This is a genomic window from Pantoea sp. AN62 (assembly GCF_050432985.1).
Classification (GTDB): Bacteria; Pseudomonadota; Gammaproteobacteria; order Enterobacterales; family Enterobacteriaceae; genus Pantoea; species Pantoea brenneri.
In genome coordinates this window covers 261,519-302,611 of record NZ_JBNPYB010000003.1, presented here as the reverse complement: position 1 = coordinate 302,611, position 41,093 = coordinate 261,519, and the positions used below count along the sequence as shown (strand labels likewise).

Sequence of the window (41,093 nt, the reverse complement as noted above, 5' to 3'; positions counted from 1 at the left end):
GCCAGAGCCAGAGCCAGAGCCAGAGCCAGAGCCAGAGCCAGAGCCAGAGCCAGAGCCAGAGCCAGAGCCAGAGCCAGAGCCAGAGCCAGAGCCAGCAAAAGGTAAAAACAAAAAAGGCTGAACACCATGCTGCTGACGCTCGAAGAAATTAAACAGCAGTGCCGTCTTGATAGCGACTTCACGGAAGAGGATCGGCTGCTTGAGCTTTTTGCGCTGGCAGCCGAGGCAAAGGCGGTGACTTACCTCAATCGCAATCTGTATAAAACGGTGGCAGATGTTGCGCCTCTTGATACGGACGGCATGGTCATCACCGAAGATATCCGGCTTGCACTGCTGATGCTGGTCAGTCACTGGTATGAGCACCGCAGCTCAGTGTCAGAGCTGGAAATGACGGAGACGCCGCAGGCGTTTGAGTTCCTGCTGTATTCACGGCGTCTGCCGGTGTCGGGGTATTAGCATGCAGCGACGCTCATCAAATACCAGTGCCGTTTACACGCTGCCCGATCCCGGTGAGCTGAATAAGCGTATTCACCTGCGCCAGCGCATCGACCAGGCCGCAGCGGATTACGGCATAGAGCCGGTCTATCAGAATGAAACGGACGTCTGGGCGAAGGTCCGGCAGGTAGGTGCTACCACCTATCATGAATCAGTTCAGGCTGACGAAACCATAACCCACTACATGACCATCCGTTATCGACGGGGAATCACTTCAGATTTTGAGGTGGTTTACGGCGGTTATGTATATCGCGTTAAGCGCCTGCGCGACCTCAACTCAGCCGGTCGTTACCTGTTGCTGGAGTGCGAAGAGTTGAGGGCTGTGGACAGCGACGGAGAGATGTATGGCTAAGCCGCTTCTGCACGTTGATTTTCAGCAGCCCAAAGACCTCGTTTTTAACCGGGCAAAAATGCGCCGCGCCTTCATTCAGATTGGTCAGGTTCACATGCGTGATGCCAGGCGTCTGGTCATGCGTCGTGGTCGTTCCGCGCCGGATGAGTATCCGGGATTCAGGACTGGCAGGCTGGCACGGTCAATCGGCTATTACGTTCCCCGCGCATCAAAAAGCCGTCCGGGCCTGATGGTGCGCATCGCGCCAAACCAGAAGCGGGGCGAGGGTAACCGACTCATTGAGGGCGACTTTTACCCCGCGTTTCTGTTCTACGGCGTGAAGCGTGGTTCTAAGCGCAAAAAGAGCCATCACAAAGGGAAATCCGGCGGTAATGGCTGGCGGGTTGCCCCGCGTAAAAACTACATGACCGAAGTGCTGGAGGCGCGCAAAACGTGGACGCGTTATGTGCTGACCCGTGCGCTGCGTACCTCCCTGCGTCCTGAAAGGAAAAAGAAATGAAGCTATCACTTGTGATCGCCGCTCTCCGGGCGCGATGTCCGATGTTCGCTGGCAACGTAGCCGGGGCGGCTGAATTCAAGTCTATCCCCGAAACCGGGAAGATGAAGCTGCCGGCGGCGTATGTGGTGCCGACCGAAGACGTCACCGCTGAGCAGAAGTCCCTGACTGACTACTGGCAGAACGTAACCGAAGGCTTTGCGGTTGTCGTAGTGCTGGACAATACGCGCGACGAGCGCGGTCAGGCAGCAGGTTATGACGCCGTGCATGATGTGCGGCAGCAAATCTGGAAGGCACTTTTGGGCTGGGAGCCGGATGAAGATGCTGGCCCCGTCGCATATTCTGGCGGGCAGCTTCTGGATATGGACCGGGGCCGACTCTACTACCAGTTTGAATTCATGCTGACGCGGGAAATCACCGAAGAGGACACGCGGCAGCAGGATGATCTTGACGCTCTGGATGAGCTGAAAACGGTCGAAATCGACGTTGACTACATCGATCCGGGTAACGGGCCTGACGGCATCATTGAACACCACACCAAAATCAACCTCAGCGAGTAAATCATGCAACTCAGACCTAAGCGCGGGCGGTCAGTTCCTGACCCTGTCCGGGGCGATCTGCTGCCTTCAGAAGGCCGGAACGTCGAAGAGAGCAGCTACTGGCACCGCCGCATTGCGGATGGTGATGTCGAAGAAGTCAGTGCGGAAGAAGAAAAGCCCGCAGCTGACGCCAAGAAAAAGGGCGGTGAATAATGTCAGTCTCGTTCCCCAATATTCCGTCAGACCTCCGCGTGCCGTTGTTCTGGGCGGAGATGGACAACAGCGAAGCGAACACCACGCAAGATAGCGGCCCATCGCTGCTGATTGGCTTTGCCTCTGCCGACAGCTCCATCGTTAAAAATAAGCTCACCATCATGCCGTCAGCGGCACTGGCGGGTAAGGTTGCAGGTCGTGGCAGCCAGTTAGCACGTATGGTGGCGCGCTATCGTGCCGTCGATCCATTTGGTGAGCTGTGGGTTATCGCGGTAACTGAGCCTGATGGCGAAACCGCCAAAGGAACTGTGACGCTAACCGGCAACGCACAGGCGTCAGGTTCGCTGAGTCTTTATATTGGCGCGGTACGCGTTCAGGCCGCTGTGGTAACCGGCGATGCCCCTGCAGCAGTGGCCGCCACACTTGCAGCCGCAATTAACGCTAACGCAGACCTGCCCGTGACAGCAGCAGCAGCAGCTGGTGTGGTGACGCTCACTGCTCGCCACAAGGGGCTTACCGGCAACAGCATTCCTCTGGCGCTGAACTACTACGGCACCGTGGGGAGCGAAACTACGCCTGACGGGGTTAACGCTGTGATTGAAGCGATGGCGGGCGGTGCGGGTTCACCGTCACTGGCTGCAACCGTGGCCGCGATGGGCGATGAGCCGTTTGACTTCATCGGCACGCCGTTCAGTGATTCCGCCTCGCTAGCGACGCTGGCGCTGGAAATGAACGATTCGTCCGGACGCTGGGGCTATGCACGTCAGCTTTACGGTCACGTCTACACCGCAAAAATCGGCGCGCTCTCCGACCTGGTGGCCTTCGGCGACACCATGAACAACCAGCATATTACCGTTGCCGGTTATGAGCCTGCTGTTCAGACAGCAGCAGATGAGCTGGTCGCGCTGCGTACCGCCCGTAACGCGGTATTTATCCGCAATGACCCGGCCCGACCGACCCAGACCGGTGAGCTGAACGGCGCATTACCGGCACCTGCAGGCAGCCGTTTTACCCTGACCGAGCAGCAGTCGCTGCTGAAGCACGGTATTGCCACGGCCTACGCTGAGAGCGGCGTGCTGCGCATTCAGCGCGATATTACCACCTATCAGAAAAACGCCTATGGCGTGGCGGACAACAGCTATCTGGACAGTGAAACGCTGCATACCAGCGCTTACGTTATCCGTCAGCTGAAAAGCATCATTACCAGTAAGTACCCTCGCCACAAGCTGGCGAATGACGGTACGCGCTTCGGTCCGGGACAGGCCATTGTTACGCCTGCAGTGCTAAAGGGTGAGATGTGCGCCAGTTATCGCACCATGGAGCGCGCCGGGATCGTGGAGAACTTCGATCTCTTCAAGCAGCATCTGATGGTGGAGCGCAACGTGAGCGATCCAACCCGCGTAGATGTGCTTTTCCCGCCGGATTACGTCAACCAGCTGCGCGTGTTTGCGCTGCTTAATCAGTTCCGTCTGCAATACAGCGAGGAGACCGCGTAATGGCAAAGATTGCGGGTACAGCATACGTCAAGGTGGACGGCCAGCAGCTGTCGCTGACCGGCGGCATTGAGGTGCCGATGAACACCAAAGTGCGTGATGACGTGATCGGCCTGGCCGGTGACGTGGATTACAAAGAAACGCACCGTGCGCCTTACGTCAAAGGCACATTCAAAGTTCCGAAGGCGTTTCCGGTCACCAAACTGATGGACTCAGACCAGATGACCATCACCGCCGAACTGGCTAACGGCATGGTTTACGTGCTGTCTGAGGCCTTCCAGTTCGGTGAAGCTAACCACAATGCGGAAGAGGGTACGGTAGACCTCGAATTCCACGGCTCAGAAGGATTTTATCAGTGAGTGAACTGCAACTTTCAAAACCTATTACGGCACATGGCGAAACCCTTCATGTGCTGGAGCTGCGTGAGCCATCTTTCGATGAGATTGAGCAAGTCGGTTTTCCTTTTACCATTGGCTCTGAAGGCAATATCAAAATCGACAGCTCGGTATCGCTGCGCTATATCCCGGTACTGGCCGGGATTCCGCGATCATCTGCCAGCCAGATGGCGAAGATTGATATTTTCAAAGCCTCAATGACGATTCTGGGTTTTTTTACCGGCTCGGGAGCGGGAGAAATCTCCGGCAGCGATGTTACAACGTCGCTCACTTCTGGCGAATAAACCCTCTTGAACTGAAGCGGTCAGCTCTTTCCGATTTTCTGGAGCTTGAGGAAGAAGCAGTGCGCATAAGCGAGGAAATAAAGAATGGCTGACAGCTTCCAGTTAAAGGCCATAATCACAGCCGTTGACCAACTCACCGGCCCGATGAAAGGGATGCAGCGCCAGCTGAAGGGGTTTCAGAAGGAATTCTCATCGCTGGCCGTTGGAGCAACTGCTATCGGCGCATCCATCCTGGGTGCGCTGGCTATCCCTGTAAATCAGGCCATTAAGTTCGAATCAACAATGGCTGATATCCGCAAGGTCGTTGACGGTCTGGATAACGCTGACGCTTTCAGAAAAATGAGCCAGGACGTTATTGACCTGTCAACAAAACTGCCGATCACGGCAGACGGTATCGGTCAGATTGTTGCCGCAGCAGGTCAGGCTGGCATCGCCCGAAGTGAGCTTGTCAGGTTTGCAGAAGATGCGGCCAAAATGGGTATTGCGTTTGATCAGACTGCGGAAGAGTCCGGTCAGATGATGGCGACCTGGCGAACCGCTTTCAAAATGACGCAGAAAGATGTTGTCGGGCTGGCGGACAAGGTGAACTACCTCGGTAATACCGGTCCTGCCAGCGCAGCTAAAATCTCTGAAATAGTCACCAGCGTAGGCTCGCTTGCTGCAGTCAACCACGTTTCAACGGGTAATCTTGCCGCGCTGGGTGCAACCATTGCGGGAATGGGGGTGCAGTCTGAAGTAGCCAGTACCGGCATTCAGAACTTCATGCTTTCGCTCTCCAATGCCAATACCGGTAATGCAAAAAAGGTCCTGAAAAAAATCGGGATGACACCTAAGTCTCTTGCCAGTGGCATGGTGAAGGACTCAAAAGCGACCATGCTTAAGGTGCTGGAAGGGATTAAAAATCTTCCTGAAGAAAGCAAGTCAAAAGCGCTCGAATGGCTGTTCGGGAGAGAGTCGATAAAGGCTATTGCACCGCTTCTTAACAATCTCGACCTGCTTCGCAAAAACTTCGGTAAGGTTGCTGATGCACAGCAGTATGCTGGCTCAATGCAAAAGGAGTATGACTCCCGCGCAGACACTACCGAAAACAAACTCACGCTGATGCAGAATGGCATAACAGCGGTGAGCCTTGCGCTCGGCGATGCACTTACGCCACAGCTCAAGCAGGCTGTAGTTGAGCTGATGCCTTATTTAAAGCAGACAGAAAAGTTTGTCAGGGATAATCCAGAGTTGGTCAGATCGGTTGCGAAATTTGCTATCTCACTGATTGCTGTAGGTGCAGCAGTAGGCACTGTCTCACAGGCATTCAAAGTACTAAATTTCGTAATGAATCTGTCGCCCGCCAAGCTGGCTATCGCTGCGCTTGCTGCCGGTGCCTTATTGATTATAAACAACTGGGATCAGGTTGGGCCAATTGTTAAGCAGGTCTGGACTGAGATAGATAATGTCGCTCAGGAAATGGGGGGCTGGCAGACCGTTATTGAGGGCATCGGTGCGGTAATGGCCGGTTCTTTCGCCCTTAAAACGATTGGCTCACTTCAGCAGGCCGTAACTCTTGCGAGTTCGCTTTCTAGCTTGCTGGGCTCAATCAGCCGGTTTGGTGCGATGACCATCACGATTGGCATAGCAATCTCACTTCTTAAGCAGTTGCAGGATTTAGACAAGCAGGCAAATGCGCAGGGTGTAAGTAAGGGTGAGTTTCTGGTTAACCGCATGCAGTCACAGGAGCGGGAGCGGGGATATAACGGATTTTTCCCGAGGCTGCGTGAAATTCTGGGAATGGACAACCCAATACCTGAAGGGCGTTATGATCCAAAGGTGGGACTGGAACGAGCATCTTCTGCAGGCCGCCCGCAAGCGGGCGAGCTTAAGGTAAATTTTGAGAATGCGCCGCCTGGCATGCGCGTTGCTACTCCAGCAGGGAGCGCGACTCCATGGCTTAGTTATGATGTTGGCTACAACCGTTTCAGCGCCAATAAGAGCTAGGAAAAAAGTAGTACAAGCCTTAACCTGGGTTTTCTTATCCTATTTATGGTGATTGTTTATGATTTTCGTGCGTGGGATTTCAATACTTTTAGCAGTCTTCGGTGCAATTTATATTTTGATTATGATGGGAGATCGTGCAGCTGAAAGCCCCGACCTTATCCCCGTTTATCTCGCAGGGCTTTCGCTGGTTATTATTCCTTATTGCATAACGAGGATGATCTCCGATCAACTCAACAGTAGAAAAAAACAATAACCCGCTCCGGCGGGTTTTTTTACGCCCGGAGAAAGCCATGAGCTGGAAAGATAATCTGCAGGATGCCTCACTGCGAGGCATCGCGTTTAAGGTGGACAGCGACGAAGCAACCTTTGGGCGTCGCGTGCAGGTGCATGAGTACCCGAACCGCGACAAACCGTGGGCGGAGGATTTAGGCCGGGCAACTCGCCGCTTCAGCGTTCAGGCCTATCTGATTGGCGATGATTTCTTTGAGCAGCGCAACCGGCTGATTGAGGCTATTGAAAAGCCGGGTTCCTGTACGCTGGTTCATCCTTACTACGGCGAGATGACCGTGGTAGTAGATGATGCGGTTCGCGTCAGCCATTCACAGAGCGAAGGGCGTATGTGCCGCGTCAGCTTCAGCTTCGTTGAGTCCGGTGAATTATCTTTCCCCACCGCTGGACTGGCAACCGGACAGAAACTCACCTCGTCAGTTTCATTCCTGGACGATGCCATTTCATCGGCGTTCGGTGCCTTTGGTATGGATGGCCTGCCGGACTTCCTGCAGGACGGAGTGCTGGATGAGGCGGCAGGCATGTTCAGCACCGTAACCAGCGCCTTTCAGTATGTTGATTCTGGTATCAGCGCCGCATCACGTCTGATGCAGGGCGATTTATCGGTGCTGCTCAGTCCGCCGTCGAGTGGCATGAGCTTTGTTAACCGGTTGCAGACCATGTGGCGCGCCGGAACGCGGCTGACGGGTAACACTTCTGACCTGATGTCGATGATTAAGGGGCTGACCGGTGTCACGATTGATTCGGGTCTGGCCCCGCGCGGTGTCTGGAAAACCGACAGTAAGACAGCACAGGCGCAGACCACGCAGCGCAATTACGTTGCGCAGGCGGTACGCACCACGGCCATCAGCGAGGCAGCCGCAACGGTCACCAGTCTGCCACAGCCTGCAAACCGGACTGTCACGCGCCAGCAGGACCCGCAGCAGCCGGTCGTGGTATCGCATCCTGCCGTCAGCAACATACGGACTGAATCAGGCAGTGCGGCTTCAGATATTGATACCACAGCGACAGGCACCGTTTCCGCATCTTCCGGCGTAACTACCTCTCTTGATAACAGCACCGTCATTTCCTGGGATGATCTCGCGCAGGTGCGTGACAGTCTCAATGAGGCCATTGACCTTGAGATGGAGCGCGTTTCAGATGACGGACTTTACCAGGCGCTGGTCACCGTGCGAACAGATGTTAATCGCGATATCTCTGCACGCCTTGAGCAGGTCGAGCGCATGACGGAGCGCACACCTTCACAGGTGACGCCCGCACTTGTGCTGGCCGCCGACTGGTACGACTCAGCCTCCCGCGCTGGTGATATTACCGCGCGTAACGGCATCCGCCATCCCGGCTTCGTGCCGGTTCAGTCACTGAGGGTGCCGGTGCGATGAACAACACAGTTATTTTACGGGTGAACGGTCAGGAGTGGGGCGGCTGGACTTCGGTCCGGATCGCGGCCGGTATTGAGCGCATCGCCCGAGACTTTACCGTTGAGATTACCCGCAGCTGGCCGGGCGACACCGACCAGGCAAACCGCAGCAACCGCATTAAAAACGGTGACCTCGTCGAAGTGCTGATAGGCACCGATAAAGTGCTGACCGGCTACGTTGAGGCGACGCCGGTCCGGTATGACGCACGTAGCATCAGCGTGGGAATATCAGGGCGCAGCAAAACTGCTGACCTTATCGACTGCTCAGCCACGCCGTCACAATATGCCGGTCGTTCGCTGGCGCAGGTGGCTGCAGAGCTGGCGAAGCCGTTCAGCATTACGGTGGTGGATGCGGGCGGCGCATCCGGTGCGCTTCAGGGAATTCAGGCCGACCAGGGCGAAACGGTCATGGACGTGCTGAACAAGATGCTCGGACTGCAGCAGGCGCTGGCGTATGACAACGCGCAGGGCAATCTGGTTATCGGTGGCATCGGCAGCCAGCAGGCGCATACAGCACTGGTGTTGGGTGAAAACATTCTTTCCTGCGACACCGAAAAAAGCATTCGGGACCGTTTCAGCGACTATCAGGTGTCCGGACAGCGTAAGGGTAACGACGACGACTTTGGCGAGGCCACCACTACGGCCATTCGCTCAAAAACCATTGATGGCGGACTGAAGCGTTACCGCCCGATGATTATCCGCCAGACCGGCAACGCCACCACGGCAACCTGCAGCGCACGCGCAGAATTTGAGATGCGCCAGCGTGCAGCGCGTACCGATGAGGTGACCTACACCGTGCAGGGCTGGCGACAGGGTGACGGCTCACTCTGGCTGCCTAACCTGCAGATTATTGTCTTCGATCCCATCCTTGGTTTTAACAATCGCCATATGGTGATCGCTGAGGTGACCTATCAGCAGGATGAAAACGGCACCGTGACCGAAATCCGCGTCGGGCCTCCGGATGCCTATCTTCCTGAACCAGCGAAGCCTGGCAAGCGTAATAAAAAGAAAGAAGAGGATGATTTCTGATGGCTAACCCGATATCAGGTATGGGCCGTGCGCTGTCAAACCTGCTGGCGCGAGCGGTCGTTCGCGGGCTGAACACGGCAACCAAATGCCAGATGCTTCAGATTGAGATGGCCGGAGGTGAGGGAAAAAGCGATATCGAGCATATGGAGCCTTACGGTTTTACCGCCGCGCCGCTTACCGGTGCAGAGGCCGTGGCCGCCTACTTTGACGGTGACCGATCTCACGGTGTGGTGCTGGTCGTCTCTGATCGTCGCTTCCGAATTAAAGATCTTAAGTCCGGTGAGGTGGCGGTGTATGACGATCAGGGGCAGTCAGTCACGCTGACCCGGGCAGGGATTATCGTCAATGGCGCGGGAAAGCCAATTACTTTTACCAATGCGGCAAAGGCACGATTCGAAATGGACATCGAGTCCACTGGTGAAATTAAAGATAGGTGCGACTCAGGCGGCCTGGCGATGTCAGCAATGCGAGTGACCTACAACGGGCATACGCATGAAGAGAACGGCGATGGCGGCGGCACTACTGATGCGACAACGCAGAAAATGGAGGCGTCATGATTATTGTCATCAACGGCATTCAGCGTGACGTGACCTTGCCGACTGACCCTCTTACCCGAGCGGTAATTATTTCGTTTTTCTCCTGGAGAAAGTCTGAGCCTGACGACAATCCGGAGCAGGATAACGGTTGGTGGGGCGATAGCTTCCCGACCGTCCAGAATGATCGTATTGGATCGCGCCTTTATCTCCTCAGCCGCCAGAAACTTACCAATAAAACTCCACTAAAAGCCCGCGAATATATCAGCCAGGCTTTGCAGTGGCTGGTGGATGACGGCGTGGCGGTTCGTGTGGATGTGAAGGTCGAGCGAACCGGCATTGATACGCTAAGCGCCTCGGTGGTAATCAGTCAGAAAGACGGCAACCGCACGGCATTTTCCTTTGATGATTTATGGAGTGAACTTAATGGCTGACAGTGGATTTACCCGCCCGACACTCCCTCAGTTAATCACCACCGTCCGCAACGATATCCTGACCCGCCTTGCTGCAGATTCAACCCTGGCAGTATTGCGTAGAACTGACGCCGAGGTGTATGGGAGGGTCCAGGCGGCAGCGGTACACACCGTTTACGGGTATATAGATTATCTGGCCCGCAACCTGCTGCCTGACCTTGCAGACGAGGACTGGCTGACGCGGCACGCCAATATGAAGCGATGTCCGCGAAAAGCAGCGACGGCAGCAACCGGATACGTGCGCTGGGACGTGGCCACGAACGGCATTCCTATCCAGGCTGGCGTGACGATTCAGCGTGATGACCTGACGTCCTTCACCACAACCGCGGCGGCTACGTCAGCAGGGGGCGTGCTGCGCGTACCGGTAACAAGTGATACAGCTGGAAAAGTCAGTAACACCGATGACGGGCTGGCCATGCGACTTGTCAGCCCAATTACCGGCCTGCCTTCAGCAGGCGAGGCGGACAGCATTCAGGGTGGCGCAGATATCGAAGATATTGAAGTGTGGCGGGCGCGTGTCATCGAGAGATGGTACTGGACTCCACAGGGCGGTGCTGACGGAGATTATGAAGTCTGGGCTAAGGAAGTGGCTGGCGTAACGCGTGCCTGGGCATACCGGCACTGGAGCGGACGGGGAACGGTTGGGGTCATGGTTGCCAACAGCGACCTGGTGAATCCCATCCCTGACGCTGCAACAGTAGCATCTGTGCAGTCTTATATTGAACCGCGCGCACCGGTGGCCGGGGCTGACATTTATGTGTTTGCTGCGACGCCCCATGTCGTAGATTTTCATATACGGCTTAACCCCGATACTCCGGAAGTGCGATATGCCGTTGAGGCTGAGTTGCGATCAATGATGCTGCGCGATGGCGTGCCAGAAGGTGTGCTTAAACCTTCACGCATCAGTGAGGCAATCAGTATCGCAACGGGTGAATACAGCCACACGCTGGTCAGTCCGGCAGCCGATGTGTCGATTGCAAAAGGTGAGGTCGGCGTAGTAGGGGCTATTTCATGGACATGACAGCTCAGTACCGGCAGATGCTTGGTGCGCTACTTCCGCGCGGCCCTGCGTGGGATGCAGACGATCTGCTGCTGACGGGATTTGCACCTTCACTGGCAGCAGTTCACGGTCGCGGCGACGCACTTATGCTGGAAATCGACCCCCGGTCGGTAACGGAGTTGATTGACCGTTATGAAGAGATAAGTGGGCTTCCCGACAGTTGCGCCCCTGCTGGCGTTCAGACACTTCAGCAGCGTCGCCAGCGTTTGGATGCAAAACTGAATCTGCCAGGCGGTATCAACGAGGCTTTTTATCTCGGGCAGCTTGAAGCGCTTGGCTATACCGGGGTGACTATTACCCGTTACAACAAGAGCCAGTTCACCTGCCTCTCTGACTGTACAGACTCTCTTTATAGCGACGACTGGCGTTACTACTGGCAGGTCAATATGCCAGTGGCCACACAGACTACCCCTATGACAGCGATCAGTAACTGCACCGACAGCCTCAGAACATGGGGTGACACTATTGCCGAATGCGTTCTTGAGAAGCTGGCACCGTCACACACTTACGTAATTTTCAGATACACGGAGTAAGCATGCATCGCATTGACACATCAACAGCCCAGAAAGACAAATTTGGTGCGGGGAAGAATGGTTTCACAGGTGGTAATCCGCAGACCGGAGAACTGGCAACGGCACTTGACGCTGATTACTTTGATGATCTGCAAGAAGAGATATGCAACGTTATCGAAGGGGCTGGGGTTAACCTGGCTAAGGGAACGCGTAACCAATTGCTTTCGGCTTTAAAACAGCTTCCCCGGATTTCAAACCAGACTTTCTACACTGACACAGGATCGGCGAATGCGATTATTATTGCGCCATCACCAGCCATTACGGCTCTTTCTGATGGGCAGGTCTTTGAGATAGCATGCGCTGCAGTAAATACAGGCGCAGTCACACTCAAGATTAATGCGCTGCCTGCATATCCTGTAATTGGTCCGGCCGGTTCATTGCAGGGAGGTGAGATCGGTGCAGCCAAAGGCGTAATACGAGTTGTATGGTCAGCATCTAAAAGCTCGTTTCTGCTTATGTCACAAAACACAGCCGGCCCACAGCAGGTAGCTCCCGCCACACAGTCAAATCAGGCCGTTAACCTTGGTCAATTTACGCTTCTATCAGGTGATGCTGGCTATATGAAGTTTCCGAATGGTGTAATTCTTCAGTGGGGCTCTGCATCTATCGCGGGTGGAGGCGGAGCCAATGGCGCGCTGAATGTCAATTATCCGGTGGCGTTTCCGAACAACTTCTTCCAGGCGGTTGCGGTGCCCCGAGACCTATCGGGGGGAACTACAGCTGGCAATACTATTTATCTTAACTTCCAGACTGGAACAGCCCCATTATCGCAACTCAAAGTAGGTGTTGCTGGTTCTAACATTGGGAACTTATCTTTCCGTTATTTCGCAATAGGAAACTAAAATGACTAAATATTATTCCCCCAGCGTCAATGCGTTTTATTCAATCGATATTAATGGAACTTCAATACCTGAGGATGCAGTGGAAATCACGCATGAGGCGTGGCTAGAACTTCTGAAGCAACAATCTGACGGTAAAGTCATCGCTGCAGGTAATGATGGGATCCCGGTTGCTAATGACGCCCCGCCACTCACGACAGCGCAGATGGTTGAGATTGCTGATAACCAGAAATCGTCACTAATGGCAGAGGCCACTGTGGCAATTGCACCCCTACAGGATGCGGTTGATCTTGAAGAAGCTACTGATAATGAGAAAACACAACTAACAGCGTGGAAAAAATACCGGGTTTTACTGAACAGGATTGATACGTCAATCGCTCCAAATATTACATGGCCAACTAAACCTTAATTGAAAAAAAAGCCCCATGCGGGGCTTTATCCAATTTGGGTCATAAAGGTTTAACTTCTCCATTGGTAAATATTCTTTTGTCGGGATATAACATGATCAGCACTCCTGATATGTTTTCAATTTTGAAATCATTGCCAAAGATTTCTGCCATGCTTTTTACTTCACTTTCATCCTTAGCTATATAATAACTTGATTTTACACTATACCAATCCTGGCGAGAAAGCCATGCGTATGGTTTAAGTCTTAACTTAGGAGTGTCTATTAATGTCCCTCCGATATTAATGTCATTCTTAGTATGTATGGCAATTGAAGTGGCGTACCAGAAACTTCCATAACCTGACCCCAAATTATTTTTATCTAAAAACTTAGCTACCTTAACATAACTCGAGTCACGATATGTTTGCTTCCAGTCTGTAAAGTTTAATGCCATGATAACTAGTGAGGGTATAATCACAAGGTAAATGCTTTTATGGTTAATATCCATATTTCTACCTATGAAGATGAATATGGTAAAGTAAGCCGGGATTAAATACCTCGTGGATGCCATATCTATTGGCATATTACTTAACAGGAAGGCGGTACAAAGTAAGGCGAATGACGCTACTAATACGCGGTCTAAAAAATACGACCTCCAGTTTTTGTTTATATATTTATATGCGAATATTACAATGCTTATTATGCATGCAAATCGAACAAAGTTCTTTAAGTTAAGGAGATCAGAGATCGGTTTGCCAAAGAAGTCGGCACCAAAGGCTTTTATCGTTCCATATGAAAATAAGTATAAGTTATGGGCTATGCCATCGAAAGTTACAAATTCAGGAGGGTTTATGCCTCCTATATCAAAGTGAGGTATATAGCTTACCAATAACTTAATGGCGCCACTTATAACTATTGGGATGATAACTATTCCAAGCCAGTGATAATTATTTTTCTCTTTTAGTAGTGTAAGCGAAATGATAAATATCACAAAAATTGGAGCTGTTATAAAATAGAAAAAAAGGTTGTCACTGAACAATGCAAGAGCATTTAGTATTAAAATTATAGAGTATTTTAAGGTTGATGTTTTTTGATTCAAGGCATGGAGGGTATATAGCCCAACGATTAAAGCACCTATGTGAAAACATGCACTGATAAGAGCGGGGGCTAAGAACTTGGACGGCATCAGGAAAATGGCTAAAACTAGGAAGCCATACCCATTTTTCTTTGTTAAGGCCAAAGATATCAAGATTACGATTGAATAATAAACCGCAGGTAGCAGGTATAAAAGATTTGTGTGAGATCCTAGCATTCTTATTGCAATGGCAAATGGAACCATCTCAGTGAAATAAAAATTCACCGTTGATAGATTCCATCCATTTAATGTTATGTTTCCAGAAGCCAAATCTTTAGCTTCAAGAAAGAAAGCAGCTTGATCAGATGAGATGCTGCTTTTGTAAACATACAGATAGTAAACTATGGACAGTATAATAAGGCTGGCCCAGCCTATAATGGAGTTCTTTTTAATCATTTTTTTCACTTTTTATTATGAACCGAGGTCTTTGTTTGGTTTCTAAATATATTCTGCCTATATATTCACCTAAAACTCCTATGCCTATCAATTGTATTCCGCCGAGAAAAAGAATTGAAACAAGAATAGAAGGGTATCCTCGCACTGGGTTGCCAAATGCGATTGTGTCAAAAATCATCCATGAGCCGTAAAGGAATGAAATAGCTGCAACAATTAAACCTATATAAGTCCATATCCTTAGGGGGAAGGTGGAAAAGCTAGTAATTCCCTCTAAAGCTAAATTCCAAAGTTTCCAGCCATTGAACTTTGAATCACCTGCAACGCGTCGCGCGCGACTATATTCAACAACGTCAACGCGTCCACCTACCCATGAAAGAATTCCCTTCATAAAAAGATTTCTTTCAGGCATTAACTTAATGCTTTCAACTGTCGCCCGAGACATAAGACGGAAGTCTCCAACATTCTCCTCAATCTTTGATGAGCTTATTTTATTGTGTAATTTGTAAAACCACTCGGCGGTTTTCCGCTTAAGTCTGCCATCACATTTACGATCTGTCCTCTTTGCTAATACAACATCAGCTCCATTCTGCCAGCGAGATACTAATTCCGGGACGACTGAAATTGGATCTTGTAAATCGACGTCAATCGGTATAACCGCATCACCTGTTGATTGCTCAAGGCCAGCAAAAAGAGCAGGCTCTTTACCAAAATTTCTCGTAAATGAAATAGATTTAACTAATGGGTCTGATGAAGAAAGAGCGTTTATAATTCTTTCAGTTCCATCAGTGCTTCCATCATTAATAAATATTATCTCAACTTGTAATATTGAAAGTTCCTCACGAACTTTTTTATAAAAAATAGGTATCGCATCCTCTTCATTAAAGACGGGGACAACAAGTGATATTTTCATTATCATTACCTGAAAACGATTAATTTTGAATAAAAAAAGCCACAAATAAGGCTAACCGCAGAAAAACCAATCAGGGTAACTATTGGGGATAGTACATATTGATCTGCAGACCACCCAAAAAAACAAGCTATGCCACCCATGAAAATGACATATAGCGAGTAGCGCATCAGAGAAGCATCAGATGAAAAGGTCCATCGCGCATTGACAAAGAAGGAAAACGTAATAGCAAAACAGAAGGCTACAAAATTTGCGAGTGATTGACTGGACGAAAACCAATAAAAAAAAACTGCAAATACTACCCAATGGATAGCTGTGTTGGCGATGCCAACTCCTGCATATTTGTAAAACACATTTAACATAAAGAGAGGTCGTAGTTGGGAGTTATCTGATTTTATACATGATCATTCAGAGTGCAAGATTTTGATAGCAAGAAAACTAAAAAAGCCCGGCGACCGGGCAATGACTCAGCCGCGCCAATCTCAGCAGGCTGCTGGGTGGGTAATTTGAGATTGGTAACTCCCCGCCGCAACTGCCAAATGATAAATGTGTACACAAAAGGGTGCTTTAATTGGTTGTGATCTAATCTTGCGAGATTAACCTATTGATTTGAATTATTTTATAAATTCAAACTAAGCGCTATCGGAGGGCATACCATTCCTTATGTTTCAACGGATTCATCGCTGCGCCAATCACGTCGGAGATGACGTTGACCAGAATCACCAGCCCGCCAATCACCATCACGCCGGCTGAGATCGCCGCATAATCCTGCTGGCGAATCGCATTGATCAACCAGCGGCCAAGGCCGGGCCAGTTGAAGACCATTTCAGTGATCATCGCCAGCGTCAGCATGGTTGAAAATTGCAGGCCAAGACGCGGGATCACCGGCGGTAAGGCGTTGTGCAGCACGTGACGTCGGATCACCGTCAGCTGTGACAGTCCGCGGGTCGCGGCGGCTTTAACATAATTTTTTTCCATCACCTCGCTGGTGCTGTTGCGCAGCAGGCGGATCACTTCGGTGGTGGGTGCCATCGCCAGTACCAGCACCGGCAAAATCAGGTGAGTCAGGGCGCTGATAATCATCTCGTGCCGCCACGGTGAGCGGCTGAGCCAGGCGTCAATCAGCGCAAAGCCTGATACGTTCTGTACCGGATAGAGCAGATCGTGCCGCCCCGACACCGGTAGCCAGCCGAGCGTCAGCGAGAAAAACAGCGTGAGCAGCAGGGCCAGCCAGAAAATCGGCGCTGAAAAGCCGAGCAGCGCCAGCGCACTGATGGTCTTATCCTGCCATTTGTTGCGCATCACCCCGGCGCAGATGCCGAGCGGAATACCCACCAGCAGGGCAAACACAAACGCCAGAATGCACAGCTCCATGGTGGCGGGAAAAACTTCGCGCAGCTGCAGGCCAATTTCCTGTCCGTTGGTGCTGGAGACGCCAAAATCAAACTGCAGCATCCCTTTAAACCAGAACCACCAGGCGTCAGACAGGGCAGCACCTTCCAGCGGCGCGTTTGGGGTGAAATAGCTGAGGCTGAAGCTGACCAGCGACAGCAAAAACAGCGTAATCAGCAGCAGCAGCAGGCGGCGCAAAATATAGATGATCACTTACTTTTCCTCACCCTCTTCACGATAAACCCCGGCAAACGAGGCGTTGCCAAACGGACTCAGCACCAGGCCTTTAATGTCATGGCGAAACGCCTGCAGACGCAGCGACGACGCCAGCGGCAATACCGGCAGCTCCTGAGCCAGAATCTGCTGCGCTTTGTCGTAACTGTCGATGCGCCCCGACAGCTGCTGTGTCAGCAGAGCATTCTGCAATGTTTCATCAAAGGCCGGCGAGCACCAGTGCGCATAGTTGGTCTGGGAACGGATCGCCGCGCAGCTGAGCAGCGGACGAAAGAAGCTGTCCGGATCGTTGCTGTCGGTCGCCCAGCCCGCCAGGGTCAGGTCGTGATTCATCGACATCAGCTGCGCCTCCTGAAAACGTCCTTCGACCGGCACAATGGTCAGGCGGACGCCCACCTGGGCCAGATCGGCCTGCAATAATTCCGCGGTTTTAAGCGGGCTGGGATTCCACGACTGCGAGGCCGACGGCACGACCAGCCGCAGATGCAGGTCGGTCAGGCCCAGCGCTTCCAGCGCAGCGCGAGACTTTTTAGGATCGTATTCGGTCACCCGCGCGTCACTGTCATAAGCCCACGAGGCGCGCGGTAATATCGAGGCCGCAGTTTCGGCCGTGCCGTAGTAGATCGACTCCATCAGCCGCTCATTATTGATCGCCAGCGCCAGTGCATGCCGGACTTCAGGACGATCAAGCGGCGGCTTGCGGGTATTAAACGCCAGATAGGCGATATTCATCCCGGGTCGCAGCGTCATTCGCAGGCGCGGATCATCGCGCAAGATACTGAGCTGACTGGCAGCCGGATAAGCCAGCACGTCGCACTCGCCGGTCAGCAGTTTCGACAAACGGCCGGTGCCGCCGGCGCCTAAATCGATCACCGCCTGCTGCAGACGCGGCACGCCTTTCCAGTAATGCGGATTACGTGCCAGGCGGATGTACTGGCCGGTGCGATATTCACTTAGCTGGTAAGGGCCAGTGCCCACCGGCTGGCGATCCATCTCTTCCTGGCGGCCCTGAGCCGTCAACTGATCGGCATACTCTTTAGACAGCACCGGCGCATAGTGGGTCGCCATATGCCAGAGGAAGGAGGCATCCGGGCTGTTCAGCCGGAATTCAACCGTGTTGTTATCCAGCTTTTTAACGCTCTGCACTGAATCGGCAAACTGCAGGCTATCGAAGTAGGGATAGTTGCCGCCGTTGACGTTATGCCACGGATGATGACGATCGAACATCCGGGCGAAGCTGAACACCACATCATCTGCGTTCAGAGCGCGTGTCGGTTTGAACTGATTAGTCTGCTGGAACTGCACGCCGCTGCGCAGGTGAAAACGATAGGTCGCGCCATTGTCACGCACTTCCCAACTGGCGGCCAGATCGGGCTTCAGACGGTAGGTGTAGGGATCGACATCCAGCAGGCGATCGTACAGTTGTGCCGCCAGGGTATCGACGGTTAACCCGCTGCTGACCATTTGAGGATTGAAGGTGGTCAGCGTGCCGCTGACGCAATAGACAAAGCCGGTCTGGCGAATATCACCGGCGGGGGCCGACCACGCAGGCGAACTCAACACGCTGAAGCTGAACAACAGCGAACATATTAGTTTTGACATAGAACTCAACGATTTTGAGGCATTAGACAGAGTGTATCGCAAAGCGGGCGTTGTCCCAAAATCTGCGACGCTGCCCGGCCTGATATTCATTCAGCCTGCGGCAGAAAAAACGTACAGAGAGTGTGGTAATGAGAAATATTCTCAATTAGCGCTTTACAGATGATAATAAGAATGATTATTATTCATCTGCACTTCGACGGTGGCTCTACCGAAGAAGAGCACGACATTGCTCACATTGCTTCCAGTATTGTTGCCCGCCTGATGGCGGGCTTTTTTTTGCCTGAAATGGTCAACGCGAAGCGGACGGCTGGCCTGATAAGCGCCTGAGACGGCAGGGGAAGGGCGAAGTCGATCCGCACGGTATCAGCTGATATCTTCACGCGCCTGAATACCGTGCTTTTTCATCATGGCGCGGAGCTGGTGGTAGGTAACGCCCAATAACCCCGCGGCGCGGCGCTGATTGTATCGTGCCTGTTGCAGGCTGGTTTCCACCAGCTCTCGTTCCTGCTGATTTTGCCACTGACGCAGATCGAGCGGCAGCGCCGGCAGGTCGCCCTCGGGCGCGGGACGGCTCACCGGCAGGGTATCGACCGGCTCAGGCCGGCGAGCGAACGGATTAATAATCACGTTATCCAGCGGCTGCTCGCTGCTGTTGTGACGATAAACCGACCGTTCCACCACATTCTTCAGCTCACGAACGTTGCCGGGCCAGTGGTAACTCAACAGCGTCTGCTGCGCCTGCGCGGTAAAGCCAGGGAACAACAGCAGGCCAAGTTCACGGCACATCTGGATAGCAAAATGCTCAGCCATCACCAGGATGTCGCTGCGACGTTCGCGCAGTGGCGGCAGCTGAACGACGTCAAACGCCAGACGATCAAGCAGGTCGGCGCGGAATTTTCCGGCGGCCGCCAGGGCAGGCAGGTCTTCGTTGGTGGCGCAGACCAGCCGCACATTAACCTGCAATGAGTGATTACCGCCGACGCGCTCCAGCTGCCCATATTCGATTACCCGCAGCAGTTTTTCCTGAACCAGCATCGGTGCCGTCGCCAGCTCATCAAGAAACAGCGTGCCGCCATCCGCCCGTTCAAAGCGGCCCAGATGTCGCTTCTGAGCGCCGGTAAAGGCCCCGGCTTCATGGCCGAACAGCTCAGAATCGAGCAGATTTTCATTCAGCGCGGCGCAGTTCAGCGAGATAAACGGTCCCTGCCAGCGGTCAGAAAGATAGTGTAAGCGGCTGGCGATCAGCTCTTTACCGGTACCGCGCTCGCCAATCACTAATACCGGCTTTTCCAGCGGAGCCAGCTTCGACACCTGCTCCAGCACTTCAAGAAAATTATTGGACTCACCGAGAAGGTTGTCGTTGTTTCCAGCCATGATGAATTTCGCCACCCCTTAATCATTTTGACTATATTAGAACAAGCCAAAAGGGCTGTAAAATTTAAAAATTGATAATAATCAGATAATTATAAAATTGGCACGCATCTTGTATTAGCCATACAGCGCAACACGCCATGACACATTTAAAGAGGAACATCATTATGGGTATTTTTTCTCGTTTCGCCGACATCGTAAATGCCAACATCAATTCGCTGCTGGAGCGTGCGGAAGATCCGCAGAAACTGGTCCGTTTGATGATTCAGGAAATGGAAGACACGTTAGTTGAAGTCCGCTCAACCTCTGCACGGGCGCTGGCTGAAAAGAAACAGCTGACACGCCGGATTGAGCAGGCAGAGATTCAGCAGGCCGAATGGCAGGAAAAAGCCGAGCTGGCACTGCGTAAAGATAAAGACGATTTAGCCCGCTCAGCGCTGATCGAAAAACAGAAACTGACTGACCTGATCGCCGCCCTGAAACAGGAAGTGAGCCAGGTAGAAGAGACGCTGGAACGCATGAAAGGCGAAATCAGCGAGTTGGAGAAAAAACTGAGCGAAACGCGGGCGCGTCAGCAGGCGTTAACGCTGCGTCATCAGGCGGCTTCCTCTTCACGTGACGTTCGTCGTCAGCTGGACAGCGGTAAAATTGATGAAGCGATGGCGCGTTTTGAATCGTTTGAACGTCGCATCAATCACATGGAAGCGGAAGCGGAAAGTCACGGTTTTGGCAAACCTAAAACGCTGGATCAGCAGTTCACCGATCTGAAAGCGGATGATGAAATCAGCCAGCAACTGAATGCGCTGAAAGCCAAAATGAACCGCAGTGAATAATTATCGACGTTGCGATGAGTGATTAAGGAGAGTCAATGAGCGCACTTTTTCTTGCCATACCGCTAACGATCTTCGTGTTATTTGTGGCACCGATCTGGCTATGGCTGCATTACAGCAACAAACGCAACGGCGGTTCGGAACTGTCGCAAAGCGAAATCCAGCGCCTGCAGCGTGTTGCTCAGGACGCGCAGCGGATGCGCGAACGCATTGATGCGCTGGAGGCGATTCTGGACGCAGAACACCCTAACTGGAGGCAACCATGATCAATGGCCGCAAGTTATGGCGTAAGCCTGACGAAGGAAAACTGATGGGCGTCTGTGCAGGTCTGGCGGAGTATCTCGATATTCCGGTGCGGCTACTGCGCGTCATCATGGTGCTGTCACTGTTTTTTGGCCTGTTTATGTTTACCGTGGTCGCCTATTTCGTGCTGGGATTTGTACTGGATGTTAAACCGGCCAATGCCGCTGACAACCCACGTCAGCCCAGCGCCAGCGAACTGCTGGACCAGTTAGAAAGCGCACTGCAGCGTGATGAACGCAGCGTGCGCGATGTGGAACGCTACGTCACGTCTGAAACCTTTAGCGTGCGCAGCCGCTTCCGCCAGCTTTAATTCTTATCATACCGGGCCTGTAACAGGCCCTTTCGCTGACCCTTCGGAGGTGTCGATGTCCTTCTCGCGATCCACTGCTTTTCGCCACCGCGCGGCACCCGCGTTGAAGTCGGCGGCTAAATTCATCATTATTAACGCTGTCACTTACGGTCCTGCTGGCGTCACCGGCTGGGCGGTAAAATCGGTAGCACGCCGTCCGTTACGTCTTTTACTGGCGATGGCGCTGGAGCCATTGCTGAAACGCGTAATGAATCGCGCGGCGTCGCGCTTCATCAGGGAGAAAGATGAAAAGACTGCAAACTGAATTTGTCGCGTTAATGAACCGCGGCGTTGACCGGCACCTGCGCTTAGCGGTTACCGGCCTAAGCCGCAGCGGAAAAACCGCGTTTATCACCTCGCTGGTTAATCAACTTCTGACGGTCCACAGCGGCGCACGTTTGCCGCTGTTTTCCGTGGTGCGGGATGAGCGCCTGCTCGGGGTAAAGCGGGTACCGCAGCGCGATATGGGAACGGCGCGCTTTACCTACGATGAAGGGCTGGCACAGCTCTACAGCACGCCACCTGCCTGGCCGACACCGACCCGTGGCGTCAGTGAGATGCGGCTGGCGCTGCGCTATCGCCCCAATGCATCGCTGCTGCGACATCTGAAAGAGACCGCCACGCTCTATCTGGAGATCGTGGATTATCCCGGCGAATGGCTGCTCGATCTGCCGATGCTGGCGCAGGATTACCTTGCCTGGTCACGGCAGATGAACGGGCTGCTGCAGGGCGATCGCGCAGAGTGGGCGACGCCGTGGCGCACCCTCTGTCAGCAACTCGACCCGCTCGCACCCGCCGATGAAAACCGGCTGGCGGAAATTGCCGCAGCCTGGACCGATTATCTGCACCGCTGTAAGGCTGAAGGATTGCATTTCATCCAGCCGGGCCGCTTTGTCCTGCCTGGCGACATGGCGGGCGCACCGGCGCTGCAGTTTTTCCCGTGGCCGGTTACCGACGATCTGCAGCTCAGCAAACTCGCTCAGGCCGACAAAGGCAGCAACTTCAGCATGCTGCAGCAGCGGTTTAACTACTACTGCCAGCACGTGGTGAAAGGCTTCTATAAAAATCATTTCCTGCGCTTCGATCGCCAGATTGTACTGGTCGATTGCCTGCAGCCGCTCAACAGCGGACCACAAGCCTTCAATGATATGCGGCTGGCGCTGACGCAGCTGATGCAAAGCTTTCATTATGGTCAGCGGACGCTGTTCCGCCGGCTGTTTTCACCGGTTATCGATAAATTACTGTTTGCCGCCACCAAAGCGGACCATATCACCAGCGATCAGCACGGCAATATGGTGTCACTGTTGCAGCAGCTGGTGCAGGATGCCTGGCAGAACGCCGCATTTGAGGGGATCAGCATGGACTGCATCGGCCTGGCCTCGGTGCAGGCGACGCAGAGCGGGCTGGTGGATCACCGGGGTGAGAAGATCCCGGCGCTGCGCGGCAATCGGCTGAGTGATGGCGAACCGCTGACCGTCTATCCCGGTGAAGTGCCGCCGCGGCTGCCGGGCAATGCTTTCTGGCAGCAGCAGGGTTTCCAGTTTGAACAATTCCGCCCACAGCAGCTGGACGTTGATCGGCCGTTGCCGCATATCCGCATGGATGCTGCGCTGGAATTTTTGTTAGGAGATAAATTGCGATGAGTGATCCGCTGAAGCCCCGTATCGATTTTTCTCGTCCGCTGGATGAGGCGACAGAGGTGCCGTTACGACCCGCGCAGACTTTTGACGCCCAGGCGCAGGCGGCGTTTCTGGCGGTGCAGGATGACGAAGCCGTCGTCGAGGAGGAGGGCGCAGGTGAGCGCGCGGTGGAAGCGGCGCTGAAACCGAAGCGCAGCCTGTGGCGCAAACTGGTGATGGCTGGCGTGGCACTGTTCGGCATCAGCGTCGTCGCGCAGGGCGTGCAGTGGACCCATGATGCCTGGCTGGCCCGCGACTGGTTTTCGCTCGGCAGTGGCGTGGCGGGCGGCCTGATCGTGCTGGCTGGCGTCGGCGCGCTGGCCGGTGAATGGCGCCGCCTCTATCAGCTTCGTCAGCGTGCCGAAGAGCGCGACATCGGCCGCGAACTGCTGCACAGCCATGGCATAGGTAAAGGCCGGGCATTTTGCGAAAAGCTGGCCCAGCAGGCCGAGCTGGATCAGGCGCATCCGGCGTTACAGCGCTGGCATGCCGCGCTTCATGAAACTCATAACGACAGCGAAATAGTACGTTTATATGCCCAGCTGGTGCAGCCGGTGCTGGATCGCCAGGCGCGACGTGAAATCAGCCGTCACGCGGCAGAAGCCACGTTGATGATCGCCGTCAGTCCGCTGGCGCTGGTTGATATGGCTTTTATTGCCTGGCGTAACCTGCGGCTGGTCAATCGCATCGCCGCAATTTACGGTATCGAACTGGGTTACTTCAGTCGTATACGCCTGTTCCGGCTGGTGCTGCTCAATATGGCGTTTGCCGGTGCGTCGGAACTGGTGCGCGAAGTGGGGATGGACTGGATGTCGCAGGATATCGCCGCCCGACTCTCTACCCGCGCCGCGCAGGGTATTGGCGCCGGTTTGCTGACCGCGCGGCTGGGCATCAAAGCGATGGAACTGTGTCGCCCACTGCCGTGGCTGGAGCAGGATAAGCCACGACTGGGTGATTTCCGTCGCGAGCTGTTAGGACAGATGAAAGAGGCGTTGCAGAAGGGCGGCAATAAGTCTGCCTAGCCAGTGCTGTGACGCAATCAACAAGGGCGGCCTGGCTGGCCGCCTTTTCTTTGCGCTTAATGAGGCTGACGCAGCACCGCGCGCGAATCGATAACCAGACAGTCACCCGGACAACCGGCTTCGTCGGTAATAACCGGATTCGCCGGCAGCGTAAACGCCATGCCGTTTTGTTGCCGGATAAAGTGCGCCATGCCGGCAAAGGTCCATGACATGCTTAATCCCAGCCCGCCAAAATCATCATATTTACGCAATGTCGCCACTTTCGGCAGATATTCTCCGGTCAGACGATAATAGAGCGCGCCATGGAAATCTTTTGGCACCTGAGAGGTGATGGCCTGATTAAGCAGCGCAAACTCTTTGCGCGCCGGAACCGAATAGCCGTTGTTGAGATGACTGATTGCCAGTGAAGCCGCTGCCAGCACCAGCGCGGCATATAAGCACTTTTTCCATTTAAATTTTTGGCTGATCTCAAACAGACCGACAATAAAAATGCTGGTTGAAATCAGGGCGCCGGCAATCAGGGTACGATAGGCTGCCATGCTTTCACTGACAATCAGATTGGGCAGCGCGGCGATCAGCAATAAAAAAAAGATCAGGCAGAACTTATCAGTGCCAGCGGCTTTAATTTTCTTTAGCCCAAAGCCAATGACGATTAAAGAGAGAATCACCGAAACGGTTTTTGCCCCGAGATCAAAATGACAGATGATGTTTTTAAGGTACTCTGAAAAGAACCATTTCACCTTATTCAGCAGATCGTAGCTAAATGCCGAACGCGGCAGCGCATGGCCATAAAGCTGGACTGGCAACACCTTCGACGCAATCAAGGCGGCAAACATGCCCGCGCCCAATACCACCAGCGAAATCACGGCACGTTTTTTATCGATCCTGCGTGCTGAGAGGCACAAATCCAGCATGGCAAAAAAGGTAAAGCTCATCGCAGCTGGCTGATAAATACAGAAGGCGATGGTCAGCAGAAAGATCGCCAATAGTGGCCCAGCTACGCCTGGCTTCACGGACCATCGATAACTCGCGCCAGCCAGCAGAATCGCGGCGATATAGGGAAAGCAGGATGCCCAGGCGATATAAACCTGGAAAGAAGGCAGCAGGCAGAGCAACAGTGAAAAGGTTATGCGCTGCGCCTGGCTTTCCATCAGCGCGTATTTCTGAGTCAGGGTATAAAGATAATAGCCGGTAAAAATAAGCAGAATAATTGCCACTGCACGCAGCAGCGCCAGTTTTTCTACGCTATCGACAATAAAAGAGGCGGCATACTGGATGATTCCGTACACCGGCCGGCCTGATAACGTATCCCAGTTTAAAATACTGCGCTGATCGAAGTTGGCCCAGTAGAGGTTGGTCCAGTCATCGGTATAGGCATAATGGGTTAAATAAGCCGGATAGTATGCAAAAAGAAACACCACTATAAAGAGCACAAACACGTTGCCACGGCTCAGGCCCTGTTTACCGATCATCATCTTTCATCCTTTGTTATTGGCACGCTGCTGTTGCCACGCGGTGGCATAATTCATCATCTTTCAGTACTGGTTTTTTTTAACTTATCGCTGTTTCGTAAAATATAACGTGGCCGGTTTTTGGTCTCCATATAGATGCGACCGATATATTCGCCGAGCACGCCAATGCCGATAAGCTGAACGCCGCCCAGAAACAGCACTGAAACCAGGATCGAGGGATAGCCCGGCACCGGATTGCCAAACAGCAGTTTGTCGACAATCAGCCACAGGCCATAAAGAAAGGCTAATGAGGCGACCAGAAAACCAATGTACGACCAGATACGAAGCGGGAAGGTCGAGAATGAGGTCAGTCCCTCCAGCGCCAGATTCCAGAGCTTCCAGCCGCTGAATTTACTGTTGCCCGCTATCCGTTCTGTACGGATATATTCGACAATCTCTGTCTGCCCGCCAACCCAGCTAAGAATACCTTTCATGAATAAATTTTTTTCAGGCAGCAGCTTAATATTTTCCACCACTTCCCGTGACATCAGCCGGAAATCACCCACGTTCTCTTCTATCTGAGGATGGCTGATGCAATTATGCAGCTTATAAAACCAGTGCGCGGTTTTACGTTTCAGATGGCCATCGGCGCTTCTGTCAATTCGCTTGGCTAAGACGATATCAGCACCCGCCTGCCACTTGCTGACCATTTGTGGGATCAGCGAAATCGGGTCCTGCAAATCAACGTCAATCGGAATGATGGCATCACCCGTAGCAGCTTCCAGGCCGGCGAACAGCGCCGCCTCTTTGCCAAAATTGCGGATAAAGGAGAGGGTACGCACCAGCGGATCGCACTGGCTAAGCTGGGCAATCAGCGCCCGGGTGGCATCCGTACTGCCATCGTCAATAAAAACGATCTCGACCTGCCACTCGGCAAATGCGGCATATTTCCTGACGGCATCGTAAAAAAGAGGAATCACCTCTTCCTCATTGAAAACCGGCACCACCAGAGAAATCTTCATTTATTTCCTTTAAACACGATAAAGTGGGAAAAGATAAAGCCACAGGCCAGGCTCAGGGCCGAAGACGTTATCAGCGTAACGATCGGGTAAAGGCCGATCCGGTCCGCCAGATAGCCAACACCAAAGGCCATCGCGCCCATAAATATCACGTACAAAATATAGCGAAAGGGTGTGGCTTGCTGATTAAAGGTCCAGCGTGCATTAACAAAGAATGAGAAGGTTACCGCCAGACCAAAGGCAATAACATTCGCGGTGGATTGCAGAAAGCCCTGACTGATACAGATAAAAAATGTGATCCAGTGGATCAGAGTATTCAACACGCCAACGGTCAGGTATTTAGCAAAGAAGATAAGCATTTTATAATCGTTATTAATGAGTTGAGTGAAATATACAGCAAGTCAGCAACGATCAAAAGTTTCATACTGACAAAGATTGACAATCCCAGCTTCCTGCACAAATCGGCGGCAGGCAGTATAAAAGGCAGCCAAACGCCGGGTGAGTGTCAACTTTTCCTGACAGAGCCCTTTCTGCTGGCGCATCTCTTAGCGTATCATCGGCCCATCTGAAGCTGATTAAGGCCATCACAATGCGTCTGGAAGTGTTCTGTCAGGACCGAATCGGTCTGACGCGTGAACTGCTCGACCTGTTGGTTGCGCGCAATATCGATCTGCGCGGTATCGAAATCGCGGCGTTAGGCCGCATCTACCTCAACTTTTCCGCGCTGGAATTTGATGCTTTCAGCAGCCTGATGGCAGAAATCCGGCGTACACCGGGCGTAACAGATGTGCGCACCGTAGCGTACATGCCGTCGGAACGTGAGCATCGTGCGTTGAGTGCGCTGCTGGTGGCGATGCCGGAACCGGTCTTCTCTATCGATCTGAAAAGTAAAGTGGAACTGGCGAACCCGGCGGCGCAGAACCTGTTCAATCTCGACGAACAGAAGATGCGTAATTTCAGTGCCGGAAACCTGATTAACGGTTTCAATTTCATGCGCTGGCTGGAAAGCGAGCGGGTGGAAGCGCAGGCGCAGCACGTGGTGATTGAAGGGCGGGATTTCCTGATGGAAGCGCGACCGATCTATCTTTCCGGTGAAGAGGGTCAGAACGATCAGCCGGTTGGTGCCATGGTGATGCTGAAATCCACCGCGCGCATGGGCCAGCAGTTACAGAACCTGGTGGTAACCGACGAATCGGAGTTTGACCATATTGTCGCGGTGACGCCAAAAATGCGTCAGGTTGTGGACCAGGCGCGCAAGCTGGCGATGCACGATGCGCCGTTGCTGATCATTGGTGACACTGGCACCGGTAAAGATATGCTGGCGCGCGCCTGTCATCTGCGCAGCGCGCGCGGTAAAAAGCCGTTCCTGGCGCTTAACTGCGCCTCGCTGCCGGATGATGTTGCCGAGAGCGAACTGTTTGGTCATGCCGCCGGGGCTTACCCGAATGCGCTGGAGGGTAAGAAAGGCTTCTTTGAACAGGCTAATGGCGGCTCTGTCTTGCTGGATGAGATCGGCGAGATGTCGCCAAGAATGCAGACCAAGCTGCTGCGTTTCCTCAATGATGGGACTTTCCGCCGGGTCGGCGAAGAGCATGAAGTGCATGTCAATGTGCGCGTCATCTGCGCCACCCAGAAGAACCTGATTGAGCTGGTGCAGCGCGGCGAATTCCGTGAGGATCTGTTTTACCGGCTGAACGTCCTGACCCTGCATCTGCCACCGCTACGCGACCGTCCGCAGGATATCCTGCCGCTGACCGAGATGTTTGTCGCCCGCTTCGCCGACGAACAGGGGATGCCTCGTCCGCGCCTGTCGCCGCAGCTTAATGCCTTTTTAACCCGCTATGCCTGGCCAGGTAACGTGCGTCAGTTGAAAAATGCGCTTTACCGCGCGCTGACCCAACTCGAAGGCTATGAACTGCGTCCTCAGGATATCGTGTTACCGGAGCAGGCGCTGGATGTGTCGTTGGGGGATGAGGCACTGGAAGGCACGCTGGATCAGATTACCAGCCGTTTTGAGCGTTCGATTCTGACCCGGCTCTATCTCTCCTATCCCAGCACCCGCAAGCTGGCTAAACGGCTCGGCGTATCGCACACCGCGATTGCCAATAAGCTGCGTGAATATGGATTGGGGCAGAAGCGAACTGAAAGTGAGTAGGTGACCTGCGAGGGTGATAAAAAAGCGGATAACCGGGTTATCCGCTTTTTTTTTTACTTCAGCGCTGCCAGCGCCGCGTCATAGTCCGGCTCAGTGGTAATTTCATCCACCAGCTGGCTATAAATCACCTTGTCGTCTTCATCCAGCACAATGACCGCGCGTGCCGTCAGGCCTTCCAGCGCACCATCGGCAATTTCCACACCGTAGTCATACTTAAACTCTGAACCGCGCAGGGTCGACAGCGTTACTACGTTGCTGAGGTTCTCTGCGCCACAAAAGCGCGACTGGGCAAACGGCAAATCAGCAGAGATGCACAGCACAACCGTGTTATTCAGTTCACCCGCCGCCTGATTAAACTTGCGTACTGAAGAGGCACAGACGCCGGTATCAATGCTGGGGAAGATGTTCAGAATTTTACGTTTTCCTGCATACTCAGAGAGCGCAACGTTGACCAGGTTTTTTGCCACCAGCGTGAATGCTTTGGCTTTATCGCCAGCCTGAGGAAACTGACCCGCAACCGGTACTGCGTTACCCTGAAAATGAACAGTCTGAGACATACTGATTCCTTTTTGATGGTGAAGAGATCTGACTTATAAACGGCTAAAAACGCGCTATAGTCGTTGTTTATGACATAAAATTTAAGGGTTTACGAGTTCAATTATTGAGTTTAGCGCAGGCAGCCTGCCATTGCGTTGCAGATTCTGGAGAGTAAATGAGAACGGTAAAAAGTTATCCCGAAGCCTGGCCGCTACATACGCCGTTTGTCATTGCCCGTGGAACACGCACTGAAGTAAAAGTGGTGGTGGTTGAAATTGAAGAGGCGGGCATGAAAGGGGTCGGTGAAGCGACGCCTTATGCACGCTACGGTGAAACCGAAGCCTCGGTACTGGCACAAATCGCCTCGCTGCTGCCTGCCTTACAGCAGGGAATGACGCGCGAAGCGCTGCAACAGGCACTGCCCGCCGGCGCGGCGCGCAACGCTATCGATAGCGCGTTATGGGATCTGACGGCCCGCCAGCAACAGAGCAGCCTGTGGCAGCTCAGCGGCGTGGCGGCACCCGCGGGTGTGGTCACTGCCCAGACCGTCAGCATTGATACGCCGGAAGCGATGGCCAGCAGCGCCCAGGCGCTGTGGCAGCACGGGGCGACACTGCTGAAAATTAAGCTGGATAACAATTTTATTACCGAACGACTGATGGCGATCCGCGCCGCAGTGCCACAGGCGACGTTAATCGTCGACGCTAACGAATCGTGGCATGCGGAGGGACTGGCGGCGCGCTGTCAGCTGCTGGCCGATATCGGGGTGGCGATGCTGGAGCAGCCGTTGCCAGCGGGAGAAGATGCGGCGCTGGAGAACTTTATTCATCCGTTGCCGATCTGCGCCGATGAAAGCTGCCACACCCGTGACAGCCTGGCCGCGCTGCGCGGTCGTTATGAGATGGTCAACATCAAGCTGGATAAAGCCGGTGGACTGACCGAGGCGCTGGCGCTGGCGGCGACGGCACAGCAGCAAGGCTTTGCGCTGATGCTTGGCTGCATGCTCTGTACCTCACGCGCCATTCGCGCCGCATTGCCGCTGGTGCCGCAAACCCGCTTTGCCGACTTAGACGGGCCGACCTGGCTGGCGGTCGACGCAGAACCAGCCATTAAAGTGCAGAACGGTCAGTTGATTATTGCTGCCAGCGCAGCAGATTAACCATCATCTCCAGATAGGTTTCTGTGGCTTCATCCACTGAAATCACCGGCATTTCTGCCGTGACGCACGTCAGACTGAGATCCTTACACCAGCTACCAAACGAGCCTGGCGTGTCATAACCCACGCTACTGACGCGCGGCAGGCCGGTCTGTTGCGCCAGCCAGCCGCCGATCTCCGCCTGATGCGGATCGTCTATGCAGCCGAGTGGCTCGTGCCAGGAGACAATCCAGCGCGGCTTGAGCTGATGAATCAGGGCACACAGCGCCTGAGTTTCCGGTTCAGATGCCGGATGGCTGCCGGTGGATAAGGCGACGTCACGCGCGTCCGCCACGCTGTTCCAGCGATAGACCGTGTCGCCTGATTGCCAGTTCGCCGCCGGGAAATTGCGGTTAAGATCGACGCCGTTAGCATTAGCGCGCAATCCCAGTTGACAGCCATCCGGGTTGACCGCCAGCACCACGTGGTGACGGCGCAGCGCGTCCGGCAGCGTGCGAAGCGCAGCAGAGAGCGTGGCGATCGCCGCATTTTCGTCGCCGTGGGTGCCCGCCAGGATCAGTCCGCTGTCGGCATCGCCCAGCGGAGCCGGGAACCACAGCAGCGGCGCGCCCAGCACTGAACGGCCATATTGCTGGTACGGAACGTCCAGTTTGCCGCGCAGCGGTCGTGGGTGTAATGACGACATGGTGATTTCCTCTGAAAGGGTTTTCCTAAAAGTAGCGGAAAAGCGGCGCGCGGAAAATAGCTATTTATCAATCAGCAATTTGCGATAAAGTGCCGCAAGACAAGCTGCGTCGGCATCGGACCGGGGCAGCGCTTCTTTGGGGTAAAGGAGTGATGATGGTTAAGACCTTTCGCATGACGCTGGCGGCGCTCAGCCTGAGCAGCGTACTCACACCCGCCATGGCGGCGACGCTACCCGCCGGCGCACAACTCGCTGACCAGCAACAGATTGTCCGTCATATCAAAGATGAGCCCGCCTCGCTCGATCCGCTCAAAGCGGTGGGGCTGCCGGAAATTCAGGTTATCCGCGATCTGTTTGAAGGGCTGACCAATCAGGATGCGCACGGCAAAATCGTTCCTGGCGTGGCACAAAGCTGGAGCAGCAGCGATAACAAAACCTGGATCTTTACCCTGCGCAATAACGCCCGCTGGTCCAACGGCGAGCCGGTCACCGCTCAGGATTTCGTCTACAGCTGGCAACGTCTGGTCGATCCTAAAAACAGTTCGGCCTTTGCCTGGTTTGCCGGCTTAAGCGGTATTGAGAATGCAGCAGCGATCACCAAAGGCGAAATGACGCCCGACAAGCTGGGCGTGGTGGCTCAGGACAACAACCGGCTGAAAGTTACGCTCGACCGTCCGGTGCCGTGGTTCCCGGCGCTGGTCGCCAACGTGGCGCTGTTTCCGGTTCCGCAGCAGGTGATTGCCCGGCAGGGCGACAGCTGGACTGCGCCAGGCAAGCTGGTGGGTAACGGCGCCTATCAGCTGAGCGAGCGGGTGGTGAATGAGAAAATTGTGCTGACGCGTAACCCGCACTACTGGGATGATGCCCATTCGGTTCTGACCAAAGTGACCTTCGTACCGATCAACGAAGAGTCGAGCGCCACCAAACGCTACCGCTCAGACGATATCGACATTACCGAATCCTTTCCTAAAAACATGTATGCACTGCTGAAGAAAACGCTGCCGGGGCAGGTGTATACGCCGGACCAGCTCGGTACCTATTATTACGCGTTTAATACCCAAAAAGGCCCGACCGCGGATGTCCGGGTGCGTAAGGCGCTGTCATGGTCGATTGATCGCCAGGTTATTGCCGACAAGGTGCTGGGAACCGGCGAAAAGCCCGCGTGGCACTTTACGCCGGACGTCACCGCCGGCTTTAAGCCGTTGCCGTCATTCCAGCAGCAGCACGATCAAAACAGCCTCAATGCCCAGGCCAAAGCCCTGCTGGCCTCAGCCGGTTATGGACCGGACAAGCCGCTGCGCCTCAAGCTGCTGTACAACACCTCTGAAAGCCATCAGAAAATCGCGATTGCGGTGGCCTCGATGTGGAAAAAGAACCTTGGCGTGGATGTCACGCTGGAGAATCAGGAGTGGAAAACCTACATCGACAGCCGCAACAGCGGCAATTTCGACGTTATCCGCGCCTCATGGGTTGGCGATTACAATGAGCCCTCCACCTTCCTCAATCTGCTGACCTCGGGCAACAGCAGTAATATCGCGCGCTTCAGCAATGCGGAATACGACGCGGTACTCGCCAGGGCCAGCAAAGAGACCAGCGACCAGGCACGCAACAGTGATTACAACCGTGCCGAGCAGATTCTGGCTGCTCAGGCGCCGATCGCGCCGATCTACCAGTACACCAACGGCCGCCTGATTAAACCCTGGGTCAAAGGCTACCCGATCACCAACCCGGAAGATGTGGCCTACAGCCGCGAACTGTGGATTGAAAAGCACTAGCCGTTTGCGGCCTGTAGTCAGGCCGCAGACTGACATCTTTCTACACAGCCCGGTGATTGCAACTCAACGCCGCCACGCTAGACTGTATCGTATTGATTTTAGTAGTGAGGCAAGGTTGTGGATGTAATTGACGGAAAAGCATTGCAGGTTTCAGACGCCATTATTTCCTGCCAGCTGGATGGAAAGGGCGGGCTGATCCCGATTGCAGAAGATGAAGTGATCCACTGCGAGCGGCCCTGCTGGCTGCATCTGAATTATACCCATCGTCAGAGCGCGGAATGGCTGCAATCGACGCCGCAAATCCCCGATGCGGTGCGTGACGCGTTAGCTGGCGATAGCATGCGGCCGCGCGTCAGCCGGCTGGGCGACGGGTTTATGATAGTGCTGCGAAGCGTCAATCATAACAGCGATGCGCGTCCCGACCAGTTGGTGGCGATGCGGGTGTTTATCAACGATAAACTGATTGTTTCGACCCGGCGGCGCAAAGTGTTCGCGGTGGATGAGGTGCTGACCGATCTGCAAAACGGCAACGGGCCCATCGACTGTGGCAGCTGGCTGGTGGACGTTTGCGATGCGCTGACCGATCACACCAGCGAATTTATCGAAGAGCTGCACGACAAAATCATCGAAATGGAAGATGCGCTGCTGGACCAGCGGATGCCGGCGCGCGGCGAACTGGGCTTACTGCGCAAGCAGCTGATTGTGATGCGGCGTTATATGGCACCGCAGCGCGACGTGTATGCCCGGCTGGCCAGCGAGAAGCTGGCGTGGATGGACGACAGTGAACGGCGGCGGATGCAGGAGATTGCCGATCGCCTCGGACGCGGACTGGATGACCTCGACGCTGGCGTGGCGCGGACCGCCATTCTGGCCGATGAGGTCGCCTCGCAGATGGCGGAGTCGATGAATCGCCGCACCTACACTATGTCGCTGATGGCGATGATTTTCCTGCCCGCCACCTTTCTCACCGGTTTGTTCGGCGTCAATCTGGGTGGCATCCCGGGTGGGGAGTGGCGTTACGGCTTTTCGATCTTCTGCCTGCTGCTGGTGGTGCTGGCGCTCAGCGTGGCCGGCTACCTGCGCAAGCGGCGCTGGCTGTAGCGGTATCACCGGCGGATTGCGCTGACCGGCCTGAAAAACGCCACTCAACCAACGCTGGCAGCGCTAAGCGAAAAAAAGCTGATCGATATCAATAACCCTTAAGCGCGACTGACGCAAACTCTCTCCCGCAGGTGAATGCAACGTCAAGCGATGGGCGTTGCGCTCCATATTGTCTTACTTCCTGATTTAGAATTAATGCATAGCACATTTAATTCGAAACACGCCGGCCACTGTGCCGGCTTTTTTTTTGCCGCCTGGCTGTGATGCGTTTCCTTTCCTATGCTTAAACTTCATTCGCAAGAAAAGGAGCACGGCATGAACGCGATTCTTAACAGCGAGCCGATCCCCACGGATCCGACCCCGATTCCTGACCCGATTCCCCAGCCACAACCGCAACCCGATCCGCCACCGGACCCGGAGTTTCCGCCGGTAATGGATCCGCCACCGCACCGAAACATATAAAAAAGGGCGTGCTGTTAACAGCACGCCCTTAATCGTGGCGGAGTGGCTTATTTAATCTGCACCACGTCCAGACGCGCGCTGACATCCGGCGCATCCTCTTCTTCCGCCCGCCAGCCTGCGGGTTGCAGTGGCAGGGTCTCACGGTCAAACGCCAGATCGCCGCCATCCACTACGGCATCGCCGTGCTTAATCCCTTTAAAATCGAACAGGTTGATGTCGGCCATGTGCGAAGGAACTACATTCTGCATTGCGCTGAACATGGTTTCGATACGGCCCGGATAACGCTTGTCCCAGTCACGCAGCATATCGGCCACCACCTGACGCTGCAGGTTCGGCTGAGAGCCACACAGGTTGCACGGGATAATCGGGAACTGACGAGCTTCAGAGAAGCGGATGATATCTTTCTCGCGGCAGTAGGCCAGCGGGCGAATCACAATGTGTTTGCCATCATCGCTCATCAGCTTGGGTGGCATGCCTTTCATCTTGCCGCCGTAGAACATGTTCAGGAACAGGGTTTGCAGGATGTCATCACGATGGTGGCCCAGCGCAATTTTGGTGCAACCCAGATCGCTGGCGGCACGATAAAGAATACCGCGGCGCAGACGAGAGCAGAGCGAGCAGGTGGTTTTGCCTTCCGGGATCTTATCTTTAACGATCGAATAGGTATCTTCTTCGATTATCCGGTATTCGACACCCTGCGACGCCAGATATTCCGGCAGGATGTGCTCCGGGAAACCCGGCTGCTTCTGATCGAGGTTAACCGCAATCAGGCTGAAATTGACCGGCGCACTCTTTTGCAGGCTGCGCAGAATTTCCAGCATGGTGTAGCTGTCTTTACCGCCTGACAGGCAGACCATGATGCGGTCGCCTTCTTCGATCATATTAAAATCAGCAATTGCTTCGCCGACATGGCGACGCAGGCGTTTCTGTAATTTGTTGAAATTATACTGTTCTTTTGAACTGGTCACGTGATTCCTGGCCTGTAAACAGAGACGTCAGCGTCATGGCTGACGATAGAAATAACTTTTGCTGCGTATGGTACTTAATGTGCGCTGAAATACCAGTGCCAATTGGCGGCGGGCAGGGGCAAAAACCGGCGTGCCCGCAGTAAAGCTGATTACATCATCTCCAGCGACTGCACACCTTTGATTTCCATCACCTTATCGTACAGATGCGCATCGTTTGATTTGCGTGACAACGTCACCTGAACGCTGAGTTCGCACAGGCCACTCTCTTCATCGCGATTGATCACCGTCACGTTGCCGTAGCGTATGCCTTCCCGCTGCATCACCAGCAGCACCAGCGGGACGCTTTTGGGTTTGAGAAATACCAGCAGCGTATGGTGTTTGCCAATCAGAAAATGGCTGAGACGGCGAAATACTTCCAGCACCACCAGCGCCAGTACCGTGCCGTAAATGCCAATCTCGTACATCCCGCTGCCGATCACCAGGCCAATCGCTGCGGTGACCCACAGACCCGCGGCGGTAGTTAATCCTTTCACCACCTGTTTCTGGATCATGATAGTGCCCGCGCCGAGGAAGCCCATGCCGCTGACCACCTGGGCCGCCACGCGGCTCGGGTCCAGCGCGACGTGCTCATTACTCAGCATATCGGCAAAGCCATATTTCGACACCAGCATAAACATCGCACTGCCAATCCCCACCAGAATGTGGGTGCGCAGTCCCGCCTCTTTGGCCCGCATCTGACGTTCCATTCCGATCAGACCGCCCAGCACCCCCGCCAGCGCGATGCGAATTAACATGTCAATTAACATGGCATTACTCCGATTTAATAAACGCCGGGAAAGTCTGACGATTCCCTGATAGCAGGTAAACAAGATAATTCTGCTTGCAAATGTCGCTGGAGAATTTTGTAAAAAGCTGTTTCACCCCTCGACCCCTTGCGCTGCCTGACATATGCTGGCTCAGCCTTTTACCCCAACCCCCGGAGTCTGACTGATGAAAGCAGCCACCTTTTTGCTGGCCGGTGCCGCGCTGATCCTCTCTGCCTGTAGCAGCAACAGTGATGACAACGAGCCACCGCAACAGGCGACAGCCGCCCATATCCAGCCCAGGGTGATGATGTCCTCGCTGGCTGAAAGTACCTGTTCCAATGCAGGCGGCACGCTGGCTTTTTCCCATCAGCTGGACGGTTCCCGGGTCGGCATGTGTCAGTTAGTGAATGGTCGTCGCTGTGATGAACAGGCATTGATTGGCGGACGCTGCGCCCGTTAAGGGACAGGCCGGAGAGTTCCGGCCCGCATGTTCAGGCAGAGATACGATTCGGGCAATTTTCGCCGCGATCGAGCTGGCTGAGATTATTCAGGGTAGTTTCAGAGATGGCGGTCAGCGCTTCGGCGGTTAAGAACGCCTGATGACCGGTAAACAGCACGTTGTGGCAGGCAGAAAGCCGGCGGAACACATCGTCCTGAATCACATCATTCGACTTATCTTCAAAGAACAGATCGCGTTCATTCTCATACACGTCCATGCCAAGCGACCCAATCTTCTGCTGTTTCAGCGCATCAATCGCTGCCTGTGAATCAATCAGACTACCGCGGCTGGTGTTGATGATCATCACGCCATCACGCATCTGGCTGAACGCGTCGGCGTTAAGCAGATGATAGTTTTCCGGCGTCAGCGGGCAGTGCAGCGTAATCACGTGCGATTCTGCGAACAGCGTTTTCAGATCGACATATTCGGCCCCCAACGCCAGCGCCTCATCGCTGGGATAGGGATCAAACGCCAGCAGGCGCATGCCTAATCCCTTGAGGATCCGCATTGTCGCGATGCCAATTTTACCGGTGCCAATGACGCCCGCGGTTTTACCGTGCATATTAAATCCGGTCAGGCCGTCGAGTGAGAAGTTGGCGTCACGGGTACGTTGATAGGCGCGATGAATGCGGCGGTTCAGGGTAAGCATCAGACCGACCGTATGTTCCGCCACCGCTTCCGGCGAATAGGCCGGTACCCTGACGACCGGCAGACCCAGTTCCGCCGCCGCGTCCAGATCGACATTGTTGAAACCGGCACAGCGCAGAGCGATGTACTTGACGCCCAGCGACGCCAGCTCCTCCAGTACCGCGCGGCTGCCATCATCATTGACAAAGATACAGACGGCATCACAACCGACGGCGTTTTTCGCCGTGCTCTCGGTCAGCAAAAAGTCAAAAAAAACCAGCTCAAAACCGAATTGCTGATTAACCTGTTCGAAGTACTTCTGATCGTAATGTTTGGTGCTGTAAACCGCGATCTTCATCGTTGTGCTCCTGCATACGGGTGTGGATCAAGGATAACGTTTTCTGACTGACTTTGCTCTAACCGCTGATTTGCGCGCTGGCCAGACCTTCACCTTCGGGGCGTTACATGCCATCATCGTTGTCAGGATACTGTAAGGAAAAGGATTATGGCTGTGATGCCACGGATTTTCCGGCGACGGCTGGCGGCCATTCTGGCGCTGATTCTGCTGTTGCTGGGCTTACTGCTGACGATCACTCAATGGCTGCCACGGTTAGTCGGCATCTGGCTGCCGGCAGAGACCCGCATTGCGCTCTCCGGATCGCCGCGCTGGCGGGATGGCGGCCTGTGGTTTCCCGGCATTCGCTATCTGGCCCAGGATTGCCTGCTGGCGGAGATCCAGTCGGCCTCGCTCGGCTGGCACGATTCACGCTGGAAGCTCAATGCCGCACAGCTGACGCTGAACAGCGAATGCCTGCAAAAATTACCCGCCAGTGACGGCCCGTCGCCAGCGCCCAAAACGCTGGCCGAGTGGCAGGCGATGCTGCCGGGGGCCGACATTCATCTGGCGAAGCTGGTCGTCACGCCGTGGCAGACCTACGCCGGCGCGCTGGATCTGACGCTGGAAAAACAGCGTCAGCAACTCCGTTATCAGGGTGAGAACCTGCAGCTGGCGGCGACGCTGACCGGCCAGCAGCTCGCCATCAGTCGCCTGACGCTTAATCATGCCGCTTTACCTGAGCCGATCACCCTGAGCGGCCACCTCGAACTTCCGACTTTCGCCAGCGGGCTGCCGGTCAACGGTGAAGTGGCCGGACAGCTGGCGCTGACCGCGCTGCCGCATCCGCTGCAACTGACCCTTAACTGGCAGCAGCAGCAGGGCGTACTGAGCGTGGCGATGCCGGATACCCTGCAGCCGCTGCTGCAACTGCCGTGGCAGGCGAGCCACGATCAGATTCGCATCCAGCAGGGTCAGTATTTCTGGCCGCTGGCGGGTCAGCCGCTGTCAGGTTTCATTAATCTGACGCTGGACAACTGGCAGGCGGGCCTCGACGCCAGCCAGATTAGCGGCCGGATTAACCTGTTGACGCAGGGACGCGGCGGCAAAGGCAACGTGGTGCTGGGTATCGGTCCGGGTCATCTGAGCCTGACCGACAGCCACCTGCCGTTTCAGCTGACGGGCGAAAGCAAACTCTCTGACCTGCAGCTTTACGGCTCGATTCCGGGTCTGCTCAGCGGCTCACTGCTCGATCCACAACTTTTGCTGCAACCTAAATCGCTGCTGCGACTGCGCGGTCGTCTGCTCTCGACGCTGGAGGTGGATGAGGCGCGCTGGCCGCTGGCGGGCGTCCGGCTCTCCACGCAGGGGATTGATGGGCGGCTGCAGGCGATCCTCAATGCGCACGACGCCAGTTTTGGCCGTTTCCGGCTGCACCTGGACGGTCGCGCCAATGATTTCTGGCCGGATAAAGGCGAATGGAACTGGCGCTACTGGGGCGGGGGCGAGATGCGGCCGCTGCAGGCGCGCTGGGATGTTAAAGGCACCGGCGGCTGGCGGGATACGCTGATTCATCTCGATACGCTCTCCACCGGCTTCAATCACCTCGCTTATGGCAGCGTCCAGGTTGAAAAGCCCCGTCTGACGTTGACCGCGCCGGTCTACTGGCAGCGCGCTGAGGCGCATCCGGCGTTTAACGGCGGCTTCAGGCTGCAGGCGGGGCCAACCCGTTTCAGTTATGGCGGCAGGCTGGCGGACGCGACGCTCGACTTTGAGGCCACGGGCCGCGACCCGGGGAAATTCATCTGGCGTGGTGCGCTCAACGCCGGTGAGGTGGGGCCGCTGCGGGTCCACGGTCGCTGGGATGGTGAACGGCTGCGTGGCGAAGCCTGGTGGCCAAAGCAATCGTTAACCGTATTCCAGCCGTTACTCAGTCCGGATCTGAAAATGCAGATCCGCAGCGGCGAACTGCAGGCGCAGGTGGCATTTTCTGCGGCGCGCGATCAGGGATTTCAGGCCGGTGGGCACTGGACGGTCAAAGCGGGCAGTCTCTGGACTCCGGACAGCCAGATTAACGGCGTCGATTTCTCGCTGCCGTTCCGGCTGAAAGATCAGCAGTGGCAGTTTGGTCAGCACGGTCCGGTTTCGCTGCGCATCGCCGAGGTAAAAAATCAGTTTGCGATGCAGAACATTCGTGCCGATCTGCAGGGAGCCTGGCCGTGGAGCGAACAGGCACCGCTGACCCTGCAGGATGTCAGTCTCGATCTGCTGGGCGGGCAGATCAGCTTACCGGCGCTTCAGATGCCGCAGCATCAGCCGGCGCGGGTATCACTGCGCAATATCAGCCTGAGCGAGCTGGTGACGGCGATCAAACCAAAACAGTTTGCCATGTCCGGACGGGTAAACGGCGAGCTGCCGCTGTGGCTGAATAATCCGCGCTGGCTGATCGAGAAAGGGTGGATCGCCAACAGTGGTCCGCTGACCTTCCGGCTCGATAAAGATATGGCGGATGCGATCACCCGCAATAACGTGGCGACCGGCGCGGCGCTGGACTGGCTGCGCTACATGGAGATTTCCCGCTCGTGGGCCACCATCAACCTGAATAATCTCGGCGATCTCACCATGGAAGCGCAGGTGCAGGGCGTCAGCCGCTTCAGCAACCGTCGGCAGACCGTCAACCTCAACTATCATCATCAGGAAAATTTGTTTCAGCTGTGGCGCAGTCTGCGCTTTGGCGATAATTTGCAATCCTGGGTGGAGCAACATGCCACTCTGCCATCGAACAAGGACACCTCACCATGAGCCTCAGGGCATTACTGGTTCTGGCAGCCGGGCTGCCGCTGATCGGCTGTGTGCCACGCATTGAAGTGACGGCACCCAAAGATCCGATCACCATCAATATGAACGTGAAAATCGAGCATGAGATTCACATCAAAGTAGATAAAGACGTGGAAGCGTTATTGAAAAACCAGAGCGATCTGTTCTGAGGAGAGCGAGTATGAAACGCATCAGCGTAGCCCTGTTGCTCGCCCTGGTGATGGCCCAGCCTGCCTGGGCGCTGACGCTGGACGAGGCCCGCCAGTCGGGACGGGTGGGCGAAACCCTGTCGGGCTATCTGGCCGCCCGGGCGCAGGACAGCGAAACCCGGGCGCTGACAGAACGCATTAACGCGGGACGACAGCAGCAGTATCAGCGGGTGGCAGAGCAGAACAATTTAACCACCGCCGAGGTTGCCAGCATCGCCGGCCAGAAACTGGTCAGCCGCGCCGCGGCGGGCGAATATGTTCGCGGCATCAACGGTCAGTGGCTGAAGAAAGAGTAACACCAGGCGAAAAAAAGCCGGGCACAGGGCCCGGCAAGTACAACGGCATCAAAAGATTATGCAGTGACGATCTGCTGGATAGTATCTTTAGCTTCAGCGGTCGCTTTGTTAGCCACTTCCGGACCGT

Annotated in this window: 49 protein-coding genes and 1 pseudogene (1 of these 50 only partly in view); 35 read left to right on the top strand and 15 right to left on the bottom strand. The window is 54.6% G+C overall.

The annotated features are described in order from the left end of the window. Window positions 1-126: 126 nt before the first annotated feature. From FHW04_RS05890 to FHW04_RS05800, 19 genes and pseudogenes are all read left to right on the top strand, one after another. Window positions 127-456 (top strand): head-tail connector protein, encoded by a 330-nt coding sequence (locus FHW04_RS05890; RefSeq protein WP_069730023.1) that lies wholly within the window; start codon window positions 127-129, stop codon window positions 454-456. A gap of 1 nt (window position 457) precedes the next feature. Further along, window positions 458-847, top strand: a complete 390-nt coding sequence (locus FHW04_RS05885) for a phage head closure protein (RefSeq protein ID WP_069730022.1) — start codon at window positions 458-460, stop codon at window positions 845-847. After that, window positions 840-1,346 (top strand): hypothetical protein, encoded by a 507-nt coding sequence (locus tag FHW04_RS05880; RefSeq protein WP_069730021.1) that lies wholly within the window; start codon window positions 840-842, stop codon window positions 1,344-1,346. Before FHW04_RS05885 ends, FHW04_RS05880 begins: the two co-directional genes overlap by 8 nt. Next, window positions 1,343-1,903, top strand: a complete 561-nt coding sequence (locus FHW04_RS05875; RefSeq protein ID WP_069730020.1) for a phage tail terminator protein — start codon at window positions 1,343-1,345, stop codon at window positions 1,901-1,903. Before FHW04_RS05880 ends, FHW04_RS05875 begins: the two co-directional genes overlap by 4 nt. A 3-nt stretch (window positions 1,904-1,906) precedes the next feature. Continuing rightward, the gene (locus tag FHW04_RS05870) at window positions 1,907-2,095 is read left to right on the top strand and encodes a DUF2635 domain-containing protein (protein WP_069730019.1); all 189 of its coding nucleotides are present in this window, start codon (window positions 1,907-1,909) and stop codon (window positions 2,093-2,095) included. After that, window positions 2,095-3,591, top strand: a complete 1,497-nt coding sequence (locus tag FHW04_RS05865) for a phage tail sheath subtilisin-like domain-containing protein (RefSeq protein ID WP_069730018.1) — start codon at window positions 2,095-2,097, stop codon at window positions 3,589-3,591. Before FHW04_RS05870 ends, FHW04_RS05865 begins: the two co-directional genes overlap by 1 nt. Beyond that, on the top strand, window positions 3,591-3,947 hold the full coding sequence (locus tag FHW04_RS05860; protein WP_010246516.1) for a phage tail tube protein: 357 nt from the start codon (window positions 3,591-3,593) through the stop codon (window positions 3,945-3,947). Before FHW04_RS05865 ends, FHW04_RS05860 begins: the two co-directional genes overlap by 1 nt. Beyond that, the gene (locus tag FHW04_RS05855; protein ID WP_069730017.1) at window positions 3,944-4,267 is read left to right on the top strand and encodes a phage tail assembly protein; all 324 of its coding nucleotides are present in this window, start codon (window positions 3,944-3,946) and stop codon (window positions 4,265-4,267) included. Before FHW04_RS05860 ends, FHW04_RS05855 begins: the two co-directional genes overlap by 4 nt. 84 nt (window positions 4,268-4,351) lie before the next feature. Beyond that, complete coding sequence (locus FHW04_RS05850; RefSeq protein WP_069730016.1) at window positions 4,352-6,253, top strand: phage tail tape measure protein; 1,902 nt, start codon at window positions 4,352-4,354, stop codon at window positions 6,251-6,253. Between the two features lie 58 nt (window positions 6,254-6,311). Continuing rightward, complete coding sequence (locus FHW04_RS05845; protein ID WP_069730015.1) at window positions 6,312-6,506, top strand: hypothetical protein; 195 nt, start codon at window positions 6,312-6,314, stop codon at window positions 6,504-6,506. A gap of 37 nt (window positions 6,507-6,543) precedes the next feature. Beyond that, a complete protein-coding gene (locus tag FHW04_RS05840; RefSeq protein WP_069730014.1) occupies window positions 6,544-7,920 on the top strand; it encodes a DNA circularization protein in 1,377 nt (458 codons plus the stop codon). Then, on the top strand, window positions 7,917-8,987 hold the full coding sequence (locus FHW04_RS05835) for a phage baseplate assembly protein (RefSeq protein WP_069730013.1): 1,071 nt from the start codon (window positions 7,917-7,919) through the stop codon (window positions 8,985-8,987). The genes FHW04_RS05840 and FHW04_RS05835 overlap by 4 nt, the downstream gene beginning before the upstream one ends. After that, window positions 8,987-9,544: a phage baseplate assembly protein V gene (locus tag FHW04_RS05830; RefSeq protein WP_069730012.1), complete on the top strand. Its 558-nt coding sequence runs from the start codon at window positions 8,987-8,989 to the stop codon at window positions 9,542-9,544. The genes FHW04_RS05835 and FHW04_RS05830 overlap by 1 nt, the downstream gene beginning before the upstream one ends. Next, on the top strand, window positions 9,541-9,954 hold the full coding sequence (locus tag FHW04_RS05825; RefSeq protein ID WP_069730011.1) for a phage GP46 family protein: 414 nt from the start codon (window positions 9,541-9,543) through the stop codon (window positions 9,952-9,954). Before FHW04_RS05830 ends, FHW04_RS05825 begins: the two co-directional genes overlap by 4 nt. Beyond that, window positions 9,947-11,014: a baseplate J/gp47 family protein gene (locus tag FHW04_RS05820; RefSeq protein WP_069730010.1), complete on the top strand. Its 1,068-nt coding sequence runs from the start codon at window positions 9,947-9,949 to the stop codon at window positions 11,012-11,014. The genes FHW04_RS05825 and FHW04_RS05820 overlap by 8 nt, the downstream gene beginning before the upstream one ends. After that, entirely contained in the window at window positions 11,005-11,586 is a 582-nt protein-coding gene (locus FHW04_RS05815) for a YmfQ family protein (RefSeq protein ID WP_069730009.1), read from the top strand. Before FHW04_RS05820 ends, FHW04_RS05815 begins: the two co-directional genes overlap by 10 nt. 2 nt (window positions 11,587-11,588) lie before the next feature. Continuing rightward, window positions 11,589-11,807: pseudogene (locus tag FHW04_RS05810) on the top strand (hypothetical protein); the annotation flags it as partial. A 273-nt stretch (window positions 11,808-12,080) separates the two neighbouring features. After that, window positions 12,081-12,467, top strand: coding sequence for a gp53-like domain-containing protein (locus FHW04_RS05805; RefSeq protein ID WP_418888994.1), 387 nt, complete (start codon window positions 12,081-12,083; stop codon window positions 12,465-12,467). 1 nt (window position 12,468) lies between these two features. Continuing rightward, window positions 12,469-12,873 (top strand): tail fiber assembly protein, encoded by a 405-nt coding sequence (locus FHW04_RS05800; RefSeq protein WP_069728381.1) that lies wholly within the window; start codon window positions 12,469-12,471, stop codon window positions 12,871-12,873. 40 nt (window positions 12,874-12,913) lie between these two features. Here the strand turns inward: FHW04_RS05800 and FHW04_RS05795 are convergent, their stop codons facing one another. From FHW04_RS05795 to sapA, 5 genes are all read right to left on the bottom strand, one after another. Next, window positions 12,914-14,380 carry a hypothetical protein gene (locus FHW04_RS05795; protein ID WP_069728380.1) on the bottom strand — a complete coding sequence of 489 codons (1,467 nt, stop codon included), beginning with the start codon at window positions 14,378-14,380 and terminating at the stop codon, window positions 12,914-12,916. Then, window positions 14,373-15,290, bottom strand: coding sequence for a glycosyltransferase family 2 protein (locus tag FHW04_RS05790; RefSeq protein WP_069728379.1), 918 nt, complete (start codon window positions 15,288-15,290; stop codon window positions 14,373-14,375). The genes FHW04_RS05795 and FHW04_RS05790 overlap by 8 nt, the downstream gene beginning before the upstream one ends. Window positions 15,291-15,295: 5 nt before the next feature. Beyond that, the gene (locus tag FHW04_RS05785; RefSeq protein WP_084227793.1) at window positions 15,296-15,649 is read right to left on the bottom strand and encodes a GtrA family protein; all 354 of its coding nucleotides are present in this window, start codon (window positions 15,647-15,649) and stop codon (window positions 15,296-15,298) included. A 277-nt stretch (window positions 15,650-15,926) separates the two neighbouring features. Beyond that, entirely contained in the window at window positions 15,927-16,892 is a 966-nt protein-coding gene (sapB, locus tag FHW04_RS05780; RefSeq protein ID WP_031377772.1) for a putrescine export ABC transporter permease SapB, read from the bottom strand. After that, window positions 16,893-18,515, bottom strand: coding sequence for an ABC transporter substrate-binding protein SapA (sapA, locus tag FHW04_RS05775; RefSeq protein ID WP_089561488.1), 1,623 nt, complete (start codon window positions 18,513-18,515; stop codon window positions 16,893-16,895). 171 nt (window positions 18,516-18,686) lie between these two features. On the opposite strand from sapA, the gene FHW04_RS05770 reads away from it, so the two are divergent. After that, the gene (locus tag FHW04_RS05770; protein WP_162287699.1) at window positions 18,687-18,842 is read left to right on the top strand and encodes a hypothetical protein; all 156 of its coding nucleotides are present in this window, start codon (window positions 18,687-18,689) and stop codon (window positions 18,840-18,842) included. A gap of 36 nt (window positions 18,843-18,878) precedes the next feature. On the opposite strand, the gene pspF is transcribed toward FHW04_RS05770, so the two are convergent. Continuing rightward, window positions 18,879-19,889: a phage shock protein operon transcriptional activator gene (gene pspF, locus FHW04_RS05765; RefSeq protein WP_046288526.1), complete on the bottom strand. Its 1,011-nt coding sequence runs from the start codon at window positions 19,887-19,889 to the stop codon at window positions 18,879-18,881. 164 nt (window positions 19,890-20,053) lie between these two features. Between pspF and pspA the strand changes: the two genes are divergently transcribed. Genes pspA through FHW04_RS05735 form a run of 6 tightly spaced genes read left to right on the top strand, consistent with a single transcriptional unit; the run spans window position 20,054 to window position 24,069 of the window. Beyond that, window positions 20,054-20,719 carry a phage shock protein PspA gene (gene pspA, locus FHW04_RS05760; protein ID WP_089561489.1) on the top strand — a complete coding sequence of 222 codons (666 nt, stop codon included), beginning with the start codon at window positions 20,054-20,056 and terminating at the stop codon, window positions 20,717-20,719. A gap of 35 nt (window positions 20,720-20,754) precedes the next feature. Then, entirely contained in the window at window positions 20,755-20,982 is a 228-nt protein-coding gene (pspB, locus tag FHW04_RS05755) for an envelope stress response membrane protein PspB (RefSeq protein WP_031377770.1), read from the top strand. Further along, window positions 20,979-21,329 carry an envelope stress response membrane protein PspC gene (gene pspC, locus FHW04_RS05750; RefSeq protein WP_031377769.1) on the top strand — a complete coding sequence of 117 codons (351 nt, stop codon included), beginning with the start codon at window positions 20,979-20,981 and terminating at the stop codon, window positions 21,327-21,329. Before pspB ends, pspC begins: the two co-directional genes overlap by 4 nt. 55 nt (window positions 21,330-21,384) lie before the next feature. Continuing rightward, the gene (gene pspD / locus FHW04_RS05745; RefSeq protein ID WP_031377768.1) at window positions 21,385-21,633 is read left to right on the top strand and encodes a phage shock protein PspD; all 249 of its coding nucleotides are present in this window, start codon (window positions 21,385-21,387) and stop codon (window positions 21,631-21,633) included. After that, window positions 21,614-23,011 carry a YcjX family protein gene (locus tag FHW04_RS05740; RefSeq protein ID WP_069728375.1) on the top strand — a complete coding sequence of 466 codons (1,398 nt, stop codon included), beginning with the start codon at window positions 21,614-21,616 and terminating at the stop codon, window positions 23,009-23,011. The genes pspD and FHW04_RS05740 overlap by 20 nt, the downstream gene beginning before the upstream one ends. After that, window positions 23,008-24,069 carry a YcjF family protein gene (locus FHW04_RS05735; RefSeq protein ID WP_089561490.1) on the top strand — a complete coding sequence of 354 codons (1,062 nt, stop codon included), beginning with the start codon at window positions 23,008-23,010 and terminating at the stop codon, window positions 24,067-24,069. Before FHW04_RS05740 ends, FHW04_RS05735 begins: the two co-directional genes overlap by 4 nt. 56 nt (window positions 24,070-24,125) lie before the next feature. Here FHW04_RS05735 and FHW04_RS05730 read toward each other — a convergent pair whose 3' ends face one another. The 3 genes from FHW04_RS05730 to FHW04_RS05720 are packed head-to-tail and all read right to left on the bottom strand — an operon-like array spanning window position 24,126 to window position 26,898. Further along, window positions 24,126-25,544, bottom strand: a complete 1,419-nt coding sequence (locus FHW04_RS05730; protein WP_069728373.1) for a glucosyltransferase domain-containing protein — start codon at window positions 25,542-25,544, stop codon at window positions 24,126-24,128. A gap of 53 nt (window positions 25,545-25,597) precedes the next feature. After that, window positions 25,598-26,542 carry a glycosyltransferase family 2 protein gene (locus FHW04_RS05725; RefSeq protein ID WP_031376978.1) on the bottom strand — a complete coding sequence of 315 codons (945 nt, stop codon included), beginning with the start codon at window positions 26,540-26,542 and terminating at the stop codon, window positions 25,598-25,600. Then, entirely contained in the window at window positions 26,539-26,898 is a 360-nt protein-coding gene (locus FHW04_RS05720) for a GtrA family protein (protein WP_089561491.1), read from the bottom strand. Before FHW04_RS05720 ends, FHW04_RS05725 begins: the two co-directional genes overlap by 4 nt. 230 nt (window positions 26,899-27,128) lie before the next feature. Between FHW04_RS05720 and tyrR the strand changes: the two genes are divergently transcribed. Further along, window positions 27,129-28,694 (top strand): transcriptional regulator TyrR, encoded by a 1,566-nt coding sequence (gene tyrR, locus FHW04_RS05715; RefSeq protein WP_031376976.1) that lies wholly within the window; start codon window positions 27,129-27,131, stop codon window positions 28,692-28,694. A 53-nt stretch (window positions 28,695-28,747) separates the two neighbouring features. Here tyrR and tpx read toward each other — a convergent pair whose 3' ends face one another. After that, a complete protein-coding gene (gene tpx, locus FHW04_RS05710) occupies window positions 28,748-29,251 on the bottom strand; it encodes a thiol peroxidase (RefSeq protein ID WP_031376975.1) in 504 nt (167 codons plus the stop codon). Window positions 29,252-29,406: 155 nt separating this feature from the next. On the opposite strand from tpx, the gene ycjG reads away from it, so the two are divergent. Further along, the gene (gene ycjG, locus FHW04_RS05705; protein WP_089561492.1) at window positions 29,407-30,390 is read left to right on the top strand and encodes an L-Ala-D/L-Glu epimerase; all 984 of its coding nucleotides are present in this window, start codon (window positions 29,407-29,409) and stop codon (window positions 30,388-30,390) included. Here the strand turns inward: ycjG and mpaA are convergent. Next, window positions 30,365-31,072 (bottom strand): murein tripeptide amidase MpaA, encoded by a 708-nt coding sequence (gene mpaA / locus FHW04_RS05700; protein ID WP_069728370.1) that lies wholly within the window; start codon window positions 31,070-31,072, stop codon window positions 30,365-30,367. The genes ycjG and mpaA overlap by 26 nt on opposite strands. Window positions 31,073-31,227: 155 nt before the next feature. Here mpaA and FHW04_RS05695 point away from each other — a divergent pair, with 155 nt between their 5' ends. From FHW04_RS05695 to FHW04_RS05685, 3 genes are all read left to right on the top strand, one after another. Next, the gene (locus tag FHW04_RS05695) at window positions 31,228-32,847 is read left to right on the top strand and encodes a peptide ABC transporter substrate-binding protein (RefSeq protein WP_089561493.1); all 1,620 of its coding nucleotides are present in this window, start codon (window positions 31,228-31,230) and stop codon (window positions 32,845-32,847) included. A gap of 117 nt (window positions 32,848-32,964) precedes the next feature. Further along, window positions 32,965-33,948 carry a zinc transporter ZntB gene (gene zntB, locus FHW04_RS05690; protein WP_031376786.1) on the top strand — a complete coding sequence of 328 codons (984 nt, stop codon included), beginning with the start codon at window positions 32,965-32,967 and terminating at the stop codon, window positions 33,946-33,948. 315 nt (window positions 33,949-34,263) lie between these two features. Next, entirely contained in the window at window positions 34,264-34,410 is a 147-nt protein-coding gene (locus tag FHW04_RS05685) for a hypothetical protein (protein WP_162836816.1), read from the top strand. Window positions 34,411-34,457: 47 nt separating this feature from the next. Here the strand turns inward: FHW04_RS05685 and ttcA are convergent, their stop codons facing one another. Together ttcA and FHW04_RS05675 are read right to left on the bottom strand one after the other, a co-directional pair. Further along, complete coding sequence (gene ttcA / locus FHW04_RS05680; protein WP_031376785.1) at window positions 34,458-35,378, bottom strand: tRNA 2-thiocytidine(32) synthetase TtcA; 921 nt, start codon at window positions 35,376-35,378, stop codon at window positions 34,458-34,460. 149 nt (window positions 35,379-35,527) lie between these two features. Next, the gene (locus FHW04_RS05675; RefSeq protein WP_031376784.1) at window positions 35,528-36,184 is read right to left on the bottom strand and encodes an MgtC/SapB family protein; all 657 of its coding nucleotides are present in this window, start codon (window positions 36,182-36,184) and stop codon (window positions 35,528-35,530) included. Between the two features lie 184 nt (window positions 36,185-36,368). Between FHW04_RS05675 and FHW04_RS05670 the strand changes: the two genes are divergently transcribed. After that, the gene (locus FHW04_RS05670; protein ID WP_069728368.1) at window positions 36,369-36,644 is read left to right on the top strand and encodes a putative hemolysin; all 276 of its coding nucleotides are present in this window, start codon (window positions 36,369-36,371) and stop codon (window positions 36,642-36,644) included. Between the two features lie 31 nt (window positions 36,645-36,675). Here the strand turns inward: FHW04_RS05670 and FHW04_RS05665 are convergent, their stop codons facing one another. Next, the gene (locus FHW04_RS05665; RefSeq protein ID WP_094106149.1) at window positions 36,676-37,668 is read right to left on the bottom strand and encodes a 2-hydroxyacid dehydrogenase; all 993 of its coding nucleotides are present in this window, start codon (window positions 37,666-37,668) and stop codon (window positions 36,676-36,678) included. Between the two features lie 147 nt (window positions 37,669-37,815). Here FHW04_RS05665 and FHW04_RS05660 point away from each other — a divergent pair, with 147 nt between their 5' ends. From FHW04_RS05660 to FHW04_RS05650, 3 genes are read left to right on the top strand one after another with little or no spacing between them, the layout of a single operon-like run. Next, complete coding sequence (locus FHW04_RS05660; protein WP_089561494.1) at window positions 37,816-40,446, top strand: YdbH family protein; 2,631 nt, start codon at window positions 37,816-37,818, stop codon at window positions 40,444-40,446. Further along, window positions 40,443-40,631 (top strand): YnbE family lipoprotein, encoded by a 189-nt coding sequence (locus tag FHW04_RS05655; protein ID WP_031376780.1) that lies wholly within the window; start codon window positions 40,443-40,445, stop codon window positions 40,629-40,631. Before FHW04_RS05660 ends, FHW04_RS05655 begins: the two co-directional genes overlap by 4 nt. Before the next feature lie 11 nt (window positions 40,632-40,642). Next, the gene (locus tag FHW04_RS05650) at window positions 40,643-40,966 is read left to right on the top strand and encodes a YdbL family protein (protein ID WP_031376779.1); all 324 of its coding nucleotides are present in this window, start codon (window positions 40,643-40,645) and stop codon (window positions 40,964-40,966) included. A 56-nt stretch (window positions 40,967-41,022) separates the two neighbouring features. Here FHW04_RS05650 and azoR read toward each other — a convergent pair whose 3' ends face one another. Beyond that, on the bottom strand, window positions 41,023-41,093 hold the end of the coding sequence (azoR, locus tag FHW04_RS05645) for an FMN-dependent NADH-azoreductase (RefSeq protein WP_031376778.1). The gene runs 529 nt beyond the window's last position; the window shows 71 of its 600 coding nt (coding positions 530-600); its start codon lies off the right edge, out of view — the gene reads right to left on this strand; its stop codon occupies window positions 41,023-41,025.

Bases quoted from the DNA above. Each gene is read 5' to 3' on its own strand.
- FHW04_RS05665 (WP_094106149.1), bottom strand. From the start codon at position 37,668: ATGAAGATCGCGGTTTACAGCACCAAACATTACGATCAGAAGTACTTC.
- FHW04_RS05685 (WP_162836816.1), top strand. From the start codon at position 34,264: ATGAACGCGATTCTTAACAGCGAGCCGATCCCCACGGATCCGACCCCG.
- pspD (WP_031377768.1), top strand. From the start codon at position 21,385: ATGTCCTTCTCGCGATCCACTGCTTTTCGCCACCGCGCGGCACCCGCG.
- FHW04_RS05875 (WP_069730020.1), top strand. From the start codon at position 1,343: ATGAAGCTATCACTTGTGATCGCCGCTCTCCGGGCGCGATGTCCGATG.
- FHW04_RS05820 (WP_069730010.1), top strand. From the start codon at position 9,947: ATGGCTGACAGTGGATTTACCCGCCCGACACTCCCTCAGTTAATCACC.
- FHW04_RS05670 (WP_069728368.1), top strand. From the start codon at position 36,369: ATGAAAGCAGCCACCTTTTTGCTGGCCGGTGCCGCGCTGATCCTCTCT.
- pspF (WP_046288526.1), bottom strand. From the start codon at position 19,889: ATGGCTGGAAACAACGACAACCTTCTCGGTGAGTCCAATAATTTTCTT.
- FHW04_RS05880 (WP_069730021.1), top strand. From the start codon at position 840: ATGGCTAAGCCGCTTCTGCACGTTGATTTTCAGCAGCCCAAAGACCTC.
- FHW04_RS05660 (WP_089561494.1), top strand. From the start codon at position 37,816: ATGGCTGTGATGCCACGGATTTTCCGGCGACGGCTGGCGGCCATTCTG.
- tpx (WP_031376975.1), bottom strand. From the start codon at position 29,251: ATGTCTCAGACTGTTCATTTTCAGGGTAACGCAGTACCGGTTGCGGGT.
- pspA (WP_089561489.1), top strand. From the start codon at position 20,054: ATGGGTATTTTTTCTCGTTTCGCCGACATCGTAAATGCCAACATCAAT.
- FHW04_RS05830 (WP_069730012.1), top strand. From the start codon at position 8,987: ATGGCTAACCCGATATCAGGTATGGGCCGTGCGCTGTCAAACCTGCTG.
- FHW04_RS05870 (WP_069730019.1), top strand. From the start codon at position 1,907: ATGCAACTCAGACCTAAGCGCGGGCGGTCAGTTCCTGACCCTGTCCGG.
- mpaA (WP_069728370.1), bottom strand. From the start codon at position 31,072: ATGTCGTCATTACACCCACGACCGCTGCGCGGCAAACTGGACGTTCCG.
- FHW04_RS05695 (WP_089561493.1), top strand. From the start codon at position 31,228: ATGGTTAAGACCTTTCGCATGACGCTGGCGGCGCTCAGCCTGAGCAGC.
- FHW04_RS05860 (WP_010246516.1), top strand. From the start codon at position 3,591: ATGGCAAAGATTGCGGGTACAGCATACGTCAAGGTGGACGGCCAGCAG.
- FHW04_RS05805 (WP_418888994.1), top strand. From the start codon at position 12,081: ATGTCACAAAACACAGCCGGCCCACAGCAGGTAGCTCCCGCCACACAG.
- FHW04_RS05730 (WP_069728373.1), bottom strand. From the start codon at position 25,544: ATGATGATCGGTAAACAGGGCCTGAGCCGTGGCAACGTGTTTGTGCTC.
- sapA (WP_089561488.1), bottom strand. From the start codon at position 18,515: ATGTCAAAACTAATATGTTCGCTGTTGTTCAGCTTCAGCGTGTTGAGT.
- FHW04_RS05790 (WP_069728379.1), bottom strand. From the start codon at position 15,290: ATGAAAATATCACTTGTTGTCCCCGTCTTTAATGAAGAGGATGCGATA.
- tyrR (WP_031376976.1), top strand. From the start codon at position 27,129: ATGCGTCTGGAAGTGTTCTGTCAGGACCGAATCGGTCTGACGCGTGAA.
- FHW04_RS05655 (WP_031376780.1), top strand. From the start codon at position 40,443: ATGAGCCTCAGGGCATTACTGGTTCTGGCAGCCGGGCTGCCGCTGATC.
- FHW04_RS05825 (WP_069730011.1), top strand. From the start codon at position 9,541: ATGATTATTGTCATCAACGGCATTCAGCGTGACGTGACCTTGCCGACT.
- FHW04_RS05840 (WP_069730014.1), top strand. From the start codon at position 6,544: ATGAGCTGGAAAGATAATCTGCAGGATGCCTCACTGCGAGGCATCGCG.
- FHW04_RS05815 (WP_069730009.1), top strand. From the start codon at position 11,005: ATGGACATGACAGCTCAGTACCGGCAGATGCTTGGTGCGCTACTTCCG.
- FHW04_RS05770 (WP_162287699.1), top strand. From the start codon at position 18,687: ATGATTATTATTCATCTGCACTTCGACGGTGGCTCTACCGAAGAAGAG.
- FHW04_RS05800 (WP_069728381.1), top strand. From the start codon at position 12,469: ATGACTAAATATTATTCCCCCAGCGTCAATGCGTTTTATTCAATCGAT.
- FHW04_RS05845 (WP_069730015.1), top strand. From the start codon at position 6,312: ATGATTTTCGTGCGTGGGATTTCAATACTTTTAGCAGTCTTCGGTGCA.
- pspB (WP_031377770.1), top strand. From the start codon at position 20,755: ATGAGCGCACTTTTTCTTGCCATACCGCTAACGATCTTCGTGTTATTT.
- FHW04_RS05850 (WP_069730016.1), top strand. From the start codon at position 4,352: ATGGCTGACAGCTTCCAGTTAAAGGCCATAATCACAGCCGTTGACCAA.
- FHW04_RS05735 (WP_089561490.1), top strand. From the start codon at position 23,008: ATGAGTGATCCGCTGAAGCCCCGTATCGATTTTTCTCGTCCGCTGGAT.
- FHW04_RS05835 (WP_069730013.1), top strand. From the start codon at position 7,917: ATGAACAACACAGTTATTTTACGGGTGAACGGTCAGGAGTGGGGCGGC.
- FHW04_RS05885 (WP_069730022.1), top strand. From the start codon at position 458: ATGCAGCGACGCTCATCAAATACCAGTGCCGTTTACACGCTGCCCGAT.
- ycjG (WP_089561492.1), top strand. From the start codon at position 29,407: ATGAGAACGGTAAAAAGTTATCCCGAAGCCTGGCCGCTACATACGCCG.
- FHW04_RS05650 (WP_031376779.1), top strand. From the start codon at position 40,643: ATGAAACGCATCAGCGTAGCCCTGTTGCTCGCCCTGGTGATGGCCCAG.
- FHW04_RS05865 (WP_069730018.1), top strand. From the start codon at position 2,095: ATGTCAGTCTCGTTCCCCAATATTCCGTCAGACCTCCGCGTGCCGTTG.
- FHW04_RS05795 (WP_069728380.1), bottom strand. From the start codon at position 14,380: ATGATTAAAAAGAACTCCATTATAGGCTGGGCCAGCCTTATTATACTG.
- FHW04_RS05785 (WP_084227793.1), bottom strand. From the start codon at position 15,649: ATGTTAAATGTGTTTTACAAATATGCAGGAGTTGGCATCGCCAACACA.
- FHW04_RS05675 (WP_031376784.1), bottom strand. From the start codon at position 36,184: ATGTTAATTGACATGTTAATTCGCATCGCGCTGGCGGGGGTGCTGGGC.
- FHW04_RS05890 (WP_069730023.1), top strand. From the start codon at position 127: ATGCTGCTGACGCTCGAAGAAATTAAACAGCAGTGCCGTCTTGATAGC.
- FHW04_RS05720 (WP_089561491.1), bottom strand. From the start codon at position 26,898: ATGCTTATCTTCTTTGCTAAATACCTGACCGTTGGCGTGTTGAATACT.
- pspC (WP_031377769.1), top strand. From the start codon at position 20,979: ATGATCAATGGCCGCAAGTTATGGCGTAAGCCTGACGAAGGAAAACTG.
- FHW04_RS05725 (WP_031376978.1), bottom strand. From the start codon at position 26,542: ATGAAGATTTCTCTGGTGGTGCCGGTTTTCAATGAGGAAGAGGTGATT.
- FHW04_RS05740 (WP_069728375.1), top strand. From the start codon at position 21,614: ATGAAAAGACTGCAAACTGAATTTGTCGCGTTAATGAACCGCGGCGTT.